This is a genomic window from Pseudomonas sp. NPDC089734 (assembly GCF_044748865.1).
Lineage (GTDB): Bacteria > Pseudomonadota > Gammaproteobacteria > Pseudomonadales > Pseudomonadaceae > Aquipseudomonas.
In genome coordinates, this window is sequence record NZ_JBIVGV010000011.1 from 81,334 (window position 1) to 137,919 (window position 56,586).

Genomic DNA, 56,586 nt, shown 5'->3' on the forward strand with positions numbered 1-56,586 from the left:
CATATGAAAATGTGGCATCGGTAGGAGCGAATTCATTCGCGAAAGGCCAACAGATGTACTGCCTGACACACCGCCTTCCCGGATGAATCCGGTCCCACATATTTCAGGACATATGAAAATGTGGCATCGGTAGGAGCGAATTCATTCGCGAAAGGCCAACAGATGTACTGCCTGACACACCGCCTTCCCGGATGAATCCGGTCCCACACATTTCAGGCCATATGATGATGTGGCATCGGTAGGAGCGAATTCATTCGCGAAGGCTCAACAAACGTACTGCCTGACACACCGCCTTCCCGGATGAATCCGGTCCCACACATTTCAGACCATATGAAGATGCGGCATCGGTAGGAGCGAATTCATTCGCGAAGGCTCAACAAACGTACTGCCTGACACACCGCCTTCCCGGATGAATCCGGTCCCACACATTTCAGGGCATATGAAAATGTGGCATCGGTAGGAGCGAATTCATTCGCGAAGGCTCAACAAACGCATTGCCTGACACACCGTCTTCCCGGATGAATCCGGTCCCACACATTTCAGGCCATATGAAAATGTGGCATCGGTAGGAGCGAATTCATTCGCGAAAGGCCAACAGATGTACTGCCTGACACACCGCCTTCCCACATGGATTATTTCGCCGGTATGTACGACTGGCGGGTTCTTTCCAGTTCTCCGCTGCGTTGCAGGGTGAGAATCGCTGCATTGATGCTGGGTAGCAGCGCAGCGTGTCGGCGTTGCAGCTTGATGCTCAGCGGCGCCTCGCTGAGCTGCGCGCCTTGTTGAAAGGTGGCGGGATCGATTCGGTGGCTGGCAATCAGGTATTCGTATAGATCGTCGACCATGGCAACAGCCGTTACCCGCCGGGTCTGCAGCAACTCAAGCAGCGCGAGGTCCTGCGAGGTTTCCAGCCGGGAGACACGCTTTTCGGCCAGCGCGGCATCGAGTGCGTGATAGGTATAGCCCCGAATCATGCCAATGGTCATGCCCTGCAACTTATCCACAGGGGTGGCAGCGGCCGGATGGCCCGCAATGAAGTACAGGTGTTCCTTCACGTTGAGATACGGGATGGAGAAGACATACCGGTTCAAGTCATCAGGGTGAGTCCAGAGAGGAGAGTCGGCATAGTTCAGATCGATCTGGTCCTTGTCCATCATGGCTTGCAGACGATTGACCGGATAGGACACGAAGTGAGTATCGATATGCGCCAGTGCCAGCACACGGCGAGCAATGTCGATGGATATCCCGTGCAGACGCCCCTGTTCATCCGAGTAACTGAAGGGCCGCCACTCCGTGCCGCCGGCGATATAAGGCGCTGCCTCTGCATGTCCGACAGGATATAGCAGTGTCAGAACAAGGCCTGTAATCAAGAGCCTCCACTTCATGCCCGGTTTCCTTGCGAAGTCCTTTCTGAATGCCCACTGTAGTCGTGGCGTATGGCAGCTGTATTGATGCAGGTGCCTGATAACGGCACTGAACAGGTGAAATATACCTTGGTATAGAGCCGTTATATCCATGGTCATCAAGGGGCTACTTTTGCAGGCTTTAACCCTTTTAGGACCTCTATAAACTGGCTCTCCAACAACGCAGAGTTAGTGATCAATAGTTTCCCACCCACTGCTCACGGCCAGTTTTATTGAAACTTTGCCGCCCTGCCTTATGCCTGTTGTTTGAGGTGAGCCATGAACGCTGTCTTTGAATCCGATAAAAAACTGTCGGCCCTTAAATATGGGGTGCCGCGCAGCCACCTGGCCGATCTTGTGTGCCTGCTGTTACTGATGGTCATCGCCGTATTGTTGTTTCACGGTGTCGATCAGACGTTACAGCCCCTGTCGGCACTCGACAGCACGCCCATCGTTCTGAGCCCGTCGCAATTGCCGGACTATGCACTGCGAACAACCTTGCGCATGTTTGCGGCCCTGGCGGCCTCGCTGATATTTACCTTCATTGTGGCCACGCTGGCGGCGAAGAGTCGCAAGGCCGAGAAAGTTATTGTGCCCGCGCTGGATATTTTGCAGTCCGTGCCGGTGCTGGGTTTTATGGCTTTTACGGTCACGTTCTTTATGGGCCTGTTTCCCGGTCGGCAATTGGGAGCGGAGTTGGCGGCAGTCTTTGCCATCTTTACCAGCCAGGCCTGGAACATGACTTTCAGCTTCTATCAATCGCTGCGCACGGTGCCGGGCGATTTGAATGAAGTCAGCCGGCAGTTCGGTTTTTCGCCACTGCTCAGGTTTGTTCGTCTGGAATTACCGTTCGCGTTGCCGGGCCTTGTCTGGAACATGATGATGTCGATGTCCGGAGGCTGGTTTTTCATCGTGGCGTGCGAAGCGATTTCGGTGGCGGACACACAGATCAACCTGCCGGGCATCGGCTCCTGGCTGGCGCTGGCGATAGCCCGCAAGGATCTGGCGGCCGTGGCCTGGGCGGTCGGCGCCATGGCGCTGGTGATCCTGTGCTACGACCAGTTGCTGTTTCGACCGGTGGTGGCCTGGGCTGACAAGTTTCGTTTCGAGCAGACGGCTTCGCAGAAACGTCCTCGCTCATGGATGTACAGCCTGCTGGGGCGCACCCGGCTTGTTCCGGCCTTTTTCTCGTTGCTGGCGATGCCCTGGCACGCCTTGATGTCGATGGGCCGGGCGTTTTCTGGCCGCTCACGCAAGGCGGTATCCACACCGGAATCCAGCCGCCTGTCTGACCGCCTGTGGTTGATGGCGGTGTTGAGTGTGTGTGTGGCCGCGGGTGTCTGGCTGATGAACTTCATTGGCGCATCCCTGGGGCTGGACGATGTGCTGGGTGCTTTTGGTCTGGGGCTGGCGACGATGTTGCGCGTCATTCTGTTGATGGTGATCGCCAGCCTGATCTGGGTACCTATCGGCGTCTGGATCGGCTTGCGGCCTGTCTGGGCAGAACGTCTGCAACCGATCGCGCAGTTTCTGGCGGCGTTTCCTGCGAACGTGCTGTTTCCGTTTGCAGTGATTGCCATTGTCGGGCTGCACCTGAATCCGGATATCTGGCTCTCGCCGCTCATGGTGCTGGGGACGCAGTGGTACATCCTGTTCAACGTGATCGCCGGGGCCAGCGCGTTGCCGACCGATCTGCGCGAAGTGGCCGGGGTCTTCAACATGCGGGGCTGGCAGTGGTGGCGTCGTGTGGCCCTGCCCGGAATCTTTCCTTACTACATCACGGGTGCGCTCACGGCGTCGGGCGGCTCCTGGAACGCCAGTATTGTGGCCGAGGCGGTGTCCTGGGGCGACACGTCGCTGGAGGCGACCGGCCTGGGCTCGTATATCGCCCACGCCACGCAGGCCGGTGATTTCGCACGTGTCGCCTTGGGTGTCGCGGTCATGTCGGTATTCGTAATTGCCTTCAACCGCTTGCTCTGGCGTCCGTTGTACGGATTCGCCGAGCGTCGTTTGAGCCTGGTCTGAGGAGGGGAAAGCATGATGGCTATCGAAAAGCGCTGCCTGGTGGATGTACGCGAGGTCCGCCATGTCTACGGCAAGGCCAGCAAGGAGCGTCTGGTGCTCGACAACGTGACGCTGACACTCAACGAAAACGAGATCGTCGGCTTGCTGGGGCGTTCGGGGTCGGGCAAGTCCACCTTGTTGCGTTCCATTGCCGGTCTGGTGGTGCCCACTGCGGGAGAAGTGAGTTTTCCCGGCGGGTCGCAAGAGCGTGCGCCCACCGTGAGCATGGTCTTTCAGAGTTTCGCTCTGTTTCCCTGGCTGACGGTGCTGGAGAACGTGGAAATCGGCCTGGAGGCGCAAGGTGTACCCGCTCCGCTGCGTCGCAAGCGCGCCCTGGCGGCCATCGATCTGATCGGGCTGGACGGTTTCGAGAGCGCCTATCCCAAGGAGCTGTCGGGCGGCATGCGTCAGCGCGTGGGCATGGCGCGTGCCCTGGTGATCGACCCTGACGTGTTGCTGATGGACGAACCCTTTTCGGCCCTTGATGTACTGACCGCCGAGACCCTGCGCACCGATCTGCTGGACATGTGGTCCGAAGGCCGGATGCCTATCAAGTCGATTCTGATGGTGACCCATAACATCGCTGAAGCGGTGCTGATGTGTGATCGCATTCTGCTGTTTTCCTCCAACCCCGGGCGGGTGGTCAGCGAAATCAAGGTCGACCTGCCACAGCCGCGCAATCGTCAGGACCCGTCCTTCAGGGCGCTGGTCGAAGAGATCTACGTGCTCATGACTCAGGACAACCATGCCGGTGAGCTGCGTCAGGGTATCTTTCCGGGCACAGGGCTGGGCATGGTGCTGCCCCAGGTGTCGATCAATGCCCTGGCCGGGCTGATCGAAGCGATTCATGCGCCACCGTATGGCGCCACGGCGGATTTGCCGGAGCTGGCGAGTGCATTGCATTACAACGCTGACGAGCTGTTCCCGATTGCCGAGGTCCTGCAACTGCTGCGTTTTGCCGAACTCAAGGGCGGCGATATCCGTCTGCTGCCGTCTGCGCGCCGCTATGCGCTGGCGGATGTCGATGAGCGCAAACAGCTCTTCGCCCACCATCTGCTGAGTTTCGTGCCGCTGGTGGGACATATCCGGCGCGTGCTGGATGACCGCGCCAGTCACATCGCCCCGGCCCGCCGTTTCAGGGACCATCTGGAGGACTTCATGTCCGAGAGCGATGCGATGCAGACCTTGAGGTGCGTCACGCAATGGGGGCGATATGCCGAGCTTTTTGCCTATGATGAGCTTCTGGACCAGTTCAGCCTCGACAATCCTTCGTGAGGCTTGTATCAAACCTGGCCTATTGAGCCTTCATTGACGGGCGGGATGCTGGCGATGCGTGAGTCGAAGACCTTTGGCAAGGCGGCAATGGCTGTCCGGCTGGCGGCGTTGTCCGCTTTGGCGGTGGCCATCGCGATTGCCGATACGTTGACCGATCTGGAAATTGCGGTCGGTGTCTTCCAGATCGCCGTGGTGCTCATGGCGGCCCGGTTCATGCCCAGGGCCGGTGTGATTGCAATCGCGCTGGGCTGCATGGGGCTGACCGTGATCAGCTATGAACTGACGACTTCCCGTTCCAGCGAGTCGGGGCTGATCAATTGCGGCATCAGCCTGCTGGCCATCGCCATGACCACGTATCTGGCATTGCGCCTGGCGGCAGCCGTTCGCACGGTTCACGAGGCGCGAACCCAATTGGCGCAGATCGCACGGGTCAACATGCTGGGTGAGCTGACCGCCTCCATCGCCCATGAGGTCAATCAGCCGCTGGCGGCCATTGTCACCAGTGGCAATGCCGGGCTGCGCTGGCTGGCGAACGAGCCGCCGAATCTGCCCAAGGCCCGACAGGCCATCGAACGCATGATCGGGGATGCCAACCGTGCCAGCGATGTGATCGTGCATGTGCGGGCCTTGGCGAAACCGGCCTCGACCCACAAGGAGTGGGTGAGCGTGGCCGATGCCGTCGCTGAAATCGTGGCGCTCGCCCACAGTGAAATGAACCAGCAGGGCATCACGCTGACCGTGGACATTCCCGAGGGTTTGCCGCCGTTGCTGGCCGACAGGGTCCAGCTTCAGCAGGTGCTGCTGAACATGATGTTGAACGCGATGGATGCCATGAGCGGCCTTGAGTCAGGCCATGGCGAGTTGCATGTAGGGGTGGAGTGGAGTGCTGGCGCGGATATCCGTTTTTCGGTGAGCGATAACGGTGTCGGTGTCCCGGTGGAGCATCTGGACAGAATCTTCGATGCGTTCTATACGACCAAGGCGCAAGGCATGGGCATTGGTCTGGCCATCAGCCGCTCCATTATCGAAGCTCATGGCGGTCGCATCTGGGCAGTGCCTGGCGATCAGGGGGGCGCGACGTTTCATTTCACCCTGCCCACCGCACGAATGGAGAGCTGATGAAAACCATTGTTCCAGCATCGGAGCCTGAAGAGCCGGTCATTTACGTGATCGACGACGATCAATCGGTGCGCTCGTCTCTGGAGGACTTGCTGGCGTCGGTCGGGTTGCGTTCCATGTTGTTCGGCTCGACACAGCAGTTTCTCGATACGCCGCGGCCCGATGCGCCGGGTTGCCTGATTCTGGACGTGCGGATGCCAGGCATGAGCGGCCTGGATTTTCAGAGCGAGATGGCGAAGTGGGGCATCGGGCTGCCGGTGATTTTCATCACAGGCCATGGCGACATTCCCATGTCGGTGCGGGCGATGAAGGCGGGGGCTCTGGAGTTCCTGACCAAGCCTTTTCGGGAGCAGGACTTGCTGGATGCCATCCAGCAGGGCCTTGTGCGCGATCGGGCAAGACGCCAGGCCTGCGCGGTGGACACTGAGTTGCAGCGGCGATATGCAAGCTTGAACGCCGGCGAGCAACAGGTGATGGGGCTGGTGGTCAGCGGCCTGTTGAACAAACAGGTCGCGGGTCGGCTCAACGTGAGCGAAATAACGGTCAAGGTCCGGCGAGGTTCCGTCATGCGCAAGATGCAGGCGGATTCGTTGGCGGAGCTGGTCAAGTTTGCCGAACGCCTTCAGTCCTCGGTTACGCCGCCCGATCAGTGACGGCTGCCCAGGCTGATGATCTTGGGAAAGTTAGTCAGTCTGATCGAGGCCGAGCATCGGTCTGCCTCGCATTGCCATGACTGATCGCTGTAGATCCGGCCCTGTTCGGCCATGAGCGTATCGGTCAGCCTGACCGGGCCGTTCAGGGGCCGGGCGCTGACGATCTGCTCGTCTCGCGGTGCACCGATCGCCCAGGCGACGAGGACACGTTCATCCCCGTTGTCGAAGTACAGTTTGTAGGTGTTGTCGGTCATCGTGCTGGCCTGCGGGTCGTAGGTGAAGCTGCTGACCACGGGCGAGATGGCTTTCATCATGGTGTAGGCCGGTTTGGGTGAAAAGTCTTCGTTGAGAAGCCCGAAGTTGTGCTCCTGGTCGTGTCTGTCCGGGCCATCGTTGAACAGGTCGAACCACCACATGCCTTTGATATTGGGCACGGTGCGCGCCAGGAAGAAAATTCGCGCCATGTACACGGCCTGGGTCACCTTGCTCTTGCCGCAGGGGCCTTGATGGCTGGGCCAGCCCATTTCGGTGAGGTAGAGCGGTACATCGCGGCCAGCCTTGGCACGGATGGACTGTTCGTATCGAGCCAGCCACTGCACCCAGGCTTCCGGAGTGTTGCCATCGTCGGCGGCGCAATGGGCGTAGGGGTGGATGGAAAGGCCGTCCACCAGATCCAGTGCGCCGCTGTCGATCAGGCTGTCCGCGACGCCCTCATTCATGCCGTCACGCGTAATGGCGCCTGCCAGAATCCGTGCCGGAGTCCCCTGGGTGTTGCGCGTGTTCTTGCGGATCACCGGCACCGTCTTGCGGACCAACTCGACGTAATCCTTTCTGAGTTGCAGATCCTTGGGGTCTTCAAGGTCCCACTCATTCCAGACCTCATAAAAACTGATCCGGTTGCCCAACTGGCGGGTGACGTAATCGACATATTCCAGAAAGGGTGTCATGACTTCAGGCGTACGGGGTTTGGCGTTGTCATGAAAATAGGTGCTGTAGCCCAGCATCCCCAATCGGCTGAGGTTCATGTCGAAGGCCATGCTCAGGTAGTTGCGCCAGGTGGATGTGATACGCAGATGGTGGGGCGCGGGTTCGGCGGTGGACCAGAACAGATCGTCCTTGACCGAATTGAAGCCCGCATCCCGGGTCAGGGTCATCGGCTGTCTCAGAGGATGGTCAAAGTTCATCAGGTGCGTGGCGATACCGACAATGAAAACCGGTTCGGCAGACACCGAGGACGCACAGAGCAGGCCGCCCAGAAGCAGCAGGCGCGCGGTATGACAAACGGCAGCGATCATGTCGGGCTCCTTGGCAGGGCAGGGAGAGCAGCCATCTGGAGTTCCGGCGTGCGGGCAGCTTGCAGGGCGTCTTCGCGCGGGTTGGTCAGGACATGGCCGATGGTCAGGCCGATAAACAGGTTGGCGACCGCCACCTCGAAAATGTCGGTGGTCCAGCTGATCAGGCAGCAACAGAAGCTGATGGCCAGCAGCGTACGGCCCAGGCGGCTTTCATCGCCGATCAGCGCGAAAAACATCGGGACCAGCAACGTGTACAGCAGCAAGCCGGCGACCCCCAGCATGGCCCACAGGTACATGACGCTGCTGTCGGCAGTCATGAAGATACCGGCACCGGCGACGGGAAACAGCGCCATCGCACTGCCGACCATGCCGAACCCTGCGCCTGTCATCCCCCAGCCTTCACGCAGTATGGCGTCGGTCAGGTTGGGCCATGTGTTGATCAGCCGGTCATACAGGGATGTCATGGTGCTGTCACTGCTGCTGACGGTCCGGGCATCGAAATCATGGATCAGCCCCAGCGTCGGCAGCAGCAGGCCTATGGCAACTGCCACGATGCAGACGATCCGGCTGGTCCAGGGCATTCGCCGGATCAGCAGCAAGGCCAGGGTCAGTGCGAATGCACCGGCGGGGGCCTTGCTGGTGGTCAGCACAATGGCGTAGAGCGCCACACCACTGAGCAGCATGAGAATCAGGCGCGAACGCAGGAAGGCGAAGAGGTAAAAAGTGTAGATCGCGATCAGGATCGACAGTTGGCTGGACATCCTGGCAAAACCGGCAACGCGGTCTTCATCGCCCGCGCTCCATGACGTGTTGGCGCTCAACTGCGTTTCGCCCACGCTGTAGCTGTAGCCTTTCCAAGGGACAAAGGTGAACTTGTCCAGGGCCAGCCCCACGAGAGACGCCAGCAGACACAAGGCTATCGCCCAGCAGAGCAGCTTTCGGCGATGGATCAGGTATTCGCTGCACACCAGCCCGAACAGCAGCGGGCTCAGGGCGAACAGCCCGAATGCAAGGTTGAAGACGCTGGCGCCATGCAGCATGGCCAGCAGCCCGGAAAGCAGCCAGAGCATCAAACCTGTCCAGAACAGCCGACCGGCCTTGAAGAGGTGCAGCTCCATGATGAACAACAGGATGCAGGCCACTTTGGGCAGATAGAGAATCGGGCTGATACCGGCCTTGTCGAAGTAGAAGCGCAGGGCACCGGAGAAGGTCTCGACCAGCAGCAGACTGATGGCAATCCACACAACGACGGTCGATTTATCGAAGGAGATCAACGACGGCTTGTCGTCTGCCGGGGTCGTAGGGTTCAACGCCATGGTGCAGGCCTTCCGGGTCGTGTCAGGAGGAATGGGCAACGCTACCGCCATCGACCACGAGGGACGGGTCGACAGGGATGAACAGGGAGGAGGGGAAAGCAGGTCTGGAGCGAATGCTCGCAACGGCGTGACAGGGGATATATCAGTCGCAGTTCAGCGAACTGTCAACCGTCCTCGCGGATAAATCCGCTCCTGCAGGAGCGAATTCATTCGCGAACGGGGGTTATGCCCTTACGGGTACTTGCGCTTCTCCGGTGCAGGCGGGAAGTACTGGTACAGCCAGGTTTCGCTCAGGGTGCGGTCACCGGTGCGGATGAACATCCGCATTTCCACCGGCTCTACCGAGTCGCTGTCAGGCAGCCAGTCGAAGGTGATGCGGTAGCCTTTGATGTCCGGCAGAACCAGGATGTTGAACTCCTGCAACTTGCCGTGGGAAACCGTGACCACCGGCTCGATCCCGGTGCCTTCCGGCAGGCGGTCCAGACCGCCACCGTGGAAGTCCACGGCGAAGCGGCGTGCCCAGAATTTGGGGTAATGCTCGCCCGGTGCCCAGCCTTCGGTGAAACCGCCCATGCCCGAACGTGTGGCATGCACCTGGGCCAGAGGCGTGCTGACCGGTGGCAACGGGCTCCAGAACAGCTTGTAGCCGTAGTTGAGCGAATCGCCGGCCTTGACCTTGGCCTTGGGGGTCCAGAACACCACGATGTTATCCATCGTTTCGCCTGTGGTCGGGATTTCCAGCAGGCTGACCTCGCCTTCACCCCATGCGGTAGTCGGTTCGACCCACAGGCTCGGGCGGCGGCTGTACCAGACGACGGTGTCCTGATAGCTGGAGAATTCGTGATCGCTCTGGACCAGACCGAACCCTTTCGGGTCCTTGTCGGAAAAGGCATTGAATTGCAGCTTGGCCGGGTTGTTCAGCGGGCGGCAGATCCATTCGCCATTGCCGCGCCACATGGACAGGCGGTCGGAGTCATGGATCTGCGGGTGGATGGAGTCGCACATGCGGCGTTCATGCGTGCCGCAACTGAACATGCTGGTCATCGGCGTGATGCCCATCTGTTCGATATCCGCACGGGCGTTGATGTGTGCATCGACGTCCATGACGACCTGACCGGACTGGCAGTCGATATCGAAGCGATAAGCACCGGTGGCGCTTGGCGAGTCGAGCAGGGCGTAGACCACAAAGCGGGTCGCGTTCTGTTCCGGCGTCTCGAACCAGAACTTGGTGAAGTCCGGGAATTCTTCCTGGCGCTTGGCATACGTATCGATGGCCAGGCCACGGGCGGACAGGCCGTATTGCTTGTTGCTGTCCACGGCACGGAAATAACTGGCACCCAGGAACGACACGATATCGTTGATGGCGATTTCCGGGGCCTTGAACAGCTTGAAGCCGGCAAAGCCCAGGTCGCCCTTGACCAGATTCTTGTCGATGCCGCTGTGTTCGTAGTTGAACAGTTCGTGGCGGAAATGCACTTCCCGCGCCTGTTTGGTCTTGGCGTCGAGGCTGTACATGCGCACGGGCGTCTTGAAGCCCATGCCGACGTGGAAGAACTGTACGTCCAACTGGCCTTTGACGTCATGCCACAGGGAATGGGCGGCGTCGTAGCGAATGGCGTTGAATTGCAGCGGTGTCATGTCGGCCAGCACCGGCGGCAGCACCTGTTTGGTGCTGACATAGGCCTTGCCGGCCAGTTGTTTGGCGTGCGCCTGCAATGTCGCGAAATCGAAATGCTCTATCTCGCCATCTGCTGCGGCGGCCAGTGCTCGCGCAGCAAAAAGCCCCGAGGCCGGCAAACTGCTATAGGCGGCCAACGCCATCGACGCTTTAAGGAGATTTCTGCGATTCATAAAAGTGAAGCCTCTGAATAATTCTGTGCGTCCTGCACAAGAAATGGCGCGCCAACGACTCCTTGCCGAACGCAAACTACCCACAACAGATAACAAAGACGAGATGCTGTTCAAAAAAAGGCGAAAAAAAACGCGGCTCATCGTCAATGAATACGGTGCTCAAGAGGGATTTCACGGGGGGATTCGGGAGGTCCGTCAGGCTGCCCGCCGCATGGCACAAGGCTTTGGCGAGAGCGGGGTGTCTCCGGACGTTTTTCGATGGCTGTCGAACGCTGTCCAGGCATGCAATATTCAGCAATCATTTTGATGGCAGCGACCCTCTGTTCGCCAAACAATCGGAGCGAGAGGGGAACTGACGAAAGTTTCACGATTGTTGTTATATCGTAACGCTATCATGCAACGTATCAGGCGGGCTCCGGGGTGAGAATGCGGGTTGATCTGGATGTGGAGCAGGCGAGCCTTGAGGGTTTGCCACGGTTTCAACTGGCTGCACAGCAAGCGCAGCGCCTGAGCCGACTCCTGTACTTCGCGATCGGGACTGGGGTGACCGGACTGGTCCTGGCGTTGTTCGTCGATCTGTTTTCTCCCGACTCCTTGTGGATGGCCGTGCTGGTCAGCAGTGCGACGGCTCTGTTGCTGCTGGCAGCGGGCCTGCAATCGGCACTGGGGATCGCCCGGTGGCGTGCTCGTGCCCTGGGGACCCTCGCGCCTGTTGAGTCTCCCCAGACGTTGCCGGACCCCGACGACAGCGGCTGGTATGAGCGCTTTCTGACCCGGCTCAGCGATGCCAGTGCATCGCTGCTTGCTCACATAGGCACCCCGACGTTATGGCTTGCGGGCTGGGCATTGCTGGCCCTGATCTGCCTTCGTCTGGTCTGGAACCTGAGCCTGCCCGCCACAGAACTGTCCTCGGCGGCGAGTCTGGCGGGCGGTCTACTGCTGCTGATGGCGTTCGGCTTGCTGGTGCTGGAGCGGCAGTTCAGCCATGAGCAGACAACCCAATGGCCGGAAGCCGGACAACTGGCGCAACTGACTCGCATGGTGATCGGTGTCTTGCTGATCGGTGCGTTGTGCCTGTTCCTTGCCCGCGTGGACCGTGGCTGGCCGCCGCGTCTGGCGGTCTTGACCGGTCTCTTGCCCGGCTCCGTCGCTGTCGAATTTCTGCTGCGGGCAGTGTTGTCGCTGTTCACTCCGCGCAACGAGCGCCTTGAGCCTCGCCTGGTAGCCAGCAGCTTCATTGCCGATCTGCTGCGCTGGCCGCCGCGTCCCTTGCTGGTCCTGCAACATGAGCTGCATAACCGCTTTGGCATCGACTTGCGCCAGATCTGGGCGTTCGGCTACATGCGCCGGGCCTTTTTGCCGGTGCTGTCCGTGATGGCCGCGTTGGGCTGGGCGCTGACAGGTGTGCATGAAATTCCGATGCAGGGGCGTGGAATCTATGAACGCTTTGGCAAGCCCGTCGAGGTTTTTGGCCCCGGTCTGCACGCCGGGCTGCCCTGGCCGTTCGGGCAGGTGCGGGCGGTGGAGAACGGTGTGGTGCATGAGTTGGCGACCAGCGTTTCCGAGGCGGGAGCCGAAACGTCTCTGGACCCCGCTGAAGGCCCGCCCCCGGCCAGTGCCCATCGTCTGTGGGACGCCAGCCACATCAATGAAAAATCCCAGGTGATCGCCAGCACTGCAGGCGGCAGGCAAGGCTTCCAGGTGGTGAACATGGATGTGCGCTTTGTCTATCGCATCGGTCTGACGGACGCGGCAGCCATGGCGGCGACCTACAACAGCGCGGATGTGCCGACCCTGATTCGCAGTACCGCCAGCCGTGTACTGGTCCATGATTTTGCTTCACGCACGCTGGATGAATTGCTGGGTGAGCAACGCACCGACCTGGCCACGGACATCGGCAAGGCGGTGCAAGCCGATTTGCAGCGCCTGGACAGCGGTGTGGAAATCCTCGCCACGGTCGTCGAAGCCATCCACCCGCCTGCCGGTGCCGCCAATGCCTATCACTCCGTACAGGCGGCGCAGATCAGCGCCCAGGCCCTGATTGCCCGCGAGCGAGGTGCCGCCAGCGAACAGGCCAGTCAGGCACAACTCAATGCCAGCGTCGCGCGCGACCGGGCCAGCGCCAATGCGCGTGAAGTGCTGGCGACGGCACAGGGTTCGGACCTGCGTTTCAGTGCCGAACGGCAGGCCTATGCCAAGGCCGGGCAAGCGTTCCTGCTGGAGCAGTATCTGACCCAGCTCAGCCATGGCCTGGCCAATGCCCGCCTGCTGGTTCTCGATCACCGTCTGGGCGGCGACAGCGCGCCGACCATCGACCTGCGTCCCTTCACACCACCGGCAGACCCAACGGTGCCGCGTAAAGCCGTTCAGTCAGGAGTTGCCCCTTGAGTCTGTTTCATCACCATCACGACCATAGCGATCATGCTCATTGCGGGCATCACCCTCATCACGATGAGGCGGCCTTGCCTGCGAAGCGGCCCTGGCTGCGGATGAGCCTGGCGGCGGTGCTGATCGCCTTTGCGGTGGCGACAGCGAGTCTGGTGCAAGTGCGCTCGGGCGAGGCGACGGTCATTACCCGCTTCGGCAATCCATCCCGCGTATTGCTGGAGCCAGGACTGAGCTGGCGCTGGCCTGCCCCTTTCGAGGCGGCCATTCCCGTGGACCTGCGCTTGCGCACCACGTCCAGCGGTCTGCAGGATGTGGGTACCCGCGATGGCCTGAGGATCATCGTCCAGGCCTATGTGGCGTGGCAGGTGCAAGGCGACGGGGACAACGTGCAGCGCTTCATGCGTGCCGTGCAGAACCAGCCGGATGAAGCGGCTCGGCAGATCCGGACCTTTGTCGGCTCGGCGCTGGAAACCACGGCCAGCAGCTTTGACCTGTCGAATCTGGTCAACACCGAGGCCAGCCAGGTGAACATCGGTGCTTTCGAGAACCAGCTTCGCCAGCAGATCGAGCAACAATTGCTCACCACTTACGGCGTGAAAGTCTTGCAGGTGGGTGTCGAGCGCCTGACGCTGCCTTCGGTGACGCTCAATGCCACGGTGGACCGGATGCGGGCCGAGCGTGAAACCATCGCCACTGAACGCACGGCGGCAGGCAAGCGTGAGGCCGCACAGATTCGTTCGGCGGCCGAGCGCGATGCACGGATTGTCGAAGCCGATGCCACGGTCAAGGCGGCCGATATCGAAGCGCAGTCGCGGGTCGAGGCGGCTGAAATCTATGGCCGCGCCTACGCCGGTTCGCCGCAGCTTTACAATGTGCTGCGCTCACTCGACACGCTGGGTACTGTCGTCACACCGGGCACCCGGTTGATCCTGCGCACCGACGCCGCGCCGTTCCGGGTATTGGTGGACGGACCGCCTGCGCTGGATGCCAAGAGCGGGGCGAAACCATGAAGGAGCCTGTGGTCAGCGAAGCACCGCTCCACAGCCCATGGGTACAGGCCAGCCGCCTGGCGTTTCTGGGATTGTATGGCGTGACGCTCCTGGCCGCGTTGGGCTGGGTGACGTCCAACGTGCGCCAGATCGATCCTCAGAACCGGGCCGTGGTCATGCGCTTCGGTGCGCTGGAGCGCATACAGAACGCCGGTCTGCTCATCGCCTGGCCGCAGCCTTTCGAGCGAGTGGTATTGCTGCCTTCGGCGGATCGGGTGATCGAGCGTCGGGTGGAAACCTTGCTGCGCTCGCCCCAGGCCTTGAAGGCTGACGAAGTCGCCACCTTTGCTGTGCCCATGAGCGATGCACTGGCAGGTTCGGGGTTTCTTCTGACCGGCGATGCCGGGGTTGTTCAACTGGACGTGACGGTGTTCTACAAGGTGACCGATCCCTATGCCTTTGCGTTGCAGGCCGATCACGTGCTGCCCGCGCTGGACCGACTGGTCAATCGCAGTGCCGTGGCGCTGACGGCAGCCCGTGACCTGGACACCATTCTGGTTGCCCGTCCCGAACTGATCGGTGCCGACAGCGGAGCCGCCGAACGGCGAGAGCGGCTGCGTGGCGATCTGGTGCGGGGTATCAACCAGCGTCTGGCCGAACTCGCGGCGACCGGGGCAGGTGTGGGGATCGAAGTGGCCCGCGTGGATGTGCAGTCCAGTTTGCCCAAGCCCGCCGTGAATGCCTTCAATGCCGTACTGACGGCCAGCCAGCAAGCGGATCAGGCTGTCGCCAACGCCCGTAACGACGCAGAAAAACTGATTCAGGCCGCCAATCAGCAAGCCGACCGGACCTTGCAGGTGGCCCATGCCCAGGCTTCAGAACGATTGGCCAAGGCTCAGGCCGACACGGCGACCGTGGCCAGTCTGGCGCAATCGATTCAGGACCAGCACGATCCCGGTCTGTTGCAGCGGCTCTACCGCGAGCGCGTGCCGAAAATTCTCGGGCAGGCCGGATCGGTCACGACCGTCGACCCTAAAGACGATGCCCGTCTGATCATTCAGGGAGCCGAACAATGAGTGGCGAAGCCGTTCACCACCATGCCGCACCGTCATCCGACAGCCTGCTGAGCCGGGCAGAGCAGCGCAGTGCTGCCCGCCAGTTGACCCTCGCCATGCTGGCGCTGGGATTGCTGGGGCTGGGTCTGCTCTGGCGTGTGATCGCCCCTGAACAGACCGGCGTCACCCAGTTGTTGCTGGGCGCGGCCTCGCTGCTGGTGGCGATCCCGGTGATCAGTGCCGGCTGGCACAGCCTGCGCCATCCAAGCCTGCACGGCATCACGGACCAGTTGATTGCCCTGGCGATGCTGGGCGCGTGGGCCACGGGTGATCTCATGACGGCGGCCTTGCTGCCGATCATCATGATCTTTGGCCATGTGCTGGAAGAGCGCAGCGTGATCGGCTCGCAGGAAGCCATCGAGGCGCTGGGACGTCTGACCCGCAGCCACGCCCGACGGATCGATACTGATGGCAGCATCACTGAAGTGGATAACTCGACGTTGCGCCCGGGCGACCGGGTCGAGGTGCGGGCGGGTGATCGTGTGCCGGCCGATGGCCGGGTGATTTCCGGTCAGGCCAGTCTCGATACGTCGTCCATTACCGGAGAGTCTGTCCCGTTGGAGGCTCAGGCCGGAATGGACGTCTATGGCGGGGCGATCAATCTCGACGGCCTGCTGCGTATCGAAGTGACCCGTATCGGCGAGCAGTCGACGCTGGGCAAGGTCATTGCGCTGATGCAGAACGCCGAGCGCTCCAAGCCTCCGATCACCCGCTTGCTGGAGCGCTATGCTGGCCGTTACATGGTGCTGGTGTTGCTGATTGCCGCGCTGACCTGGTTCATCACCCAGGACCCGCAAGCCATGCTGGCCGTGCTGGTCGCGGCCTGCCCTTGTGCGCTGGTGCTTTCGGCTCCCGCCACTGCCATTGCCGGTATTGCGGTCGCGGCCCGTCACGGAATCCTGATTCGCAGTTCGGCCTTTCTCGAGGAGCTGGCGGACCTGACCTCGCTGGTCGTGGACAAGACCGGCACCCTGACATTCGGCAGCCTGCGCCTGCAGTCGATACAGGGCATCGCTTCGGAACAGTCGGACTTGTTGCCGTTGGCGGCCAGCCTGGGATCGGCCAGCAGCCACCCCGTCAGTCGTGCATTGGCCGGGCTTGTGGACAGCGACCGGTTAGTGGCGCTGAGCGATATTCGCGAGCGGCAGGGGTTGGGTGTCGTGGCCTTGACCGAGCAGGGCGAGGCTGCGTTGGGGCGCCCTGAGTTGTTCGGGCAACTGGGGATTGTTACCCCTGAGGTGCCCGAACATGACGGCCCGCTGGCCGGGCTTTCTCTGGACGGTGTATTCCTGGCCTGGCTGCTGCTGTCTGACAGCCTCAAGCCAGAGGCGCATCAGGCGCTGGATGATCTGCGTCAGCTGGGGATGGGGCGTCAGGTGTTGCTGACCGGTGACCGCCAGAGCGTGGCCAGCAGGTTGGCGAAGGACGTGGGGATCGTCGAGGTTCAGGCTCAGGCGCTGCCTGAAGACAAGCTCAGTCGCGTGCAGGGGGAAATCACCCAGGGTTTCAGACCGATGGTCGTCGGGGACGGCATCAACGATTCGCTGGCCTTGAAGGCGGGTGTGGTCGGTGTCGCCATGGGTGTCGGAGGGGCTGACATTGCACTGGCCTCGGCGGACATCGTGCTGATCGGCAGCGACCTGCGTCGCCTCGGCACCTGCGTGCGCCTGAGCCGCCTGTGCCGTCAGACCTTGCAGGTGAACGTGGTCATCGGTCTTGGCTGGACGCTGGCCATCGTGGCACTGGCAGCCTTTGGTCTGCTGGGTGTCGCCGGTGCGATGGTCGCGGCGGTGCTGCATAACCTCAGCACATTGCTGGTGTTGGGCAATGCGGGTCGTTTGCTGCGCTTTCAGGAGCCGTTACTGAAGTTGCCCGTCAGCCCGGCTGCCTGAAAAGAGCTTGTGGAGTTGAAGAACTCTGTTACACATTAAAGGTCATTCAAGACAAGGGTGATCCATGACAGGTTGCGCGTTTGGCTCGAATCAGTGGGCACAAGGCAGTTCCCGGCAGGTGATTCCTCAGCTTTCTTTACGGCATCCATAGCCTGGCGGTTCTTCGGAACCGCGGTGGACTACCCTTTTTCCAGCTTCTGGATCAGGGGGCAACTCATATGAATGCGCAACTTCCACCCGCCTTGCAACATCTGCACCTCCCTTTGCGCCTCAAGCTCTGGGACGGCCATGAAGTGGATCTGGGGCCGACCCCCAGCGTCACGATCACCGTTAAAGACCCGCTGCTGGTTTCCGACTTTACCCACCCGAGCCTGGATCTGCTGGGCAGTGCCTTTGTGGAAGGGCGGCTGGAGCTGGAGGGCTCGATCAGTGAGGTCGTGAGGGTGTGCGACGAGCTGACCCACGCGCTTGTGGACGATGACGCGTCCAGTAACCCGGTGCGTACCCGGCATGACAAGGCCACCGATGCGGCGTCGATCTCCTATCACTACGACCTGTCCAACGACTTCTATCAGCTGTGGCTCGACAAGGAGATGGTCTATTCCTGTGCTTACTTCAAGACAGGCAGCGAGTCGCTGGAACAAGCGCAACAGGACAAGTTTCACCACCTGTGCCGCAAGCTGCGTCTGGAGCCTGGCGAGTATCTGCTGGATGTCGGGTGTGGCTGGGGAGGCCTGGCGCGTTTTGCCGCGCGCGAGTATGGCGTGAAGGTGTTCGGTATTACCCTCAGCCACGCACAGTTGGCGCTGGCGCGTGAGCGGGTCGAGGCCGAAGGCTTGCAGGACAGGGTCGAGCTGCAACTGCTCGACTACCGCGATCTGCCGCAGGATCAGCGTTTCGACAAGGTGGTCAGCGTGGGGATGTTCGAGCATGTCGGCCATGCGAACCTGCCGCTGTACACGCAGCGGCTGTTTGGTGCGGTGAAGGAGGGCGGGCTGGTGATGAATCACGGTATTACAGCCTTGCACACCGATGGACGTCCGGTCGGGCGTGGGGCCGGGGAGTTCATCGACCGCTACGTGTTCCCCAACGGTGAGTTGCCTCATCTGGCGATGATCAGCGCCCATATCAGCGAGGCCGGGCTGGAAATCGTCGATGTCGAAAGCCTGCGTCTGCATTACGCCAGGACGCTGGAGCACTGGAGCGAACGGCTTGAAAGCCGTCTGGGAGAAGCCTCTGCCATGGTGTCAGAGCAGGCGCTGCGCATCTGGCGTCTGTACCTGGCAGGGTGTGCGTATGCGTTCGCCAAGGGCTGGATCAACCTGCATCAGATCCTGGCGGTCAAGCCTTTGGCCGATGGCGGGCATGGGCTGCCACTGACACGGGACGACCTCTATCGGTAATGCCCGCTCTTACAGGATGGGCGAGATCAGACGTGCCACACGCATGCCCAGTTGATGCAGATGGCGGGTTTCCCGGCTCTCCTGAAGCGTGATTTCGTGGCTCAGGTCGAAGTCGGCATTCAGCATGGTTTCAACCTCATGGGCGAAGCCGGTGTCGACGGTCAGCAGCATCAGCTCGAAGTTCAGCCGGAACGAACGGTTGTCCAGGTTGGCGCTGCCAATGGCCGTGATCTCGTTGTCCACCAGCACCACCTTCTGATGCAGGAAGCCCGGCTTGTAGCGAAACACCCGTACTCCGGCCTGTACCGCATCGAACGCGAACAGGCTGGAGGCGGCATAGACCACGTAATGATCGGGGCGTGACGGCAGCAACAGTCGTACATCCACACCGCGCAGTACCGCCAGGCGCAAGGCCGCCGACACGGCTTCGTCGGGGATGAAGTAAGGGCTGGTTATCCACACCCGTTCTGTCGCGGCATGGATGGCTTCCACGAAGAACAGTGAACAGGTTTCCCGGGCGTCGGCCGGGCCGCTGGCCAGCAACTGACAGAGCACGCCTTGCTCGGGGAAGGTGTCGGGCAGGCTCAGGGGCGGCAATTCCCGAGTGGCCCAGAACCAGTCTTCCGCAAACGACTCCTGCAGGCAGGCCACGACAGGGCCGATGACTTGCACGTGGGTATCGCGCCAGGGGGACAGAGGCGGTTTGAGCCCCATGTACTCATCGCCCACGTTATGCCCGCCCAGATACCCTTTCAGGCCGTCGACCACGACGATCTTGCGGTGATTGCGGAAGTTGATCTGGAAGCGGTTGAGCCAGCCACCATGGGTGGCAAAGGCCTTGATCTGCACACCTCCGGCACGCAGCTTGTCGCTGTATGAGCCGGGTAGGGCATGGCTGCCGATGCGGTCATAGAGCACGAAGATCTTCACGCCTTGTGCGGCCTTTTCCAGCAGCAGTGTTTGCAGGCGGCGGCCGAGATCATCGTCGTGGATGATGAAAAACTGAATCAGGATCGTTTGCCGAGCCTGGCCAATGGCCTTGAATATGGCATCGAAGCTCGCCTTGCCATTGATCAGCAGTTTGACTTCGTTATTGGCCAGCGCGGGCATGTGCCCAAGCCTGGGCATGGCGCGTAGCGAAGCATAGGCGTCCGAGCGACGGGCCGCGACGGCCTCCTCGACCCAGGGCCGCCAGTTCAGGTTGGCGATGGCGTTGCGCATTTCACTGTTGGCTTCGCGGCGGGCCTTGATATAGGCATCGAACGTGCTGCGGCCAAAGACCAGATAGGGAATCAGAGTGAAGTAAGGAATGAAAAAGAGCGGCATTGCCCAGGCGATGGCGCCTTGTGCGGTGCGTACGGTCAGCAAGGCATGGATGGCAGCCACTGCTCCCAACAGATGAATGAACCCCAGAACATAGCCGAAGAAATACGGGCTGTGATAATCCATACGTAACCAATGCTCCTGTCCGCTGCGCCTATAACAGACCACAGCGGCCCTGGATTGTCGCTATTTTAATGTCTGTGCAACTGGCCTGTGCTTCTGTCGTCTAAGGCTCATTGCCTTGCCGGCCCAACCCGGTCAGGCTTTCGGGTGTGAGGGTCCTACGAGGAAATTTTGTATGAACAAACGTGTATTGGCGTGGATGTTTTGTCTGGCAGCGCCCGTTGCCCATGCCCAGATGCTGCAACCCGGATTGTGGGAACTGACCTCCAGCAACATGAAAGTCGATGGTCAGGCATTGCCGGACCTGCAACTGATGCTGGGGCAATTGAAGAACCTGCCACCCGAGCAGCGCGCCATGATGGAACAGATGATGCAGAAGCAGGGCGTCACGCTGGGCGGGCAAGGCGTGCGGTTCTGCCTGACCGAAGCCCAGGTCAAATCGAACGATATTCCCCTGACCGATCCGAAATCCGGTTGCTCGCAGAAGATCACGGCGCGTAATGGCCAGACATGGAACTTCCAGTTCAGTTGCCCCAAGGCGCAGGGCACCGGGCAGGCGCAGTTTCTCAGTAACCGTGAGTTCACCACCAAGGTGGTGGGGACTTTCAATGCGACAGGCCAGCAACAGAACGGCAGCATGGACACCCGTGCCGTCTGGTTAGGTCAGCAATGTGGTGCGGTTGCTCCACGAAGCTGATGAGGTTCCACGTGGAACATTTTTCTTTTTGTTCATGCACTTAGTGCTCTAAACGGCAGGTTTTTCGACGGCGGCAATCTTCATGTAAGGCTTCATGTTTCACTTGTAACGTAGTGTTATATTATTACTATTGTTGCGCTGAGACCTTTCATGAGCCCGGATGCTCGCTTCGTTTCGTGAGACCTGCCATGCACCGACGTCAAATTCTGCTCAATATGTTGCTGGCCAGCGCAGCGCTGGCCTTGCCGTTGGGAGCCGTGGCCACGCAGATTCGCAATGCCCGGTTATGGCGCAGCGACGACAAGCTGAGGCTGGTGCTCGACCTGAGCGGGCCGGTGCAATACAAGACCTTCACGCTGGCTGCGCCCGATCGTCTGATCATCGATATCAGCGGTTCGCGGCTGACCGGGGATTTCAGCCAGCTGGCGCTGGATCGAACGGTGATCAAGGCGATCCGGTCCGGGCATTACGGGCATGGCGATGACACACGCATCGTGCTGGACCTGACGTCTCCCGTGCAACTCAACAGTTTTCTGCTGGGGCCGGAAGGCGGGCAGGGCCATCGATTGGTGCTGGACTTGAGCTCCACCGCCAGCGCGCCGGTACAGATGGCGGCCGTGGCTCCTCCACCACCGGCTCAGGCACCTGAAAAGCCTCATCTCAAGCGCGACATCATGGTGGTGGTCGATGCCGGTCATGGCGGCAAGGACCCGGGGGCCGTGGGGGCCAAAGGTGAGCGGGAAAAGGACGTCGTGTTGTCTATCGCCCAGTTGCTGGCCAGGCGCCTGAAACGCGAGAAAGGCTTTGATGTGCGTCTGGTGCGCAACGACGACTTCTTTGTGCCGCTGCGCAAGCGCGTGGAGTTTGCCCATAAATCCAAGGCCGACATGTTCATCTCGATTCATGCCGATGCCGCGCCACGGCTGACGGCTTCGGGAGCTTCGGTCTTTGCCCTGTCCGAAGGCGGTGCGACATCGGCCACGGCGCGCTTCATGGCCCAGCGTGAAAACGGTGCCGACCTGCTGGGTGCTACGGCGTTACTCAACCTCAAGGACAAGGACCCCATGCTGGCCGGGGTGATTCTCGACATGTCGATGAACGCCACCATCGCGGCCAGCCTGCAATTGGGCCATACCGTGCTGGGCAGCCTGGAAGGCATTACCACCTTGCATCAGAAACGTGTGGAACAGGCGGGCTTTGCGGTACTCAAGTCGCCGGATGTGCCTTCGATCCTGGTCGAGACCGGATTCATCTCCAATAGCCGCGACAGCCAGCGGCTGGTGACGGCGCGTCATCAACAGGCCGTGGCCGATGGTCTGTTCGATGGCTTGCAGCGCTACTTTCAGCGTAACCCGCCGCTCGACTCGCACATGGCCTGGGTGCAGGAGCAGAAAAAACTGTCGCAGGCCTGACGCGGTCAGTGGCAGCCACTCAAACGGCTGCATGTGATCTTGCTGCGTGTGCCATCGGAACTGGAAACCCGCGTAATGGTGGTCCAGCCGATGCGCTGAATGGTGCCGATCCAGGCTTCGCCGTTCGAGGCCAGCCCCGTGAAAAAGGTCAGTTGGCCGAACTGGTTGTTGGTCTGTGCCCAGCGTCTTTTGCCCAGGACTTCATAACCCCGCAAGTAAGTGGTCGACCCGGCCGTGGCAACGCTGTAGCCATTGCCTTTCGCATCGCTGCACGCCAGCAGATTCGCGCTACGCGTACAGGTTGCCAGATCCACGCTGGGGCGGGGGCCGGCAGCCATTACGTGCGTGCTGGCCAGTATCAGTAACGTGCATAAGCCTTTTGAAATGTGTTTCACACAGACGCCCTTCGTCGAACGGGTTGGCTATTTTGTATTGTTATACTATAACATTGTCGGGTGATTAGAGCGGGCTGCCCAAGGTGCCGATGACAGGCCCCGGTGCAGCCTACATGAACAAGGCACATGCCTTGAAACCTGGCCTGAGAATCCCCGATGCCGAATCGCCTGCCTGTTACTGTTTTGTCCGGTTTTCTTGGAGCCGGGAAAAGTACCCTCCTCAATCATGTGCTGCGCAACCGCGAGAATCTGCGGGTGGCCGTTATCGTCAACGATATGAGCGAGATCAACATCGATGGCGGCGAAGTCCAGCGCGATGTCAGCCTGAACCGTGCCGAAGAAAAACTGGTCGAGATGAGTAACGGCTGCATTTGCTGCACGCTGCGCGAAGACCTCCTCGAAGAGGTCAGCCGTCTGGCTCAGGACGGTCGCTTCGACTACCTGCTGATCGAGTCCACGGGGATTTCCGAGCCGCTGCCGGTGGCCGAAACCTTTACCTTCCGTGATGAAGCGGGCAAGAGCCTGATCGATCTGGCGCGTCTGGATACCATGGTCACCGTGGTCGATGGTGTGAATTTCATGATCGATTACCAGGCTTCCGAAAGTCTGGCGACCCGAGGCGAAACCCTGGGCGAAGAGGATGACCGTTCGATCACCGATCTGCTGATCGAGCAGATCGAGTTCGCCGATGTGATCCTGCTCAGCAAGATCGACCTGATCAGCTCCAGCGAGCGTCAGGAACTGATGGCCATCCTCAAGCGCCTCAACCCACATGCCGAGATCGTGCCGATGGTGATGGGCGAGGTTCCCTTGGCGACCATTCTCAATACCGGCCGCTTCGACTTCGAGCGTGCCTCCCAGGCCCCGGGTTGGCTCAAGGAAATGCGCGGCGAGCATGTGCCGGAAACCGAAGAATATGGCATCGCCTCCACGGCCTACCGGGCGCGTCGTCCTTTTCACCCTGAGCGTTTTTTCAGCTTTATCGACCGTCCCTGGACCAACGGCAAACTGCTGCGCTCCAAGGGTTTCTTCTGGCTGGCGAGCAAATACAAGGATGCCGGCAGCTGGTCGCAGGCGGGCGGCCTGATGCGTCATGGTTTTGCAGGGCGCTGGTGGCGTTTCGTGACCCGCTCACACTGGCCGCAGGATCAGGAGAACGTCACTTCGATCATGAGCAACTGGTCGCCTGAAACCGGGGATTGCCGTCAGGAGCTGGTGTTCATCGGGCAAAACATCGATTTTGCCCTCCTGACTGCCGAGCTGGACGACTGCCTGCTCACCGACGAAGAAATGGCCATGGGCGTGGAAGGATGGCGTCAGCTGCCCGATCCTTTTGGTGCCTGGTATGACGAGGAGGCTGCCTGATGCTGGCAGCCGTGCTGAAATTCCAGCCCCGCGCCCGTCAGGTGCAAGGCGAAACGCCCGAGGTATTGGGGCAGGTGCTGGAGGACGGTGTCAATCTGGCGATCTGGCAGCGCCAGTTGCCCGCTCACATCGAGGACTTCGGCGCATTGTTGCTGTCACTGGGCGAGCCGTTGGCGGAATCCCTGACACTGGACGTGAAAGGCGGCGATCTCGAGCCCAACCTGCAAGGTCTGGCGTCGGGGTATGCCGACTTGCAGGGGTATGACGGGTTTATCGCGGACGTGTCCTGGCTGGTCAGCGCTTACGCGTGTCTGCTGGGTGCCGAGCATGTCGGTTTGCGGCTCCGGGCGCTGGACAAGGCCATGTGCCCACGCTTTCACGTCGATCATGTGCCGGTGCGGCTGGTCACCACGTATGCCGGGATCGGCAGCCAATGGCTCAAGGAAAATGCGATCGACCGCAAGTTGCTCGGGCGTCCAGAGGCCGAACCTTTAGACCCGGAGCGGGTTCAGCAGATCCATTGCGGGGAGGTGGCCTTGCTCAAGGGCGAGCGCTGGACCGGCAATGAAGGCCTGGGGCTGGTTCATCGCTCGCCGCGGCTCGAGCGTAACGAGCGTCGCCTGATCCTGACCCTGGACTGGCTGGCCTAATCCGGGGTCAGCCATTTCCCCTTGCTCTGCCCTTCACAGAAGGGCTTGAGATAAAGCGCATCGCTGGCCACGCCGTAATAGTGGATATTCTCGCGATAGGGCATATTGGCAACCTGTGCGTTGCTGCATATGCCAAAGGCACCGGCCGGACATTCCTGCGAGAAGGTCACTTCGGTTTTCTGATCCACCAGCTGCGGCTGGCAGAAACTGTCGTGGAACATCTTCGGCGGGATACTGATGTTTTCCTGACAGACCTTGACGTCGAGTCGCTCGGCCTGACTGTGTACCAGACACGCCTCGGCCCATGCCTTGCCCGACATCATTGCCAGCACCATGAGGGCTGGCTGTATTGCTCGCATGGCTACCTTTCCTTCATCTTTGTTGGCAAACGACACTCTCCAGAAGCGATTCCGATGCTGCAGAACATTCCCACCCATGTCATTGGTGGCCCGTTGGGTGCAGGCAAGACCAGCCTGATCAAACATCTGCTGAGGCAAAAGCCTGCCGGTGAGCGCTGGGCAGTGCTGATCAACGAGTTTGGCCAGATCGGCCTGGATGCGGCGCTTCTGACGGTGGATGCCGATGGTATCGCACTTGGCGAAGTGGCTGGCGGCTGCCTGTGCTGCGTCAACGGCGTGCCGTTCCAGATCGGTCTGGGGCGTTTGCTGCGCAAGGCGCGACCTGACCGGCTGCTGATAGAGCCCTCAGGGCTGGGGCATCCGGCGCAGCTCATGGCTCAATTGCGTCAGGCTCCCTGGCGGGATGTGCTCAGTGTTCAGCCCGGCGTCATGGTGCTGGACTCGATCGGTATGGCGGCAGGCCATCCGCTACCGCCTACCCAGCAGGAGGCGTTGGCTGATGCGGGGCTGGTGGTGATGAACAAGTCGGAAGGTCTGGAGGAGGCATCACGCAAGCGACTGGCGGATGCATTGTCGGAACACTCCCTGGTCTGGGTTGAGCAGGGGCAGCTTGCGTTGGCGCAACTGCCTGGCTTTCTGGGCGGTCCGCCTGTGGATAACCGGGCTGTGGATAACCTCGACCTGCCTCGAAGTCTTGGGCAATTGCCAGCTGTCTGGCGCGATCCACGTGAGCCGATCTGTTTGAGCCAGAGCAGCGTCGATGGCTGGAGTATCGGCTGGCGCTGGCATCCTTCGCAGTGTTTTGACCGGACACGGCTTCAGCAATGGCTGCAAAGCCTTGCATGGCGGCGGGCGAAAATGGTTATCCACAGCAGGGACGGCTGGTTTTCAGGCAATGCCCTGGAGGGATCGGACCTTGCGTGGCTCGTCAGCGAATGGCGTCAGGATTCGCGCCTGGAATTGATCTTTTCCACCGTTCAGGACGCTGCTACCTTGCAGGCACAGTTCGCGGCTTGCCTGGAGTGATCCCTTACTGTTTGCGTTGCTGATGCGACTCGCGCCATTCATTCATTTGAATGATTTCAGCCGTGGGTGGTGGCGTTTTAATTTCAAACGGGTAGGGTGCGAGTTCGATCTGGGCCGAATGGGCGCCGAACATCGTGATTGTGCCGGGGTGACGTTGCTCGCCGGTGACGGTGAACTCGAAGCCATAGACCCGTGCCAGTCGCTTGTGGCCCTGAGCGTCGCGGACAAATGCAATGCGACGCAAGGCGACGTTGCCGTCGAGCAGTTCCAGATCGAGCCGGGCACAATGCTGTTTGACGCGCTCCAGCGCTCGCTCGCGCAGACCATGGGAATGCCATAACCAGGCTGCCGCGCTCGCGAACAGCATCAGCACGAAAATGTTTCCCAGGGTCAGCATGGCAGAGTGCTCCAACAAAGGAGCCTCCAGCTTAACTGCCCCGAGTGATTTACAGCCATACTGCGCGACTTAAATTTCTTATTACTGCACTTGCATCGTGTTCAGGATACCTCCCATGAAACGTACACCTCACTTGCTCGCCATCCAGTCTCATGTGGTCTTTGGCCACGCAGGCAACGGCGCAGCGGTGTTTCCGATGCAGCGTATCGGGGTCAATGTCTGGCCGCTCAACACGGTTCAGTTCTCCAACCACACCCAATACAAGCAATGGACGGGCGAAGTGCTGGCTCCGCAGCAGATTCCGGCGCTGATCGAGGGGATTGCGGCCATTGGCGAGCTGGGCAACTGCGATGCAGTGCTTTCCGGTTATCTGGGCAGTGCGGCACAAGGCCGGGCGATTCTGACGGGGGTGGCGCGTATCAAGGCGGCCAATCCCAAGGCGTTGTACCTGTGCGACCCGGTGATGGGCCATCCGGAGAAGGGGTGTATCGTTCCGGCCGAGGTCAGTGATTTTCTGCTGGAAGAGGCCGCCGCCGTGGCGGACTTCATGTGCCCGAACCAGCTGGAGCTGGACAGCTTTGCCGGCCGCAAGCCGGAATCCCTGCTCGACTGTCTGGCCATGGCACGTGCGCTGCTGGCGCGAGGCCCCAAGGCGGTGCTGGTCAAGCATCTGGATTACCCCGGCAAGGCAGCCGACGGTTTTGAAATGCTGCTGGTGACCGCCGATGCCAGCTGGCACCTGCGCCGTCCTTTGCTGGCCTTTCCACGTCAGCCAGTGGGCGTGGGCGACCTGACGTCCGGGCTTTTCCTGTCGCGTGTGCTGTTGGGGGATGATCTGGTCGCTGCTTTCGAGTTCACGGCTGCTGCTGTCCATGAGATTCTGCTGGAAACCCAGGCCTGTGGCAGCTATGAGCTGGAACTGGTTCGTGCCCAGGACCGGATCGCCCATCCGCGGGTGCGGTTCGAGGCTGCCCGGTTGTAAGCCGGTGGCTTTTTCGCGAATGAATTCGCTTCTACGGGCGTAGGAGCGAATTCATTCGCGAAGTCCTTCCTTACAAGGCCTCGTCCTTGATCTCCTGATAACGCTTTTCCAGCTCCTGACGAATCTGGCGGCGTTGACGACCCTGGATGAACCGGCGCTTTTCATCGGCGGTTTCCGGCTCCAGCGGCGGGACGCTGGCCGGTTTGCGGTTGTCATCCACCGCGACCATGGTGAAGAAGCAGCTGTTGGTATGGCGTACCGAGCGCTCGCGGATGTTCTCGGTCACGACCTTGATACCGACTTCCATCGAGGTATTGCCGGTGTAGTTCACCGAGGCCAGGAAGGTCACCAGCTCACCGACATGGACCGGTTCGCGAAAGATCACCTGATCCACCGACAGCGTCACCACGTAGCGGCCGGCATAACGGCTGGCGCAGGCGTAGGCGACTTCATCCAGGTACTTGAGCAACGTACCGCCATGCACATTGCCAGAGAAGTTGGCCATGTCCGGGGTCATCAATACAGTCATCGACAGCTGGGCGTTTCCGGGTTCCATAGCGTACTCACACGGTCAAGGTCATTCATGAGTGGCGCCTTATGCTGGCGCTCACGGAGGCAATGCAATCTCTGCACAGACAGTTATCGGGACGTTGGCTGATGACACGCCGTCACGCCTCGAATCTATCTGTTTCCATATATTGCACCGGCTTTCTCTCTTCGGGGGCGGTGTTACTCTCCCAAAACCCGTGGATCGGGTTTTTTCCTATGCTTTTAGCAGAGTTTTCCGGGTGTAGATTCCGATTTTTTGAACCAGAAGCCATCGGATGCCACATACACCACTTATCGAACAAGGAGCCGTCACCATGCATGCCGTCAATTTTATCCAGGACTTGGCAGTGATCATGCTGGTGGCCGGTGTGGTAACCATTCTTTTCCATCGCTTCAAGCAGCCGGTGGTACTGGGTTACATCGTGGCCGGGTTCATCATCGGCCCGCATACACCGCCTGTGGGGCTGATCCACGATGAAGGCACCATCAAGACCCTTGCCGAGCTGGGGGTGATCTTTCTGATGTTTTGCCTGGGGCTGGAATTCAGCCTGCGAAAGCTGTTCAAGGTCGGTGCCACGGCGTTCATCGCCGCTTTTCTCGAAATCACCCTGATGATCTGGATCGGTTATGAAATCGGCCAGTTCTTTGGCTGGAAAACCATGGATTCGCTGTTTCTCGGGGCGATTCTGGCCATTTCCTCGACCACCATCATCGTCAAGGCCCTCAACGACCTGAAGATGAAGAACCAGCACTTTGCCCAACTGATCTTCGGCGTGCTGATCGTCGAAGACATTCTGGGGATCGGCATCATCGCCTTGCTGTCGGGTATCGCTGTCAGCGGCTCGGTCAGTTCGGGAGAGGTTTTCTCCACGGTTGGCAAGCTGTCGCTGTTCATGATCGTGGCCCTGGTGGTTGGCATCCTTCTGGTGCCGCGCCTGTTGTCTTACGTGGCGAAGTTCGAAAGCAACGAAATGCTGCTGATCACTGTACTGGGCCTGTGTTTCGGTTTTTGTTTGCTGGTGGTGAAGCTTGAATACAGCATGGTGCTGGGTGCCTTCCTGATTGGTGCGATCATGGCCGAGTCGCGTCAATTGTTGAAGATTGAGCGCCTTATCGAACCTATTCGCGACATGTTCAGCGCCATCTTCTTTGTCGCCATTGGCTTGATGATCGACCCCAAGGTCTTGCTGGAATATGCGTGGCCCATCGCCGTGATTACCGTGGCTGTGGTGCTGGGCAAGATGTTGTCCTGCGGGCTGGGGGCGTTCATTGCCGGTAACGATGGCCGGACATCGTTGCGTGTGGGGATGGGGCTGTCACAGATTGGCGAATTCTCCTTCATCATCGCGGCGCTGGGCATGACGTTGCAGGTCACCAGCGATTTCCTCTATCCGGTGGCGGTCGCCGTTTCGGCCATTACCACTTTACTGACGCCTTATCTGATTCGTGCGGCCGACCCGCTTTCGCTTCAGCTGGCGGCTGTGGTGCCACGACGAATGGCACGGGTGTTTGGCATGTATGGCGAATGGCTGCGCAGCATCCAGCCGCAAGGGCAGGGGGCGGTGCTGGCGTCGATGATCCGGCGGATATTGCTACAGGTCGGCGTCAACCTGGCACTGGTGGTGGCGATCTTCTTCTGCGGCGGTTATTTCGCCGAGCGCATCGGGGCCTATATCAGTGAGTGGGTCAGCGATGTCGGTCTGCAGAAGGCCTGGATCTGCGGGGCTGCCCTGTTGCTGTCGCTGCCGTTCCTGATTGCGGCGTATCGCAAGCTCAAGGCGTTGTCGATGCTGCTGGCCGAGATGGGGGTGAAACCGGAAATGGCGGGGCGCCATACCGCACGTGTCCGCAAGGTGGTGGCCGAGGTGATCCCGCTGTTGTCGCTGGCGGTGATTTTCGTGCTGCTGGCGGCCTTGTCGGCCAGTATTCTGCCGACCAATGAATTGCTGCTGGTGATCCTGCTGGTGGCTGCCGTGGTGGCTGCGCTGCTGTGGCGCTGGTTCATCCGGGTGCATACGCGGATGCAGATCGCGTTGCTGGAGACGCTGGGGAACAACAATCAGGAGTCGTCCGGGCACTGAGCCCGGCGACCCCTTCTGGCGGGTGGCCTCAGCTTTCCAGCCAGACATCCCTGGCCCAGTGCCAGACGGATTCCCAGTTCTCTTCAGTGACCAACTCTTCTTCGCCGGACCACAGGACCACGGTGCCGTCTTCTTCCACGCAGTAATAGTCGTCGCCATCCTGACAGATCGGGATCAGTTCGCGGGGTACGCCCAGGTCCCACGCCGTCGCCGCCACATCCGGCAGGTAAGTGTGCGATTGAGGATCGGTCACTGTGACGGGCTCGAGGCTGCCATACACAACGTCACTGACGGTCAGAAGGAATTCCTTGAAGACGTAAGGAATATTGATAAACAGTTGTTCCTCGATCTCGACGAGCTGGTCTTCGTCCGGCAGTTCAAGGGGAACCGGAACCGGTTCGTTTTGCTCACGCAGTTGTTCGATGACTTCTTCCACGACATGGGTCCTCTAAGCTTGATGGCGCGGGTTATACAGTAGCCTAAAGCTTTTCTCAAAATAACTACCCGATCGGATAGGTTCTGTACGAAACATCCTGTCAGACCGGCTTCAAGCGTTGGAACCCTTCAAAGGGCCTTTTGTTAGGGGCGACAGGCTAAAAAATAAAAAACCCCGGACAAGTCCGGGGTTCTGTCATGCGCGAGAGGCTCAGCCGTTCTGGCGGATACCTGCCACCAGCCATGGCTGGTTGTCGCCCTGGGCACGTTCCATATTCCAGCTTTCGCTGAAGACTTCGCCCTGATCGAAGCGTGAAGTCTTGGAGACGCCCGAGAAGGTCAGAGTCGCGATGGTCTTGTCCGCACGATCATCCACACCTTCCAGCTGAACGTTGAGGTTGTCGATGTAGGTGGACTGGAAACCGTCGCCCAGGTCAGCACGTTCCTTCTTCAGGAATTGCAGCATCTGTGGCGTAACGAACTCGGCGATCTTGTCCATCTCGTTGGCATCCCAGTGCTGTTGCAGCGACTGGAAGTGGTTGCGAGCGGCTTCGATGAAGCGTTCTTCGTTGAACCAGGCCGGAGCATTGATGACCGGAGCGGCAGGAGCCGACGACATGCCACCGAAGATCGGGTTTTGCGCAGGCTGGCTGGTTTCACGCTGGTAAGGAGCACCGGCACCGGCCATGTTCGGCTGTTGCTGCTGACGACGACGCGCAATGAAGCGGAAGATCAGGAAGGCGATCAGGCCCATGATCAGAATGTCGAAGAACTGCAGGCCGTTGAAGCCGTCACCCATGAACATCGATGCCAACAGGCCACCGGCAGCGATACCGGCCAATGGGCCTAACCAGCGAGACGCGCCACTGGCAGCCGGTGCCGGACGACCGGCAGCGTTCGGTGCTGCGGCTGGAGTGGAAGGCGCTGTCTGACGCGCCTGGTGGCTAGGCGCCGAGCCCATGCTCTTGCCGCCACCGAAACGTGCGGCGTTTACATCCAGACTCATGGTGAGCCCGATGCACAGCGCCAGAGCCATGCTTAGAAAACGTTGCATAAGGGTATTCCCGTTTTGTGATTGCACGCGCGCCATGTTGCACAGGCGGCCAGCCAATGGCTAGTGCGTTAGTGTTTCGGACTTTTGCATAAAGTCTGTAGGAAATGAAACCAGGACGTGCGTAGGAGCGAATTTATTCGCGAATGAATTCGCTCCTACGCAATGTGTGTCAGATCGGCACCAGCTTCGCGTACCCCATCATCAACCACTTGCTGCCTTCGGCAAAGTTGACCTGCACCCGGGCCTGAGCGCCGGAGCCTTCAAAGTTCAGGATCACCCCTTCACCGAAGACAGCGTGCTGGACTCGCTGGCCCAGGGTGAATTCGGTTTCGGGGATACCCGTACCCGAGAACAGGCTGCTGTTGTTGACCTTCTGGGTGCCGCCGAATGGACGGCTGACGCTATTGGACAAGCGAACTTCCTGAATCAACGCTGGCGGAATCTCGCGTACGAAACGTGACACCTTGTTGTAGGTTTCGCTGCCATAAAGACGACGGGTTTCCGCGTAGGTCATCACCAGCTGTTGCATGGCGCGGGTGATGCCGACATACGCCAGACGACGCTCCTCTTCCAGACGGCCCGGTTCTTCCAGGCTCATCTTGTGCGGGAACAACCCTTCTTCCATGCCCACCAGGAACACATAAGGGAATTCCAGACCCTTGGCGCTGTGCAGGGTCATGAGCTGAATACTGTCTTCGTGCTCCTGAGCCTGGGTATCGCCCGCTTCCAGCGAGGCATGGCCCAGGAAGGCGGCCAGCGGCGTCAGATCTTCGTCATCTTCGGTGTTCTCGAAGTTGCGTGCGGCGCTGACCAGTTCTTCAAGGTTTTCTACCCTGGCCTGGCCTTTCTCGCCTTTTTCCTGCTGGTGATAATCGATCAGCCCCGACTGCTCGATGACGGTCTGGGTCATCAGATGCAAAGGCATTTCCATGACCTTGGCCGAGAGGTTCTCGATCAGCTCGATGAACGCGTTCAAGGCCCCGGCAGCCCGTCCGGTCAGGCCTTTGTTGGCCACCAGCTGGCGCATGGCTTCCCACATGGACACATCGTTGTGGCGCGCATGTTCGCGGATCGCTTCGACGGTCTTTTCGCCGATGCCGCGTGCCGGTACGTTGATGACCCGTTCCAGGGCGGCATCGTTGCCGCGGCCTTCCAGCAGGCGCAGATACGCCATGGCGTTCTTGATTTCGGCACGCTCGAAGAAGCGCTGGCCGCCATAGATGCGGTAAGGGATGCGTTCGCGCAGCAAGGCCTCTTCCAGCACCCGCGACTGGGCGTTGGAGCGATAGAGGATGGCGATGTCGTTACGCGACAGCCCGGTCTTCAGGGCGCTTTCGATGGTTTCGACCACGTAGCGCGCTTCATCGTGCTCGTTGAAGGCGGCATACAGGTTGATCTGATCGCCATCGCCCACGTCGGTCCACAGCTCTTTGCCCAGACGGCCGCTGTTGTTGACGATCAGGCCGTTGGCCGCCTTGAGGATGCTGGCCGTCGAACGGTAGTTCTGCTCCAGGCGGATGACTTCCGTATCCGGGAAGTCGGACGAATATTGATGAATATTCTCGATTTTCGCGCCACGCCAGCCATAGATGGACTGGTCGTCATCACCGACCACCATCAGGCTGTCGCCGCCTTGCGCCAGCAGGCGTAGCCAGGCGTATTGCACGGCGTTGGTGTCCTGGAACTCGTCCACCAGCACGTGACGGAAGCGGCGCTGGTAATGCGCCAGCAGACCGGGATGGTCGCGCCACAGGTCCAGTGCACGCAACAGCAGCTCGGAGAAGTCGATGACGCCCGCTCGCTGGCAGGCGGCTTCATAGGCTTCATAGATCGACTTCATGGTGGCCAGGAACAGGTCACCGCTGGCCTGAATGTGCTTGGGGCGCAAGCCTTCGTCTTTCTGGCCGTTGATGAACCACTGTGCCTGACGTGCCGGCCAGCGCTGCTCGTCCAGCCCCAGTTCGCGGATCACGCGTTTGACCAGACGCTGCTGGTCGTCGCTGTCCAGAATCTGGAAGGTCTGGACCAGACCCGCTTCCTGCCAGTGTGCCCGCAACAGGCGGTGTGCCAGGCCGTGGAAGGTGCCGACCCACATGCCCGCCGGGCTGATGCCCATCAATTGTTCGATGCGGTGCCGCATCTCGGCTGCCGCCTTGTTGGTGAACGTCACCGACAGGACCGAATGCGGGGAGGCTTGCTCGACCTGCATCAGCCATGCGATGCGATGCACCAGCACACGGGTTTTGCCGGAACCAGCGCCGGCCAGGACCAACTGACGACCCAGGGAGGCGGCTACGGCCTGACGCTGGGCATCGTTGAGGGAATTGAGAAGGAGAGAGAGATCATCGCGCATCGGCGCATTCTAGGGTGCTGCGCCCATGTCGGGCAAACCATGCTTTGTCATGAGCAATAAAAAGTCATCGGGGCTGACGACCGGTCATTCGGGCCACAGGTTGTGTCAGTTGTGCTGGAGTTCTCTATATCAAGGGTCGTATGTCACAGTTTTATGGTAGGTGGCAGTTTGGTCTGGTCGAGCGCTTGTGTATGCTCGACACACGTCAAGGCCAATCAAATACAAGAAACCAGCCATGCCTTTCAGCTTCAGCGCCCACGATGCTTCTGACACCAGTCGACGGGGCATTCGCAAGCAGTTCGCCACCCAGTTGGTGGTCGAACGCACACGCCTGCTTTATCAGGGTTCGCTTCTGCCGACCTTGTTCATGTTTATCAACGGTCTTGTCTGTGCCTGGCTACTGTGGAGCCCTGAGCGTTATGTGCTGGTCAGTGTCTGGCTGATCTGGCTTTTCGCGTTGGTGGCGCTGCGGATCATGCAGGTTGCCGCATTCCGGGCGGCCTCTCCCGAGCGTCAGGCCCAGCCGGTCTGGCGACGCATGTTCCTGCTGGGGGCGGCGGTCAGTGGCCTGACCCTGGCCTGTGCGGCCATGGTGCTGGTGCCTGTGGACAGTTTTGCCCAGCAGGCCTGGGTATTCGGCATGATCGGCGCGGCGACACTGTCGGCCAGCGTCGCTTATGCCGTCAGCCTGACAGCGTTTCTGACGTTCAGCCTGTCGTGCCTGCTACCACCGATCCTCTACCTGTTCATGGGCGGCGGTGTGCCGCTACGTGGCTGGGGCTGGCTTGGTCTGATTCTGTTGTTTGCCCTGTTCGTGGTGGCCTGGCAGGTCAATCGCCTGATACTGCGCAGCCTGTTGCAGCGTTTTCAGAACCAGGCCCTGATCGAGCATTTACAGCAGGCCCAGGCCAAGGGCGATGAGTTGAATGAGAGTCTGGCCCGGGAAGTCGAGCAGCGCCGTCAGGCCGAGCGCAGTCTGCGAGAAGCACAGGCAGGGCTGGAAGAGCGGGTCGTGCAGCGCACCCTGGAGCTGGAGGCGGCCAATCTGGCCCTGAGCCAAAGCCCGCCGCGCCTTGCCGAGAAGGTCTTTGATGCGGTTAGTGAGAGCATTGTCATTTTCGACCCTGATTACAGGATTCTGACCATCAATCAGGCGTTCTCTCGTGTCACAGGCTACATGCCGGAAGATGTCGTGGGCCGTCAGGTCATGGACATCGCCAGCAGCCGCGATGCGCGGCGTCATTTTCAGGCCATTCATCAGGCGCTGGAGCAAACGGGAAGCTGGCAGGGGGAACTGGTCGAGACCCGGAAGAACGGCGAGTTGTATCCGCAGTGGTTGCAGTTGAGCGTCGTGCGCGATATTGCAGGCAATGTCAGCCATATTGTCGGCTTCTTTGCCGATCTGTCTGCTCGTCGCGAATCCGAGGAGCGCATGCGCTACCTCACCCATTTCGATGAGCTGACCGGTCTGGCCAACCGTGCGCAGTTCAAGGAGCGCCTGCGAGAGGCCAGCCAGCGTGTGCGCCAGGGGGGAAGAAGCCTGGCGCTGCTGCATATCAATCTGGATCGCTTCAAGTTGCTCAACGAAAGCCTGGGGCATGAAGTCGCGGACCAGTTGCTCAAGCATGTGGCCCGGCGTTTGAGCAGTGCCCTGCCGGAAGCCAACACCATTGCGCGCCTGTCTGGCGATGAATTCGCCGTGCTGTTCGATGCCTATGCCAACCTTTCAAGCCTGGCCCGGGTGACCAGCCGACTGTTGAGCAAGCTGCGCACACCCTTGTCGGTGGCGGGCAATGAACTGGTCATCAGTGCGTCGGTCGGCATCAGCCTGCTGCCGGATTCGGCCCGTGAAATCTCGGCTCTGGTCAGTCAGGCCAATATGGCGATGCGGCATGCCAAGCACCTGGGGGGCAATAACTTCCAGTTCTTTACCGACAGCCTCCAGGCCAGCACCCTGGAGCGCCTGCAACTGGAAATCCAGCTGCGCAAGGCCATCGAAGATCATCAGCTACAAGTCTTCTATCAGCCCAAACTGTTGCTTGAAAATGGTCGTCTGGATGCGGCGGAGGCGCTGGTGCGCTGGCATCACCCGGAAAGGGGCATGGTGTCGCCGGGGGAGTTCATCGGTCTTGCCGAGGAAACCGGCCTGATTGGCGACATTGGTGAGTTCGTGCTTCGTCAGGCCTGTTGGCAGGCGTGCGAGTGGCAGCGGCAGGGGATCGAGCCGATCCGGGTTTCGGTCAACCTGTCCGTGCATCAATTGCGTCAGGGCAAGCTGGTCAGTCTGGTCCGGCAAGTGCTCGATGAAACGGGGCTGGCCCCTGAGTTGCTGGAGCTGGAACTGACCGAAAGCCAGTTGCTCGACAGCGTCGAACACATCATCTCGACCTTTCAGCAGTTGCGCGAGCTGGGGGTGAAATTGGCCATTGATGATTTCGGCACCGGCTATTCTTCATTGAGCTATCTCAAGCGCTTTCCTGTGGATTACGTAAAGATCGATCAGGCGTTCATTCGTGGCCTGGACGATGGCACTGAAGATGCGGCGATTATTCAGGCGATCATTTCAATGGCTCATAGCCTGGGCCTTAAGGTGGTGGCCGAGGGTGTCGAAAACCGGAAGCAACTGGAGTTTCTCAAGGCCCATGGGTGCGATGAGGTGCAGGGTTATCTGATCAGTCGCCCTGTCGAGGCTTCCGTGATGGCGGGCGTACTGAGAACGCCACAGTTTTCATGAATGTAGGATTATTCCCACAAAAAAGCGGTATTTGCTCTTCAATGACTTGTGTTTGACGTTCCAGGCTCGTTTAACTGGGCGGCTCGCAGGTCATGTAGTATAACTACAAGAAAGCTACATCCCCGCCAACCGCCTCATTAGCGAGTCTGCCTCTTGAATCTCCTGCAACACATCGCCCAGTCACGTAATCTGCTGCGCAAGTCGGAGCTCAAGGTAGCCGACCATGTGCTGCTTGACCCTGCGGCCGTGATGCACAGTTCCATGGCTGATCTGGCCCATAGTGTCGGAATCAGTGAACCCACCATCGTGCGTTTCTGCCGCGCCATCGGTTGTACGGGTTTTCAGGATCTGAAGCTCAAGCTGGCCCAGAGTCTGGCCGCCGGTGCCAGCTTCGGGCAGTTCGCGATTCATGAAGACGATTCGGTCGCCGACTACAGCCTGAAGATTTTCGACACCACGCTGCACACCCTGATGGAAGTGCGCGAGAACCTCGATCCCCATGCCCTGCAACTGGCGGTAACGGCCATGGCCGGTGCCAACCGCGTCGAGTTCTATGGCTTCGGTGCGTCGGGCGCGGTGGCGGCCGATGCCCAGCACAAGTTCTTTCGCCTGCTGCTGAGTGCGGCGGCCTATTCCGATCCGCACATGCAGGCGATGTCGGCGGTGACCTTGAAGCCCACTGATGTTGCGGTGTGCATTTCCCAGTCCGGGCGCTCCAAGGATTTGCTGATCACCGCGAATCTGGTTCGCGAAAGCGGGGCAACGCTCATCACGCTGTGCCCGAGCCAGACGCCTCTGGCCGAGCTGTCGTCGGTCAATCTGGCGATCGATGTGCACGAAGACACGGAAATCTACACCCCGTTGACCTCACGCATTGCGCATCTGGTGGTCATCGATGTGCTTGCAATGGGGGTCGCCATGGCGCGCGGCCCGAGCCTGGTCAACCACCTCAAGAGCGTGAAGCGCAGTCTGCGCAGCCTGCGGCTATCGCCCAAATCGGTGAAAGCGCACGAAGACTGAGGGTTCATCAACTTGTCATGCATTCGCCGCCTGATCGTCATGGCCTGACGTCACTCTGTACTCCCGCAACGTAATTGGGAGACAGGACATGGCTCGGCATTACGATGACTTACCCAACAGCACCGTCAAGACACGTCGTCAGCAGGAAGATCAGCGCCGAATGGAGTTTCGCCGCGCAATCGAGAGTTACTGCGAGGCGCGTCAGCTCAATCAGGATCTCTGCGATTACATCGACGGCATGACCGGCAACCACTGGCAGGCTAGCCAGTTGTCCGGGGACGCCCGTCGAAACGCTCGACAAGCTGGCTGATCTGCGCACGTTCGGTGCGGATGAACGCCAGGAAGGCGTGAGCGACCGGAGACAGACGCTTGTCCTTCGCCTGGACCACGCACCAGCTGCGATAGAGTGGCAACTCCGCCACGGGCAGCTCCTTGAGGGCGCCGGTGGCGAGTTCCATGCTGACGGCGTGGCGGGTCAATATGGCCAATCCCAGTCCCGCAACCACGCACTCGCGCTGAGCTTCACTGGATGACACTTCCTGTGTCTGGGTGAAATGCACCCGTTTCTCCTTGAAATATTCTTCGCAGGCCTTGCGTGTGCCCGACCCTGGCTCACGAATCAGCAGCGGCCAGGGCTCGAGGTCTTTCAGGCTCAGGTGTTCCCGGGCGCACAGCGGATGATCCGACGGCGCGACGGCCACGATCGGGTTGTTGAGGAACGGCAGAAACTCCAGGCCCATGTCCTGGGGCACCATGGACATCACCACCAGGTCATCGCGGTTATCCGACAGGCGTCTGATGACCAGAGCACGGTTGACCACCGTCAGGTTGAGGATGACTTCCGGGTGCTGACGTTTGAAGGCTGCAAACAGATGCGGGATGAAGTATTTGCAGCTCGATTCGATCGCCAGTTTCAATTGACCCTGCAATGAACCCTGCATGTCCGAGAGCTGCATATCCAGGCTTTCCAGACGGCCGAAAATGTCACGGCTGGCCAGTTGCAGGGCCTCGGCGGCTTCGGTCAGGTACAGCTTCTTGCCGACATACTCGAACAGGGGCTGGCCAATCAGTTCCTCGAGCTGACGAATCTGCAGGCTGACCGCCGGTTGGGTAAGGGACATTTCTTCGGCGGCGCGGCTGTAGGAGCGCAGGTCGCAGACCTCGTTGAAAATACGCAATTGACGCAATGTCATGCGCATCAATGACTTACGCATTTCTAAAAACTCCCGCTCACCGCCGAAACACTGACTATAAGCTTTTGTTTATATGTAACCCAATTTTTACTCATTTTTATTAATCGCTGATCCGGCATAGGGTGTTTCTGCGCCCTTGAGTCACATACGCAGTTACAAAAAGGTAGCGACTACACTGCGTCATGCGGTTCTGCGCCGACCGGCATTGCCGGTTCGATAGTCCTTATGGTCGAGGAAATGCCAGTGATAACAAAAATCCTGATCGCCAACCGTGGAGAGATCGCCGTTCGGATCGTGCGTGCATGCGCCGAAATGGGCATCCGCTCGGTCGCGATCTTTTCAGACGCCGACCGACATGCGCTGCATGTCAAACGTGCCGACGAAGCCTATAGCATTGGCGCTGAACCTCTCGCCGGTTACCTGAACCCGCGCAAGCTGGTGAACCTGGCAGTGGAGACCGGATGCGATGCCCTGCATCCCGGTTACGGCTTCCTCTCGGAAAACGCCGAACTGGCGGAAATCTGCGCCGAACGCGGCGTTAAATTCATCGGCCCGTCAGCCGAGGTCATCCGTCGCATGGGCGACAAGACCGAAGCGCGTCGCAGCATGATCAAGGCGGGGGTGCCCGTCACGCCGGGTACCGAAGGCAACGTGGCCGATATCCATGAAGCGCTGCTCGAAGGCGACCGCATCGGTTATCCGGTGATGCTCAAGGCGACCTCCGGTGGTGGCGGGCGTGGCATTCGTCGCTGCAACAGCCGTGATGAACTGGAGCAGGCCTTCCCACGGGTGATTTCCGAAGCCACCAAGGCATTCGGGTCGGCTGAGGTCTTTCTGGAAAAGTGCATCGTCAATCCCAAGCACATCGAGGCCCAGATCCTCGGTGACAGCTTTGGCAATGTGGTGCATCTGTTCGAGCGCGACTGTTCCATCCAGCGCCGTAACCAGAAGCTGATCGAAATCGCTCCCAGCCCGCAACTGACCCCCGAACAGCGGGCCTATATCGGTGATTTGTCGGTGCGTGCGGCCAAGGCCGTGGGCTACGAGAATGCTGGCACCGTGGAGTTCCTGCTCGCCGATGGCGAGGTGTACTTCATGGAGATGAACACCCGGGTCCAGGTGGAGCACACCATCACCGAAGAGATCACGGGCATCGACATCGTTCGCGAGCAGATTCGCATCGCATCAGGCCAGCCGCTGTCGATCAAGCAGGAAGACATCATCCATCGCGGCTTTGCCCTGCAATTCCGGATCAATGCCGAGGACCCGAAGAACAACTTCCTGCCCAGCTTCGGCAAGATCACCCGCTATTACGCCCCTGGCGGGCCTGGCGTGCGAACGGACACGGCGATCTACACCGGTTACACGATCCCGCCGTTCTACGACTCCATGTGCCTGAAGCTGATCGTCTGGGCGCTGACCTGGGAAGAGGCGATGGATCGCGGCCTGCGTGCACTGGATGACATGCGCCTGCAGGGTGTGAAGACCACCGCCGCCTATTATCAGGAAATCCTGCGCAACCCGGAATTTCGTAGTGGCCAGTTCAACACCAGCTTCGTGGAAAGCCACCCTGAACTGACCAACTACTCGATCAAGCGCAAACCTGAAGAGCTTGCCCTGGCTATTGCCGCTGCCATCGCTGCCCACGCGGGCTTATGAATATGTGAGCGGCAAGCTGCAAGTGGAAAGCTACAAGTGAAAGCAGACTCGCTTTTTACTTGCGGCTTGTAGCTTGAAGCTTGTGGCCATGAGGAGAACCGAACATGCCCAAGAAAATCTTTGTCACCGACACTATCCTGCGTGATGCACACCAGTCGCTGCTGGCGACCCGCATGCGCACCGAAGACATGCTGCCGATCTGCGACAAGCTCGATAAGGTGGGCTACTGGTCGCTGGAAATGTGGGGCGGTGCGACTTTTGACGCTTGCGTGCGCTTTCTGAAGGAAGACCCGTGGGAGCGCCTGCGCCAGTTGCGTGCGGCCTTGCCCAACACTCGCCTGCAAATGCTGTTGCGCGGCCAGAACCTGCTGGGCTATCGCCATTACAGCGACGACGTGGTGAAGGCCTTTGTCGCCAAGGCAGCCGAAAACGGGATCGATGTGTTCCGCATCTTCGACGCCATGAACGACGTGCGTAACCTGCGCGTCGCCATCGAAGCGGTGAAAGCCGCCGGTAAACATGCGCAAGGCACCATCGCCTACACCACCAGCCCGGTGCACACCATCAAGGCTTTTGTGGAGCAGGCCCGGCAGATGGAAGCCATGGGTTGCGACTCGGTGGCGATCAAGGACATGGCGGGGCTGCTGACGCCTTTTGCCACGGGTGAACTGGTCAAGGCATTGAAGGCCGAGCAATCGCTGCCGGTCTTTATTCACTCCCATGACACCGCAGGTCTGGCGGCCATGTGTCAGCTCAAGGCGGTTGAAAACGGCGCTGATCATATCGACACCGCCATCTCCAGCTTCGCCTGGGGCACCAGCCATCCGGGGACCGAGTCCATGGTCGCCGCCCTCAAGGGCAGCGAGTTCGATACAGGCCTGGACCTGGAGCTGTTGCAGGAGATCGGCTTGTACTTCTATGCCGTGCGCAAGAAGTACCACCAGTTCGAGAGCGAATTCACGGCCGTGGATACCCGCGTACAGGTCAACCAGGTACCGGGCGGGATGATTTCCAACCTGGCCAACCAGCTCAAGGAGCAGGGCGCGCTTAGCCGCATGGGTGAAGTGCTGGCCGAAATTCCGCGTGTTCGCAAGGATCTGGGTTATCCACCGCTGGTCACGCCGACCTCGCAGATCGTTGGCACCCAGGCGTTTTTCAACGTTCTGGCGGGCGAGCGTTACAAGACCATCACCAATGAAGTGAAGCTGTACCTGCAAGGCGGTTACGGCAAGGCACCGGGTCAGGTGGATGAAAAGCTGCGTCGTCAGGCCATCGGCAACGAAGATCTGATCGATGTGCGCCCGGCTGATCTGCTCAAGCCGGAAATGACCAAGTTGCGGGGTGAAATCGGAGACTTGGCGAAATCCGAAGAGGACGTGCTGACATTCGCGATGTTCCCGGACATTGGCCGCAAGTTTCTGGAGGAGCGTGCTGCGGGCACCCTGAAGCCTGAAGAGCTGCTACCGATTCCGGAAGCGGGCAGTGTGAGTCAGGCGGGGGGTGAAGGTGTCCCGACCGAGTTCGTGATCGATGTTCACGGTGAAACCTATCGTGTGGACATCACCGGGGTCGGGGTCAAGGCCGAAGGCAAGCGTCACTTCTACCTGTCCATCGACGGCATGCCGGAAGAAGTGGTGTTTGAGCCGCTCAACGAATTTGTCGGCGGCGGAGCCAGCAAGCGCAAGCAGGCCCATGCACCGGGTCATGTCAGCACGACCATGCCGGGCAACATCGTGGATGTGCTGGTCAAGGCCGGGGATACGGTCAAGGCCGGTCAGGCTGTGTTGATCACCGAGGCCATGAAGATGGAAACCGAGGTTCAGGCTTCCATCGCTGGCAAGGTGGTTGCGATTCATGTCGCCAAGGGTGACCGGGTCAACCCTGGCGAGATTCTGGTCGAGATCGAGTAACCCTCTACGTAGGAGCGAATTCATTCGCGAGAGTCCCGTGAAATTGAAGGAAATCTATAGCCTTCCATGACGTCATCGCGAATGAATTCGCTCCTGCAGGAGTGGTATCAGCTGTGAATAATCGGATCAATTTCCTCTGGGGGAGCACTCGTGGCTCCCCTTTTTTATGGTTTCTTGTAGCGCGCCTGCATGGCATGTAACACCTGCCGGAAGCTGAGGGTCTTCTTGCCGACCTTCTGCATGCCGTCTTCCGGCAAGTAGCTGAACTTCACATACAGTGTCTCGCCAGTCTGTCTCTGGCTTTCGCTCAGGCCGGAGATCGAGGCATGCATGGCTTCCAGGGAGGTCGGGCTGGCAACCAGTGTGACCCACTCCGGAACGGGGATGGTGCTGCTGAAATAGCTGACAACCCTGACCAGCGTGTCGCCGATGGGGAAAATACCAGTGAAGCGATTCTTTGGCTTGAAGGGCGCGATACCCATGTAGATATCCGGTAGCGCCGCAATCCTGTTGTCGATGCCCTGATTCTGATGAGCAAGCAGGAAGGCCATGATTTGCAGGGGCGTGCCGATCATGACCAGCGTTTGAACGCCCGCACCGGTTTCGGAAAAAAGGTACTGGCTGTTACTGGCCGGTACGGCCTTTTTCAGTTCCCTGCGATCAATGATGAGGCTGCCGTATTTGCCCTGTTGCAGGACGGCAGCCGGTGCACGCCACGGGTTGGAAGGGCTTGCCTGAGTGGCGGCCAGTACAGCGGGGGGCAGAAAAGTGGCTTCTGTATCCATGTTCACAACGTCCTTGTTGTTTGTGACTGATCGGGTTCATGCCTGATTGGCATGCCTTGAACCCTAGCCTGCCCGGTGCTGATTGCCATGGCGCGTGATGCCGATTATGTAACGGCATGTAGGTCGTGGGTGGTGCCCTCAGGACTGGCGGCGCGAAAAGCTTTCCAGCCCTGACACTTGCTGCCCATTCTTGAAGTTATCCACAGACAGCCAACCCTCGAATGCCTTTTGCAGGTCCGGCCATTCGGTGTCGAGAATCGAATACCAGGCGGTATCCCGGTTCACGCCCTTGACCACCATGTGTTGTCGAAAGGTGCCTTCGTAGCTGAAACCGAAACGCTCGGCGGCCCGCTTGGAGCGGGCGTTGTGGGCGTTGCACTTCCATTCCAGGCGACGGTTGCCCAGAGCGAAGGCTTCCCTGGCCAGCAGGTAGACCGCTTCGGTGCCTTTGGGTGTCCGCTGCATGGTTGCGCCGAAGGTGACGTGGCCTATCTCCACCCGACCATGCAGCGCGACGATGGAGATCATGCTGATCACGCCCTCGGCTTTCCCCGTAGCCTGCTCGACCACGCTGTAGAACCAGGGATCGGTGTCCACCGCATGCCGTGCCAGCCAGGCATCGAAATCACTGCGTTCGTTGAACGGCCCGTAAGGCAGGTAATCCCAGAGTTTCGGATCGGCATCCGGCCCCTGAAGCGCGAGCCAGAGATCATCGCTGTGCCGTGCCGGATCGAGTTTTTCCAGGCGGATGAAGCGGCCTTCCAGTGTCTTTTTGCCTGGAAGGGTTGCCGGTTGCCAGTGCAGCGGGGTGTCGGACATGAGCAGACTTCCTGTTTCAAAGCGCCTTGCGAAATTGAATGTAGCCACCGCGCTCAGCGATACGTTCATACAGCTGAATGGCGGTGGCGTTGGTTTCGTGGGTCAGCCAGTGGGCCTTGTCACAATCGTTGGCCTGGGCGGTCGCGTAGACATGTTCGATCAACTGCCTGCCGATACCGGTGCCGCGCTGTTCAGGAGCCACGAACAGATCCTGTAGATAACAGGCGTTCCTGATGCTCCAGTTGGAGCGATGGTAGATGAAATTCACCATGCCCACAGCCTTGCCATCCCGCCACGCCAACGCGGCATTCGTGGGTTCGTTCGTGTCGAGCATGCGCTGCCAGGTGACTTCGCTGACGCCTTCGGCCAGCTCGGTCTTGTAGAACTGCAAATAGGCCTTCCACAGCGGAAGCCATGCGGCGTGATCGTCGGCACTGACGGGGCGGATGTGAACGGCGGTCATGGTGTTCTCCTGTTAGCTCATCCAGCGAGCGGTTTCCTGATCTTTCGGGTCGTGGCTGGCGGCCAGTCCGTCGCGTACGCCTGCGATGTCTTCGGCGCTGCGGTTCTGGCTGAGTTTGCGTTTGCCCTGCAAGCGCTCGATGGGCAGGGCAAAACCGACAATGGCACCCAGCATTTTCTCGATGTAATCGGCCGGTGCGTCGTGGATCGACCACGGTTGGGCACGGCGAGATTCATGCTTGTCGGTCAGGTTGCCCACCAGCCAGTGCAAGCGCTCGGTGTCCGTGAAGATCTCGGCCTGGCCGTAAGCGTGTACCGCCAGGTAATTCCAGGTGGGGACGACTTTCTCGTGTTCGGCCTTGCTCGGGTAGAAGGACGGGCTTACATACGCGTCGGCACCGGGGAAGATCACCAGCGCGGATGACGGGTTTTCGAGGGCTCGCCATTGCGGGTTGGCCTTGGCCAGATGGCCATAAAGCGTGCCGTGAGGACCTTGTTCGCGACAGAGCAGCAGGGGCAGGTGGGTGGCCTGCAAGCCTTGTTCGCCATGGGTAACGAGAATGGCCAGGCGGGTCTGATCCATTTGCTCATGCAAGTGAAGCGTTTCGCTCTCACGGAAGGCGGCGGGTGTGTACATGGCATTTTCTCTTGGTCGATGCGTCAATCCTAGGCAAGCTATTGGTTCGTTGTAAGAGCCATTATCGATAGATTTCATGGGGCCAATTTCATGTCTTCAGACGCGCTCGCTTTTCCGCTGGACCTGACCGGTATCGAACTGGACCGGCAACGAGGTTTGAGCCGGCAGCTGTATGAGGTACTGCGTCAGCGGATTCTTGAGGGCGGGCTGGGCGGGGGCACCCGTCTGCCTGCCAGCCGTGACCTGGCCGAATCGTTATCGATTTCCCGCAACAGCGTGATGCGTGCCTACGACCAGTTGTATGCCGAAGGCTTCGTTGAAGGGCGGGTAGGGGATGGAACCTATGTGGCCCGGTTGCCCGATCAAATCGTAGCGGTTGAAAGTTCGGGCACGGAAAAATTATCCACTGAATTGTCCACAGGCTTATCAACAAGGTTACGCACAGGGTTATCCACAAAATCCCCTGAAATCATTCAAAATACGGTCGATCAAGTTATCCACAACCCAAGGCTGGAACTGTTGCAAAAGCACCATCTGAAGACGCCGCCCAAAGGGGGACCCTGCGCTTTTCGGGTGGGCATTCCGGCTTTCGATCTGTTTCCTTTTGCCGTATGGGGCAAGCTGCATGCGGCCTTTTGGCGCAAGCCGGCGCTTCAGCAACTGGGTTATGGCGAGGCGGCGGGAGAATGGCGACTCAGAGAGCTGATTGCGTTGTACCTGCGTTCCTCTCGCGGTCTGTATTGCTCGGCTGAACAAATAGTGATCACCAGTGGCGCACAACAGGCGATCAGCCTTTGTGCACAATTGCTGCTTGAGCCGGGAGACAGGGTGGCTGTGGAAAACCCCGGTTATCGTGCGGCAGGTCATGCCTTCGCCATCGCCGGGGCGCGTTTGCAGGGGATGGCAGTGGATGAAGAGGGTATGCGTTGTGAGGATCTTGAGCAGACCGGCTGCAAGCTGGCCTATGTCACGCCTTCGCATCAATACCCGACGGGGGTAGTGATGAGCCTGGCCCGCCGTCTGGAATTGCTGGGCTGGGCACAAAAGACCCAAGGCTGGATTGTCGAAGACGACTATGACGGCGAATACCGTTACAGCGGTGCGCCGCTGGCCCCTCTGGCGGCGCTGGATACGCAGGGACGGGTTCTGTATATCGGCACCTTCGGCAAGGTGGCTTTCCCGGCCTTGCGCCTGGGGTATCTGGTTTTGCCGCAAGGGCTGGTCAAGGCCTTCACTCAACGCCGGGCTGTGGACATGCGGCACTCCGAAGTCAGTACCCAGATGGTCATGGCACAGTTTATTGCCCAAGGGCATTTCCAGCGGCATATCCGACGCATGCGCCGAGCGGCCCTGAGTCGGCGCAATGCGTTGCTGGCAGGCTGGCCCGAGTCTTTGCCGGGCTGTGCGCCGATGCCCGGAGCCGTTGCCGGCCTGCACGTTACGGTCAGGGTGGACAGTCTGGCGCGTGAGCGTGAATTGATCGCCAGGGCCGCCGGTGCCGGTGTTGAAATCAGTCCGTTGAGCGACTTCTGGTTGCCGGAATCTTCCGAGCCTGTGGATAACCGTGCCGGTCTGGTATTGGGCTTTGCTGGCGTACCCGAGCCCGCGATTGCCGATGCGCTGGAGCGGTTGCGCCAGGTCTGGTGACAGTGGAAGGGGCTTGTATACGGCTGACAACGATATACTGCGCGCCGTTACTCCTTCTAACCGAGATTTTTCATGAGCAATTCCCTGACGGCTGTGCCTTCGCGCAAGCCTGGTGCAGCGTTGATCGCTGTTTTCCTGCTGCTGTTCGCAGCGATGTTTCTATTCAGCAGTGTCGGCGTGCGCCAGGTGCTGTTGTTGATCGTTGGTGCGGCTCTGGGCCTGACGCTGTATCACGCGGCATTCGGTTTCACCTCGGCCTGGCGGGTCTTCATCAAGGAGCGACGTGGCGCAGGCCTTCGGGCGCAAATGGTCATGCTGGCCGTTGCGACAGTGTTGTTTTTCCCGGCACTGGGCGCAGGTAGCCTGTTTGGACAGCCGGTCAACGGTCTGGTCGCTCCGGTAGGTGTATCGGTGGTGTTCGGCGCATTCATCTTCGGTATCGGCATGCAACTGGGCGGCGGCTGTGCCTCGGGCACGCTGTTTACGGCCGGTGGCGGCAATGCCCGGATGCTGGTGACCTTGCTGTTCTTCATCCTGGGCTCATTGATTTCGACTCAACATGTCGACTGGTGGTTCGCGCTGCCTTCATTCCCGGCCACATCCATTGTGAAAAGCTTTGGTGTGATGCCTGCTCTGGTGTTGAGTCTGGCGGTGTTCGCCTTGATTGCGTGGGTGACTGTGCGTCTCGAGAAGCAGCGTCATGGTCAGCTTGAAGCCCCTGTCACCAGCGAACACCGTGGCCTGCAGCGGTTCCTGCGCGGTCCCTGGATCCTGGTCTGGGGAGCGGTGGCTCTGGCGTTGCTGAACTACGCGACCCTGGCGCTGGCCGGTCGTCCCTGGGGGATCACGTCGGCTTTCGCGCTGTGGGGCGCAAAAGTGGCCGGTAGCCTGGGTGTGGATGTCGGCAGCTGGGCGTTCTGGCAGATGCCTGCAAACGCCAAGGCGCTTGCGGCTCCGGTCTGGCAGGACATTACCAGCGTGATGGATATCGGCATCATGATCGGTGCATTGCTGGCGGCAGGCCTGGCGGGACGTTTTGCGCCGAACCTGAACATCCCCAGGCGTTCACTGGTTGCGGCGGTCGTCGGTGGCCTGTTGCTGGGCTACGGTTCGCGTCTGGCCTACGGCTGCAACATTGGCGCGTACTTCAGCGGGATTGCGTCGGGCAGCCTGCATGGCTGGCTGTGGTTGCTGGCGGCTTATGCCGGTAACGTCGTGGGTGTGCGTTTTCGGCCGTTCTTTTTCCCCGGCGAGCGCCCTCAGGTCGCCTTGAGCGGTTGCTGATCAAGACCGGGCCTCATGGATAAAAGTGTCTGTCTGCGAACGATCTGCACGAATGGTATTCAAAGCCTACGTAGCCGGTCGGGTATTTGCAGTCCCGCGCTTTTATCTATGAGGTGGTTTCTTGCGGCAAGCGATCATTGAGAAGTCCCGATTTCTGAGCCGGACAATCGGGTATGTGGGGTGGTCACTGTTCTGGCTGCTGATCTGGGATGTGATCGTCACGGTCGATTTCATGCTCTATCTGGAGCGCAAGATCACACTGCCTTCCATGCCGCTGACCCTGCTGGGTTCGGCGCTTGTCGTACTCATCAGTTTCCGTAATTCCAGTGCCTATAACCGCTGGTGGGAAGCCCGGACGCTGTGGGGAGCGCTGGTCAACAGCTCCCGCAGCTTCGCGCGGCAGGTGCTGACGCTGATCGAGGACGACGGTGATATCAACCCGGTCAAGGCGATGCTGTTGCGGCGGCATGTGGCCTATGTGAAGTGCCTGTCCGCGCATCTGAAGGGGGATATCTGCAGTGCCGATGTGCAGGCGCTGATTTCCCGCGAGGAGTTCGCGCTTCGTCAGGAAACCAACAACTTCCCCAATGACTTGCTCAATACCTCTGCTGCGCTGATTGCCAAGGAGTATCAGGCGGGGCGTCTGGACAGTATTCGTCTGGCCCGTCTCGAGTCGACGATGGTGGATATCTCCAATTGCCAGGGGGGCATGGAGCGCATCGCCAATACCCCGTTGCCTTATCCGTACGTGGCATTCCCGCGGCTGTTCATTACCCTGTTCTGCATCATTGTCCCCATCGGGCTGGTGGAGACACTGGGCTGGTTTACGCCTCTGGCCTCCACTGTCGTGGGCTTCATGCTGCTGGCCATCGAAAAGATTGGCACCGACCTGCAAAGCCCGTTTCGTGCCAGCGAGCATGAAATCCAGATGACGGCCTTGTGCGAGAACATCGAGCGTAACCTCGATTCGATGCTTCGAGGGGCCGAGGTGGAAAGCAAGGTGGCGTAGTGCTTTCAGGGTTTCGATAAACACAGCGCCTGTGGGAAGCAAGGCCGGATTCGGGCAGCTTGTCGGGCCGACCCTCAAGGCTTCGCTGAGCGACAGGACGGCCTGGCGCGATGGCTGTGGGCAGGCTGACCTCAATACCCGGAACACCCTTCGTTTCAGGCTATCCCGTCCTCTGGTTTTATCTGCCCATATAAGGGGGAATCAGCCCTTTATCGATTTCAATCCTTAAGATCTTGTCGTAGTTCAAGACTTTAAGGTCTGTCCCGTCGCATTCGTCGAGGGTCAGTGCGTTGTCCCCAAAGCTTACGACTTTCCCTATGCGATCGGTGTCCCGGTTGGGGAAATCGAAATAACCTGTCAGGCGAAGTTTCGTGCCTTCAGGAAAACTGTTGACCTTGTCCTTGGCTTCTTGGCTTGTCATGTCCGCACCTGCCTTTTCATGTAAGGAGCGTTCAATATGAGTAAGGAAGGGCATTCAAACAACTGTCATAAATGACAGCTTTCTATACGGATGACGCCTAAAAACCGTGCCGAATGTCATCGACTGTCGCGGTCGTTCAAGCAGCGTTTCGGGAGAGGAAGGGGGCTTTCGCGAAGTGTTGAGGGGGGAGGGCATGAAGGATCAGGATCGACGTCTGTCGATCCTGATGCCTTCATGGGCGATTAGCGCAGTTCACCACACAGGTCCAGCTCGATCAGACGCCGGACTTCAGCAATCTCCAGACCGGCACCGAGCAGCGCATGCAGCTTGCCCAGCGCCGCTTCACGGGTCATGCCGCCGCCGGACAGGACGCCAACGCCACGCAACTTGCTGCCGGCTTCATAGACGTCCAGTTCGACACCGCCTTCGTGGCATTGCGTGATTGCGACCACGCAGACGCCCTGTTGCTGGGCACGCTCCAGGCTGGCCAGGAACTGCGGGTTATCGCTCGGGCCGGTGCCGCTGCCGAAGCATTCGAGCACCAGACCTTTGATACCGCTGTCGACCAGACCGTCGATCTGCGCGGCCCCGATACCGGGGAACAGTGGCAGTGCCGCGACGTTCGCCAGGGTTTTGGCCCGGCGATAATCCAGTGCTTCAGGCAGTGAAGGTGCAGCCTGACCGTTGCGCAAGCGTTGCAGCGGGGCGAACGGATGACGACCGAAGCTGCGGATTTTCGCGCAGCGGGTGGGTGCCAGCAGTTCGCCGTGGAAGTACAGGTGAACGCCGGAGGCCAGTCCGGAACCCAGTGCAAGCAGGGCGCCGTTGACGTTTTCCCAGGCATCGCTGTCCGGTACGCCGGCTGGCAGCATGGAACCTGTGAAGACCACCGGTGCCGCGAGCCCCAGTAACTGGAAGCTCATGGCGGCAGCGCTGTAGGCCAGGGTATCGGTGCCATGCAACACCAGCACCGCATCGCAGCCGTCCACATCCACGGCTTCGATCACCGCTTCACGCAGGCGCAGCCAGTAATCGGGCGTCATGTTGGCGCTGTCGATCAGTGGCGACATCTCGCGAAAACGCCATTGCGGCACGACCAGTTCGGGAAGGTCGGCCAGTTGCCCGGCCATCCTTGCCTCGAAACCGGAGGCTGGAGCCAGGCCATTGGCACTGGCCTGCATGCCGATGGTGCCGCCGGTATAGAGAACCATTACTCGCTGAGCGGGTGTGTATGCATCATGACTCATGGTTCTCTCCTGCGGCATTTCGGTGGTTAGTGTGCTTGTGAAGCCGGTTTGGTCTGCGCATCGGCGCCAGCCTGAGGCTGTTGCGTCGGGTTGGCAGGCCAGGCGTTACGGTCCAGATCCAGATCCGGGAACTTGCTGGAATCGAAGACGGGGGTCTTGATACCGGCCTTACGCTGGTCATCGTAGTCACGCAGGATACGCATGGCGACCTTGAACAGCATGGCCAGAGCCAGCAGGTTGACGAAAGCCAGCATGGTCATGGTGATGTCGGCGAAGGCGAACACGGTGTTGAGGTCGACGACGGCACCCCAGAGGATCAGGGCCAGAACCAGAACGCGGTAGCCGATGATCGCCTGGATCTTCTCACCTACCAGGAAGCGCAGGCTGTTTTCGCCCAGGTAGTAGTTGTAGAGGATCGAAGTGAAAACGAACAGGGCCAGAGCCACGCTGATGAAGATACGACCCCAGTCACCGACGACGGCAGCGAGGGAGTTCTGCGCCAGAACGATACCGTTGCCGCTGTAACCCACGTCATAGATACCGGACAGCAGAATCAGCAGGGCAGTACAGGTGCAGATCACGAAGGTGTCGAGGAATACGCTGAATGCCTGAACCACGCCCTGGGAAACCGGGTGTTCGACCTGAGCGACGGCGGCCACGTTAGGGGCGCTGCCCAGACCGGCTTCGTTGGCGAACACGCCACGTTTGACACCCATCACGATCGCACTGCCGATCAGACCGCCAAAGACGGGATCGAGGCCGAATGCGCTCTTGACGATGGTCAGCAGCATGCCGGGAACGTGTTCGATCTGAATGGCGATGACGTAAATGGTCACGGCGATGTAGATCAGGGTCTTGACCGGTACCAGCAGGTCGGAAATGGCTGCGATACGCTTGATGCCGCCGACGAATGCCAGGCCCAGCAGGACAACCAGGCAGATACCGGTGGTCTTGGTGTCGACGCCAAAGGCGCTATTGAGCGAGTCGGTCACGGCATGGGATTGCAGGCCGTTGAAGGCAAAGCCGAATGTCACCATCAGCAACAGCGCCATGACCATACCCAGCCAGCGTTTGCCCAGACCGTACTGAATGTAGAACGATGGACCGCCGCGGAACTGGCCTTCGGAGTCTTTGCGTTTATAGAGCTGGGCGAGCGAACACTCGATGAAGCTGCTGGACATGCCGACCAGTGCGGTGACCCACATCCAGAACACGGCACCCGGGCCGCCGAGTGTCACGGCAAGGCCGACACCCGCAATGTTGCCTGCACCGACGCGGCCCGCAAGGCTGAGCATCAGGGCCTGGAAAGAACTCAGTTGACCTGCACTGCTACGCAAGCTGTCGCGAAAAACCGCGAACATGTGCAAGAAGTGACGAAACTGGACGAAACGTGAGCGGATAGTGAAGTAACTACCAAGGCCTACGATAAGGACGATAAGGACCTTACCCGAGAGGAAGTCGTTAATCATTTCCAACATTTTTGTTATTCCTCGCTACTTTTGAGGGGGCGCACTATACCGGTGCAAAGTTTTTACGTCTGTAGCCGCTTTGTTGTGTAACGGAATCTTCATTTGCGGTGCTAAACGAATGTTTTTGGCAGAAACGCTGCAAAAACGCGGGTTTCAGGTGTTCTGTGCCCTCCTTTGGGTCGTATTGAACAGGCAAAAAAAAGGGTCTGGAGAATCACTTCCAGACCCTCAAAAGGTGAGGGGTGTCTAGGCCCTCAACCTGGTGAGCGTATTGCGTAAAGCATTCGGTCAGGCCTTCAGGGGGACCAGACGCGGAGCGATCATGTTCTCCGGACGCAGGATGTCATCGAGCATCGCGTCGTCGAGCAAGCCTTCTTCGCGGACCAGTTCCAGTACACCGCGGCCACTTTCCAGGGCAACGCGGGCGATACGGGTCGAGTTTTCGTAACCGATGTAAGGGTTCAGTGCAGTGACCAGGCCGATCGAATGCTCGACCAGTTCGCGGCAACGTTGTTCGTTGGCGGTGATACCGACGATGCAGTGCTCGCGCAGCATGTCCATGGCGCGTTGCAGCAGGCGGATCGAGTCGAAGATCTTGTAGGCAATCAGCGGCTCCATGACGTTGAGCTGCAATTGACCACCTTCGGCGGCGACGGTCAGGGCCAGGTCGTTGCCCATGATTTCAAAGGCTACCTGGTTGACGGCTTCCGGAATCACCGGGTTGACCTTGCCTGGCATGATCGAGCTGCCTGGCTGACGCGCTGGCAGGTTGATTTCATTGATGCCGGTGCGTGGGCCGCTGGACAGCAGGCGCAGGTCGTTGCAGATCTTCGACAGTTTGACGGCGGTACGCTTGAGCATGCCGGAGAACAGAACGAAGGCACCCATGTCGGACGTCGCTTCGATCAGGTCGGCAGCCGGGACCAGTGGATGGCCACTGATGACGGCAAGACGTTCTACGGCCAGCTTCTGGTAGCCAGGGTCGGCGTTGATGCCTGTACCGATCGCGGTACCGCCCAGGTTCACTTCGGTCAGCAGTTCCGGAGCCAGGGTGCGCAGGCGGTTCAGGTCTTCGGTCAGCGTGGTGGCGAAGGCACGGAATTCCTGACCCAGGGTCATTGGAACGGCGTCCTGCAGCTGGGTACGGCCCATTTTCAGAACGTGGCTGAACTCTTCGCCCTTGGCTGCGAAAGACTGGATCAGGCTTTCAAGGCTGGCGAGCATGGCGTCATGACCCAACAGCAGACCCAGGCGAATGGCCGTCGGGTAGGCGTCGTTGGTCGACTGAGCCATGTTCACGTCGTTGTTCGGGTGCAGGTGCTTGTATTCGCCTTTCTCGAAGCCCATGGCTTCCAGTGCGATGTTGGCGATGACTTCGTTGGCATTCATGTTGGTCGAAGTGCCAGCGCCGCCTTGAATCATGTCCACCACGAACTGATCGTGGAAGTCGCCGCGGATCAGGCGGGCACAGGCCTCGCTGATGGCTGCGTACTTGGCATCGTTCAGGTGACCGAGGGTGTGGTTTGCATCAGCAGCGGCCTGCTTGACCATGGCCAGTCCCACTACCAGTTTCGGGTAGTGCGAAAGTGGTACGCCGGAGAGGTGAAAGTTATTCACTGCTCGCAGGGTCTGAATACCGTAGTAGGCGTGAGCAGGTACTTCGAGAACACCAAGCAGGTCTTTTTCGATGCGCGATGATGCAGACGAGGACATGATAGAGATAGTCTCAAGAAAGGCACGGACAATGCCGGAACGCCGTGAATATTGGGCTTCGCGTTTAATCTTGACCAATGCTGTTAAACGCTGCCCTATGCAACAACGGCATAATGAAGGTGTGACGTGGGCTTTCTTTTATGCGTAAACAGGACAAAATGTCGCACTTGTAATTGTTTCTGTCGCAGAGGCGACGTTATCTGGCAAATTGCGGCGCAAATGAATCGGCTCTCAAATCTGCAGGCGCGAATTCATTCGCGAGAGGCGAGTACCTCCAATCAATATTGACCGGCTGGAATGCCGTCTTCGCGGATAAGTCCGCACCTACACACTTCCGGGAGGACGTGATGAACCTGGAAAGCAAATGGCTGGAAGATTTCAGCGCCTTGGCCGCCACCCGCAGTTTTTCCCAGGCGGCGGAGCGTCGCTTCGTGACGCAACCGGCATTCAGTCGTCGCATCCGCAGCCTGGAGTCGGCGCTGGGGCTGACGCTGGTCAATCGCTCGCGGACGCCGGTGGAATTGACCGCGGCCGGACAGCTGTTTCTGGTGACGGCCCGAACCGTTGTCGAGCAGTTGGGGGAAGTGGTGCGCCACCTGCATCATCTTGAGGGTGGTCAAGGTGAGGTCATCCAGGTGGCGGCGGCGCATTCCCTGGCGCTCGGGTTTTTCCCCCGCTGGATTGCCCAGTTGCGTAACGACGGCCTGAACATCGCGACCCGGCTGGTGGCGACCAACGTCGGCGATGCCGTGCATGCGTTGCGTGAAGGTGGCTGCGACTTGATGCTGGCGTTCTATGACCCGGATGCGGCCTTGCAGATGGATGCCGAGATCTTCCCTTCGCTGCATCTGGGGCAGACGGAAATGCTGCCGGTCTGTGCCGCTGATGCCAACGGCCAGCCTCTGTTCGATATGGAGGGTGAAAACAGCGTGCCTCTGCTGGCCTACAGCGCCGGTGCCTTCCTCGGGCGCTCGGTGAATCTGTTGCTGCGCCAGCGCAATCTGCGTTTTACCACGGTCTATGAAACGGCCATGGCCGACAGCCTCAAAGGCATGGCACTCGAAGGGCTGGGGATTGCCTGGGTGCCGCACCTGAGTGTGCGCTCTGAACTGGCGCGCGGTGAACTGGTGGTATGTGGTGGCCCGCACTGGCACGTTCCGCTGGAGATCCGCCTGTATCGCTGCGCCCTGGTGCGCAAGGCCAATGTGCGATTGCTATGGCGCAAGCTGGAAGGCGGTGCGGCTCAGGCCTGACGCCGGACTCAAGGGGCCCGGCTCAACTGCTCGGCGATGATCTTTTTGTTTCTGTCGCTGTAGACATAGCAGTTGGCTCTGATCGCTTCACGGCTGGCCGTTATGTTGGTTTCACACCACCAGCCGTTTCTGAACAGGATTTCCGCATTCTCGTGAGTGCCGCCCAGCATATGGCCTATTTCGTGGGCCGCCGCCGGGTATGTCTGCATGGAAGCCACCGCTGCATGGTGTCCGATCCGGGTATAGCCGAATGTGTCGGCATTGATTTTGTCACGGGTGAGCAGCAGGTATTTGCTTGTGCGGTTTCTTGGCAGGTTCTTTTCCTGGATGTAGCGTTCGACAAGCTTCGTCCATCCCTGAAGGCCCTTGGGCAGGTCGCGTGTCTGGTAGTCGAATGCCGTCAGGGGCGGTGTGTCCTGAATGATCTCCAGGTAGACCCGTCGCCCCGTAAAGCTTTCGAGGTCCTTTATCAGCCATGAGAAGTAATCGGCCCGGATATGGGCCCGCTCGGAAACGGGGATGTCGTCATGCACGAAGACATAGAAGAACAGCGGGCGCCTGTCCTGGGCCACGCTGCCCGAAAGCGGAAGTAACACGGCCAGCAACAAGGCCATGCCGGTACGGAGAAGGTTTTTGAAGTTGAAGTTCATGCGTTGATCCATTCATTGCATCGGCGACGGCACGTCCTGTGTGTCGCTCTGGGGATATCACGGGTTATGAGCAATCTCTATATTGCTTTGGGGGACGTAATAGAAAAACCTGATGGGCTGGCAGGCGGTGTTTACTTCAGGGCGGGTCGGGTCTACGGATGCAATGCGTAGGAATTGCTCGGGTGGATCTGTCATTCGGTGATGTGTCCGGTGCCGTGTCGGCAAGGCCTTCGTGCAGATGGTCGTCAGGGGGGCTGTCATCCTTGCGCTTTAAGGTATACTGCGCGGCCTTTGGCCGGTTAAGTCGGTCATTATTCGTACAACAAGCCACGCCGGTCCTCCCGCGTGGCTTGTTGTTTTTTGACGCGCCTGCGGGCGCCCGATGAGAGGCACGACGATGAGCGCACTGGTTGGCGTGATCATGGGCTCCAAGTCCGATTGGTCCACCCTTAGCCACACCGCCGATATGCTGGAAAAGCTCGGCATCCCTTATGAAGTCAAAGTGGTGTCTGCCCACCGGACGCCGGACTTGCTGTTCCAGTACGCCGAAGAGGCCGAAGGTCGCGGGATTGAAGTCATCATCGCCGGTGCCGGCGGTGCGGCTCACCTGCCTGGCATGTGCGCTGCCAAGACGCATCTGCCTGTGCTGGGCGTTCCGGTCCAGTCCTCGATGCTGTCGGGCGTCGACTCCCTGTTGTCCATCGTGCAGA

General features: G+C 59.7%; 49 protein-coding genes (1 of these 49 only partly in view). 27 read left to right on the forward strand and 22 right to left on the reverse strand.

All coding sequences use genetic code 11. The features are described from left to right. Positions 1 to 632 precede the first annotated feature (632 nt). Positions 633 to 1,385 (reverse strand): substrate-binding periplasmic protein, encoded by a 753-nt coding sequence (locus tag ACIPY9_RS15405; protein ID WP_400702764.1) that lies wholly within the window; start codon positions 1,383 to 1,385, stop codon positions 633 to 635. A gap of 348 nt (positions 1,386 to 1,733) precedes the next feature. On the opposite strand from ACIPY9_RS15405, the gene ACIPY9_RS15410 reads away from it, so the two are divergent. From ACIPY9_RS15410 to ACIPY9_RS15425, 4 genes are read left to right on the forward strand one after another with little or no spacing between them, the layout of a single operon-like run. Further along, positions 1,734 to 3,428, forward strand: a complete 1,695-nt coding sequence (locus ACIPY9_RS15410; RefSeq protein ID WP_400703012.1) for an ABC transporter permease — start codon at positions 1,734 to 1,736, stop codon at positions 3,426 to 3,428. 12 nt (positions 3,429 to 3,440) lie between these two features. Beyond that, the gene (locus tag ACIPY9_RS15415) at positions 3,441 to 4,742 is read left to right on the forward strand and encodes an AAA-associated domain-containing protein (protein ID WP_400702767.1); all 1,302 of its coding nucleotides are present in this window, start codon (positions 3,441 to 3,443) and stop codon (positions 4,740 to 4,742) included. A 54-nt stretch (positions 4,743 to 4,796) separates the two neighbouring features. Beyond that, complete coding sequence (locus ACIPY9_RS15420) at positions 4,797 to 5,861, forward strand: sensor histidine kinase (RefSeq protein WP_400702770.1); 1,065 nt, start codon at positions 4,797 to 4,799, stop codon at positions 5,859 to 5,861. Then, a complete protein-coding gene (locus tag ACIPY9_RS15425) occupies positions 5,861 to 6,514 on the forward strand; it encodes a response regulator transcription factor (protein ID WP_400702773.1) in 654 nt (217 codons plus the stop codon). Before ACIPY9_RS15420 ends, ACIPY9_RS15425 begins: the two co-directional genes overlap by 1 nt. Here the strand turns inward: ACIPY9_RS15425 and ACIPY9_RS15430 are convergent. The 3 genes from ACIPY9_RS15430 to ACIPY9_RS15440 form a co-directional block, all read right to left on the reverse strand. Then, positions 6,508 to 7,809, reverse strand: a complete 1,302-nt coding sequence (locus ACIPY9_RS15430) for a hypothetical protein (protein ID WP_400702776.1) — start codon at positions 7,807 to 7,809, stop codon at positions 6,508 to 6,510. The two genes, ACIPY9_RS15425 and ACIPY9_RS15430, sit on opposite strands and share 7 nt — an antisense overlap. Beyond that, complete coding sequence (locus tag ACIPY9_RS15435) at positions 7,806 to 9,125, reverse strand: hypothetical protein (RefSeq protein ID WP_400702779.1); 1,320 nt, start codon at positions 9,123 to 9,125, stop codon at positions 7,806 to 7,808. The genes ACIPY9_RS15430 and ACIPY9_RS15435 overlap by 4 nt, the downstream gene beginning before the upstream one ends. Before the next feature lie 231 nt (positions 9,126 to 9,356). Continuing rightward, on the reverse strand, positions 9,357 to 10,976 hold the full coding sequence (locus ACIPY9_RS15440; RefSeq protein ID WP_400702782.1) for a glucan biosynthesis protein D: 1,620 nt from the start codon (positions 10,974 to 10,976) through the stop codon (positions 9,357 to 9,359). A 25-nt stretch (positions 10,977 to 11,001) separates the two neighbouring features. Here ACIPY9_RS15440 and ACIPY9_RS15445 point away from each other — a divergent pair, with 25 nt between their 5' ends. From ACIPY9_RS15445 to cfaB, 6 genes are all read left to right on the forward strand, one after another. Then, entirely contained in the window at positions 11,002 to 11,283 is a 282-nt protein-coding gene (locus ACIPY9_RS15445) for a hypothetical protein (protein WP_400702785.1), read from the forward strand. Between the two features lie 119 nt (positions 11,284 to 11,402). Continuing rightward, positions 11,403 to 13,364, forward strand: coding sequence for a protease modulator HflK (gene hflK, locus ACIPY9_RS15450; protein ID WP_400702788.1), 1,962 nt, complete (start codon positions 11,403 to 11,405; stop codon positions 13,362 to 13,364). Further along, a complete protein-coding gene (gene hflC / locus ACIPY9_RS15455) occupies positions 13,361 to 14,374 on the forward strand; it encodes a protease modulator HflC (RefSeq protein WP_400702791.1) in 1,014 nt (337 codons plus the stop codon). The genes hflK (ACIPY9_RS15450) and hflC overlap by 4 nt, the downstream gene beginning before the upstream one ends. Continuing rightward, positions 14,371 to 15,429 (forward strand): protease modulator HflK, encoded by a 1,059-nt coding sequence (hflK, locus tag ACIPY9_RS15460; RefSeq protein WP_400702794.1) that lies wholly within the window; start codon positions 14,371 to 14,373, stop codon positions 15,427 to 15,429. Before hflC ends, hflK (ACIPY9_RS15460) begins: the two co-directional genes overlap by 4 nt. Continuing rightward, complete coding sequence (locus ACIPY9_RS15465; RefSeq protein WP_400702798.1) at positions 15,426 to 17,360, forward strand: heavy metal translocating P-type ATPase; 1,935 nt, start codon at positions 15,426 to 15,428, stop codon at positions 17,358 to 17,360. The genes hflK (ACIPY9_RS15460) and ACIPY9_RS15465 overlap by 4 nt, the downstream gene beginning before the upstream one ends. A 218-nt stretch (positions 17,361 to 17,578) precedes the next feature. Continuing rightward, positions 17,579 to 18,763: a C17 cyclopropane fatty acid synthase CfaB gene (gene cfaB / locus ACIPY9_RS15470; RefSeq protein ID WP_400702801.1), complete on the forward strand. Its 1,185-nt coding sequence runs from the start codon at positions 17,579 to 17,581 to the stop codon at positions 18,761 to 18,763. Positions 18,764 to 18,772: 9 nt separating this feature from the next. Here cfaB and cls read toward each other — a convergent pair whose 3' ends face one another. Further along, entirely contained in the window at positions 18,773 to 20,212 is a 1,440-nt protein-coding gene (gene cls / locus ACIPY9_RS15475) for a cardiolipin synthase (protein WP_400702804.1), read from the reverse strand. A 172-nt stretch (positions 20,213 to 20,384) separates the two neighbouring features. Here cls and ACIPY9_RS15480 point away from each other — a divergent pair, with 172 nt between their 5' ends. Beyond that, entirely contained in the window at positions 20,385 to 20,906 is a 522-nt protein-coding gene (locus tag ACIPY9_RS15480; protein ID WP_400702807.1) for a DUF3617 domain-containing protein, read from the forward strand. A gap of 188 nt (positions 20,907 to 21,094) precedes the next feature. Then, a complete protein-coding gene (locus ACIPY9_RS15485; RefSeq protein ID WP_400702810.1) occupies positions 21,095 to 22,318 on the forward strand; it encodes an N-acetylmuramoyl-L-alanine amidase in 1,224 nt (407 codons plus the stop codon). 5 nt (positions 22,319 to 22,323) lie between these two features. Here ACIPY9_RS15485 and ACIPY9_RS15490 read toward each other — a convergent pair whose 3' ends face one another. Next, positions 22,324 to 22,656, reverse strand: coding sequence for a glutamine synthetase (locus ACIPY9_RS15490; protein WP_400702813.1), 333 nt, complete (start codon positions 22,654 to 22,656; stop codon positions 22,324 to 22,326). A 213-nt stretch (positions 22,657 to 22,869) separates the two neighbouring features. Here ACIPY9_RS15490 and zigA point away from each other — a divergent pair, with 213 nt between their 5' ends. Further along, a complete protein-coding gene (gene zigA / locus ACIPY9_RS15495; protein ID WP_400702816.1) occupies positions 22,870 to 24,078 on the forward strand; it encodes a zinc metallochaperone GTPase ZigA in 1,209 nt (402 codons plus the stop codon). After that, complete coding sequence (locus ACIPY9_RS15500; RefSeq protein WP_400702819.1) at positions 24,078 to 24,728, forward strand: DUF1826 domain-containing protein; 651 nt, start codon at positions 24,078 to 24,080, stop codon at positions 24,726 to 24,728. The genes zigA and ACIPY9_RS15500 overlap by 1 nt, the downstream gene beginning before the upstream one ends. Here ACIPY9_RS15500 and ACIPY9_RS15505 read toward each other — a convergent pair. Next, complete coding sequence (locus ACIPY9_RS15505; protein WP_400702826.1) at positions 24,725 to 25,087, reverse strand: NADH:ubiquinone oxidoreductase; 363 nt, start codon at positions 25,085 to 25,087, stop codon at positions 24,725 to 24,727. The two genes, ACIPY9_RS15500 and ACIPY9_RS15505, sit on opposite strands and share 4 nt — an antisense overlap. A gap of 54 nt (positions 25,088 to 25,141) precedes the next feature. Here ACIPY9_RS15505 and ACIPY9_RS15510 point away from each other — a divergent pair, with 54 nt between their 5' ends. Beyond that, the gene (locus ACIPY9_RS15510; protein WP_400702829.1) at positions 25,142 to 26,113 is read left to right on the forward strand and encodes a CobW family GTP-binding protein; all 972 of its coding nucleotides are present in this window, start codon (positions 25,142 to 25,144) and stop codon (positions 26,111 to 26,113) included. Between the two features lie 4 nt (positions 26,114 to 26,117). On the opposite strand, the gene ACIPY9_RS15515 is transcribed toward ACIPY9_RS15510, so the two are convergent. Continuing rightward, positions 26,118 to 26,510 carry a DUF3301 domain-containing protein gene (locus ACIPY9_RS15515; RefSeq protein WP_400702832.1) on the reverse strand — a complete coding sequence of 131 codons (393 nt, stop codon included), beginning with the start codon at positions 26,508 to 26,510 and terminating at the stop codon, positions 26,118 to 26,120. Positions 26,511 to 26,625: 115 nt separating this feature from the next. Here ACIPY9_RS15515 and pdxY point away from each other — a divergent pair, with 115 nt between their 5' ends. Further along, positions 26,626 to 27,492, forward strand: coding sequence for a pyridoxal kinase PdxY (gene pdxY / locus ACIPY9_RS15520; RefSeq protein ID WP_400702835.1), 867 nt, complete (start codon positions 26,626 to 26,628; stop codon positions 27,490 to 27,492). A gap of 70 nt (positions 27,493 to 27,562) precedes the next feature. On the opposite strand, the gene ACIPY9_RS15525 is transcribed toward pdxY, so the two are convergent. Beyond that, a complete protein-coding gene (locus ACIPY9_RS15525; protein ID WP_400702838.1) occupies positions 27,563 to 28,048 on the reverse strand; it encodes an acyl-CoA thioesterase in 486 nt (161 codons plus the stop codon). 307 nt (positions 28,049 to 28,355) lie between these two features. Here ACIPY9_RS15525 and ACIPY9_RS15530 point away from each other — a divergent pair, with 307 nt between their 5' ends. Next, positions 28,356 to 30,122, forward strand: coding sequence for a cation:proton antiporter (locus tag ACIPY9_RS15530; protein WP_400702841.1), 1,767 nt, complete (start codon positions 28,356 to 28,358; stop codon positions 30,120 to 30,122). Between the two features lie 28 nt (positions 30,123 to 30,150). Here the strand turns inward: ACIPY9_RS15530 and ACIPY9_RS15535 are convergent, their stop codons facing one another. From ACIPY9_RS15535 to uvrD, 3 genes are all read right to left on the reverse strand, one after another. Continuing rightward, positions 30,151 to 30,558: an SMI1/KNR4 family protein gene (locus ACIPY9_RS15535; protein WP_025262580.1), complete on the reverse strand. Its 408-nt coding sequence runs from the start codon at positions 30,556 to 30,558 to the stop codon at positions 30,151 to 30,153. 210 nt (positions 30,559 to 30,768) lie between these two features. Then, positions 30,769 to 31,611, reverse strand: coding sequence for a Tim44 domain-containing protein (locus ACIPY9_RS15540; RefSeq protein WP_400702845.1), 843 nt, complete (start codon positions 31,609 to 31,611; stop codon positions 30,769 to 30,771). Positions 31,612 to 31,780: 169 nt separating this feature from the next. Next, on the reverse strand, positions 31,781 to 33,964 hold the full coding sequence (gene uvrD, locus ACIPY9_RS15545; RefSeq protein WP_400702848.1) for a DNA helicase II: 2,184 nt from the start codon (positions 33,962 to 33,964) through the stop codon (positions 31,781 to 31,783). Positions 33,965 to 34,199: 235 nt separating this feature from the next. Between uvrD and ACIPY9_RS15550 the strand changes: the two genes are divergently transcribed. From ACIPY9_RS15550 to ACIPY9_RS15560, 3 genes are all read left to right on the forward strand, one after another. Further along, positions 34,200 to 36,698: an EAL domain-containing protein gene (locus ACIPY9_RS15550; protein ID WP_400702851.1), complete on the forward strand. Its 2,499-nt coding sequence runs from the start codon at positions 34,200 to 34,202 to the stop codon at positions 36,696 to 36,698. Positions 36,699 to 36,851: 153 nt separating this feature from the next. Next, positions 36,852 to 37,718, forward strand: a complete 867-nt coding sequence (gene hexR / locus ACIPY9_RS15555) for a transcriptional regulator HexR (RefSeq protein WP_400702854.1) — start codon at positions 36,852 to 36,854, stop codon at positions 37,716 to 37,718. 88 nt (positions 37,719 to 37,806) lie between these two features. Then, the gene (locus ACIPY9_RS15560; RefSeq protein ID WP_400702857.1) at positions 37,807 to 38,028 is read left to right on the forward strand and encodes a PA3496 family putative envelope integrity protein; all 222 of its coding nucleotides are present in this window, start codon (positions 37,807 to 37,809) and stop codon (positions 38,026 to 38,028) included. On the opposite strand, the gene ACIPY9_RS15565 is transcribed toward ACIPY9_RS15560, so the two are convergent. Further along, positions 37,979 to 38,932 (reverse strand): LysR family transcriptional regulator, encoded by a 954-nt coding sequence (locus tag ACIPY9_RS15565; RefSeq protein ID WP_400702860.1) that lies wholly within the window; start codon positions 38,930 to 38,932, stop codon positions 37,979 to 37,981. The genes ACIPY9_RS15560 and ACIPY9_RS15565 overlap by 50 nt on opposite strands. A 222-nt stretch (positions 38,933 to 39,154) precedes the next feature. Here ACIPY9_RS15565 and ACIPY9_RS15570 point away from each other — a divergent pair, with 222 nt between their 5' ends. Both ACIPY9_RS15570 and oadA read left to right on the forward strand, forming a co-directional pair. Beyond that, entirely contained in the window at positions 39,155 to 40,570 is a 1,416-nt protein-coding gene (locus ACIPY9_RS15570; protein WP_400702863.1) for an acetyl-CoA carboxylase biotin carboxylase subunit, read from the forward strand. Between the two features lie 104 nt (positions 40,571 to 40,674). After that, positions 40,675 to 42,480: a sodium-extruding oxaloacetate decarboxylase subunit alpha gene (oadA, locus tag ACIPY9_RS15575; protein ID WP_400702866.1), complete on the forward strand. Its 1,806-nt coding sequence runs from the start codon at positions 40,675 to 40,677 to the stop codon at positions 42,478 to 42,480. Between the two features lie 164 nt (positions 42,481 to 42,644). Here oadA and ACIPY9_RS15580 read toward each other — a convergent pair whose 3' ends face one another. From ACIPY9_RS15580 to ACIPY9_RS15595, 4 genes are all read right to left on the reverse strand, one after another. Continuing rightward, positions 42,645 to 43,265: a hypothetical protein gene (locus ACIPY9_RS15580; protein ID WP_400702869.1), complete on the reverse strand. Its 621-nt coding sequence runs from the start codon at positions 43,263 to 43,265 to the stop codon at positions 42,645 to 42,647. Positions 43,266 to 43,403: 138 nt separating this feature from the next. Then, complete coding sequence (locus ACIPY9_RS15585) at positions 43,404 to 44,084, reverse strand: GNAT family N-acetyltransferase (protein WP_400702872.1); 681 nt, start codon at positions 44,082 to 44,084, stop codon at positions 43,404 to 43,406. Positions 44,085 to 44,100: 16 nt separating this feature from the next. Further along, positions 44,101 to 44,547: a GNAT family N-acetyltransferase gene (locus ACIPY9_RS15590; RefSeq protein ID WP_400702876.1), complete on the reverse strand. Its 447-nt coding sequence runs from the start codon at positions 44,545 to 44,547 to the stop codon at positions 44,101 to 44,103. Between the two features lie 12 nt (positions 44,548 to 44,559). Next, positions 44,560 to 45,183, reverse strand: a complete 624-nt coding sequence (locus ACIPY9_RS15595; RefSeq protein ID WP_400702879.1) for an FMN-binding negative transcriptional regulator — start codon at positions 45,181 to 45,183, stop codon at positions 44,560 to 44,562. A 90-nt stretch (positions 45,184 to 45,273) separates the two neighbouring features. Here ACIPY9_RS15595 and ACIPY9_RS15600 point away from each other — a divergent pair, with 90 nt between their 5' ends. The 3 genes from ACIPY9_RS15600 (at position 45,274) to ACIPY9_RS15610 (ending at position 49,123) form a co-directional block, all read left to right on the forward strand. Then, positions 45,274 to 46,830, forward strand: a complete 1,557-nt coding sequence (locus ACIPY9_RS15600) for a PLP-dependent aminotransferase family protein (protein WP_400702882.1) — start codon at positions 45,274 to 45,276, stop codon at positions 46,828 to 46,830. Positions 46,831 to 46,902: 72 nt separating this feature from the next. Next, positions 46,903 to 48,114 (forward strand): YeeE/YedE family protein, encoded by a 1,212-nt coding sequence (locus ACIPY9_RS15605; RefSeq protein ID WP_400702885.1) that lies wholly within the window; start codon positions 46,903 to 46,905, stop codon positions 48,112 to 48,114. A 121-nt stretch (positions 48,115 to 48,235) separates the two neighbouring features. Then, positions 48,236 to 49,123: a bestrophin family protein gene (locus ACIPY9_RS15610; protein ID WP_400702888.1), complete on the forward strand. Its 888-nt coding sequence runs from the start codon at positions 48,236 to 48,238 to the stop codon at positions 49,121 to 49,123. 178 nt (positions 49,124 to 49,301) lie between these two features. Here ACIPY9_RS15610 and ACIPY9_RS15615 read toward each other — a convergent pair whose 3' ends face one another. The 4 genes from ACIPY9_RS15615 to ACIPY9_RS15630 form a co-directional block, all read right to left on the reverse strand. Beyond that, the gene (locus ACIPY9_RS15615; RefSeq protein WP_400702891.1) at positions 49,302 to 49,544 is read right to left on the reverse strand and encodes a hypothetical protein; all 243 of its coding nucleotides are present in this window, start codon (positions 49,542 to 49,544) and stop codon (positions 49,302 to 49,304) included. A gap of 242 nt (positions 49,545 to 49,786) precedes the next feature. After that, positions 49,787 to 50,791, reverse strand: a complete 1,005-nt coding sequence (locus ACIPY9_RS15620; RefSeq protein WP_400702894.1) for an asparaginase — start codon at positions 50,789 to 50,791, stop codon at positions 49,787 to 49,789. Between the two features lie 26 nt (positions 50,792 to 50,817). Then, positions 50,818 to 52,269 carry an alanine/glycine:cation symporter family protein gene (locus ACIPY9_RS15625; protein ID WP_400702897.1) on the reverse strand — a complete coding sequence of 484 codons (1,452 nt, stop codon included), beginning with the start codon at positions 52,267 to 52,269 and terminating at the stop codon, positions 50,818 to 50,820. A 279-nt stretch (positions 52,270 to 52,548) separates the two neighbouring features. Beyond that, complete coding sequence (locus ACIPY9_RS15630; RefSeq protein ID WP_400702900.1) at positions 52,549 to 53,973, reverse strand: aspartate ammonia-lyase; 1,425 nt, start codon at positions 53,971 to 53,973, stop codon at positions 52,549 to 52,551. A gap of 347 nt (positions 53,974 to 54,320) precedes the next feature. Here ACIPY9_RS15630 and ACIPY9_RS15635 point away from each other — a divergent pair, with 347 nt between their 5' ends. Next, a complete protein-coding gene (locus ACIPY9_RS15635) occupies positions 54,321 to 55,226 on the forward strand; it encodes a LysR substrate-binding domain-containing protein (protein ID WP_400702903.1) in 906 nt (301 codons plus the stop codon). Positions 55,227 to 55,234: 8 nt separating this feature from the next. Here the strand turns inward: ACIPY9_RS15635 and ACIPY9_RS15640 are convergent, their stop codons facing one another. Further along, on the reverse strand, positions 55,235 to 55,876 hold the full coding sequence (locus tag ACIPY9_RS15640; RefSeq protein WP_400702906.1) for a hypothetical protein: 642 nt from the start codon (positions 55,874 to 55,876) through the stop codon (positions 55,235 to 55,237). 397 nt (positions 55,877 to 56,273) lie between these two features. Between ACIPY9_RS15640 and purE the strand changes: the two genes are divergently transcribed. Next, a protein-coding gene (gene purE / locus ACIPY9_RS15645) for a 5-(carboxyamino)imidazole ribonucleotide mutase (protein WP_025262557.1) crosses the window boundary here: on the forward strand, positions 56,274 to 56,586 show its 5' portion. The gene runs 179 nt beyond the window's last position; only the first 313 of its 492 coding nucleotides appear in the window; its start codon is at positions 56,274 to 56,276; its stop codon lies beyond the right edge, outside the window.

Excerpts from the sequence above, each read along its gene's own strand:
- ACIPY9_RS15405 (WP_400702764.1), bottom strand. The coding sequence starts at position 1,385 with ATGAAGTGGAGGCTCTTGATTACAGGCCTTGTTCTGACACTGCTATAT.
- ACIPY9_RS15415 (WP_400702767.1), top strand. The coding sequence starts at position 3,441 with ATGATGGCTATCGAAAAGCGCTGCCTGGTGGATGTACGCGAGGTCCGC.
- ACIPY9_RS15420 (WP_400702770.1), top strand. The coding sequence starts at position 4,797 with ATGCGTGAGTCGAAGACCTTTGGCAAGGCGGCAATGGCTGTCCGGCTG.
- ACIPY9_RS15425 (WP_400702773.1), top strand. The coding sequence starts at position 5,861 with ATGAAAACCATTGTTCCAGCATCGGAGCCTGAAGAGCCGGTCATTTAC.
- ACIPY9_RS15430 (WP_400702776.1), bottom strand. The coding sequence starts at position 7,809 with ATGATCGCTGCCGTTTGTCATACCGCGCGCCTGCTGCTTCTGGGCGGC.
- ACIPY9_RS15435 (WP_400702779.1), bottom strand. The coding sequence starts at position 9,125 with ATGGCGTTGAACCCTACGACCCCGGCAGACGACAAGCCGTCGTTGATC.
- ACIPY9_RS15440 (WP_400702782.1), bottom strand. The coding sequence starts at position 10,976 with ATGAATCGCAGAAATCTCCTTAAAGCGTCGATGGCGTTGGCCGCCTAT.
- hflK (WP_400702788.1), top strand. The coding sequence starts at position 11,403 with ATGCGGGTTGATCTGGATGTGGAGCAGGCGAGCCTTGAGGGTTTGCCA.
- hflK (WP_400702794.1), top strand. The coding sequence starts at position 14,371 with ATGAAGGAGCCTGTGGTCAGCGAAGCACCGCTCCACAGCCCATGGGTA.
- ACIPY9_RS15465 (WP_400702798.1), top strand. The coding sequence starts at position 15,426 with ATGAGTGGCGAAGCCGTTCACCACCATGCCGCACCGTCATCCGACAGC.
- cfaB (WP_400702801.1), top strand. The coding sequence starts at position 17,579 with ATGAATGCGCAACTTCCACCCGCCTTGCAACATCTGCACCTCCCTTTG.
- cls (WP_400702804.1), bottom strand. The coding sequence starts at position 20,212 with ATGGATTATCACAGCCCGTATTTCTTCGGCTATGTTCTGGGGTTCATT.
- ACIPY9_RS15480 (WP_400702807.1), top strand. The coding sequence starts at position 20,385 with ATGAACAAACGTGTATTGGCGTGGATGTTTTGTCTGGCAGCGCCCGTT.
- ACIPY9_RS15485 (WP_400702810.1), top strand. The coding sequence starts at position 21,095 with ATGCACCGACGTCAAATTCTGCTCAATATGTTGCTGGCCAGCGCAGCG.
- ACIPY9_RS15490 (WP_400702813.1), bottom strand. The coding sequence starts at position 22,656 with ATGGCTGCCGGCCCCCGCCCCAGCGTGGATCTGGCAACCTGTACGCGT.
- zigA (WP_400702816.1), top strand. The coding sequence starts at position 22,870 with ATGCCGAATCGCCTGCCTGTTACTGTTTTGTCCGGTTTTCTTGGAGCC.
- ACIPY9_RS15500 (WP_400702819.1), top strand. The coding sequence starts at position 24,078 with ATGCTGGCAGCCGTGCTGAAATTCCAGCCCCGCGCCCGTCAGGTGCAA.
- ACIPY9_RS15505 (WP_400702826.1), bottom strand. The coding sequence starts at position 25,087 with ATGCGAGCAATACAGCCAGCCCTCATGGTGCTGGCAATGATGTCGGGC.
- ACIPY9_RS15510 (WP_400702829.1), top strand. The coding sequence starts at position 25,142 with ATGCTGCAGAACATTCCCACCCATGTCATTGGTGGCCCGTTGGGTGCA.
- ACIPY9_RS15515 (WP_400702832.1), bottom strand. The coding sequence starts at position 26,510 with ATGCTGACCCTGGGAAACATTTTCGTGCTGATGCTGTTCGCGAGCGCG.
- pdxY (WP_400702835.1), top strand. The coding sequence starts at position 26,626 with ATGAAACGTACACCTCACTTGCTCGCCATCCAGTCTCATGTGGTCTTT.
- ACIPY9_RS15525 (WP_400702838.1), bottom strand. The coding sequence starts at position 28,048 with ATGGAACCCGGAAACGCCCAGCTGTCGATGACTGTATTGATGACCCCG.
- ACIPY9_RS15530 (WP_400702841.1), top strand. The coding sequence starts at position 28,356 with ATGCATGCCGTCAATTTTATCCAGGACTTGGCAGTGATCATGCTGGTG.
- ACIPY9_RS15540 (WP_400702845.1), bottom strand. The coding sequence starts at position 31,611 with ATGCAACGTTTTCTAAGCATGGCTCTGGCGCTGTGCATCGGGCTCACC.
- uvrD (WP_400702848.1), bottom strand. The coding sequence starts at position 33,964 with ATGCGCGATGATCTCTCTCTCCTTCTCAATTCCCTCAACGATGCCCAG.
- ACIPY9_RS15550 (WP_400702851.1), top strand. The coding sequence starts at position 34,200 with ATGCCTTTCAGCTTCAGCGCCCACGATGCTTCTGACACCAGTCGACGG.
- ACIPY9_RS15560 (WP_400702857.1), top strand. The coding sequence starts at position 37,807 with ATGGCTCGGCATTACGATGACTTACCCAACAGCACCGTCAAGACACGT.
- ACIPY9_RS15565 (WP_400702860.1), bottom strand. The coding sequence starts at position 38,932 with ATGCGTAAGTCATTGATGCGCATGACATTGCGTCAATTGCGTATTTTC.
- oadA (WP_400702866.1), top strand. The coding sequence starts at position 40,675 with ATGCCCAAGAAAATCTTTGTCACCGACACTATCCTGCGTGATGCACAC.
- ACIPY9_RS15580 (WP_400702869.1), bottom strand. The coding sequence starts at position 43,265 with ATGGATACAGAAGCCACTTTTCTGCCCCCCGCTGTACTGGCCGCCACT.
- ACIPY9_RS15585 (WP_400702872.1), bottom strand. The coding sequence starts at position 44,084 with ATGTCCGACACCCCGCTGCACTGGCAACCGGCAACCCTTCCAGGCAAA.
- ACIPY9_RS15590 (WP_400702876.1), bottom strand. The coding sequence starts at position 44,547 with ATGACCGCCGTTCACATCCGCCCCGTCAGTGCCGACGATCACGCCGCA.
- ACIPY9_RS15595 (WP_400702879.1), bottom strand. The coding sequence starts at position 45,183 with ATGTACACACCCGCCGCCTTCCGTGAGAGCGAAACGCTTCACTTGCAT.
- ACIPY9_RS15600 (WP_400702882.1), top strand. The coding sequence starts at position 45,274 with ATGTCTTCAGACGCGCTCGCTTTTCCGCTGGACCTGACCGGTATCGAA.
- ACIPY9_RS15605 (WP_400702885.1), top strand. The coding sequence starts at position 46,903 with ATGAGCAATTCCCTGACGGCTGTGCCTTCGCGCAAGCCTGGTGCAGCG.
- ACIPY9_RS15615 (WP_400702891.1), bottom strand. The coding sequence starts at position 49,544 with ATGACAAGCCAAGAAGCCAAGGACAAGGTCAACAGTTTTCCTGAAGGC.
- ACIPY9_RS15620 (WP_400702894.1), bottom strand. The coding sequence starts at position 50,791 with ATGAGTCATGATGCATACACACCCGCTCAGCGAGTAATGGTTCTCTAT.
- ACIPY9_RS15625 (WP_400702897.1), bottom strand. The coding sequence starts at position 52,269 with ATGTTGGAAATGATTAACGACTTCCTCTCGGGTAAGGTCCTTATCGTC.
- ACIPY9_RS15630 (WP_400702900.1), bottom strand. The coding sequence starts at position 53,973 with ATGTCCTCGTCTGCATCATCGCGCATCGAAAAAGACCTGCTTGGTGTT.
- ACIPY9_RS15635 (WP_400702903.1), top strand. The coding sequence starts at position 54,321 with ATGAACCTGGAAAGCAAATGGCTGGAAGATTTCAGCGCCTTGGCCGCC.
- ACIPY9_RS15640 (WP_400702906.1), bottom strand. The coding sequence starts at position 55,876 with ATGAACTTCAACTTCAAAAACCTTCTCCGTACCGGCATGGCCTTGTTG.